Here is a 54,546-nt window from a genome sequence, read left to right on the forward strand (position 1 = left end):
GATGAAAAACGCTTCCGCTTCAGCACGCCACAATCCGGGCCCGACCTCTTCGTTCACTTCAAAGCTATCCAATCCGACGGCTTCAAAAGCCTGAAAGAAGGCCAACAGGTTTCTTTCATCGCTACCCGCGGTCAGAAAGGCATGCAAGCTGAAGAAGTTCAAGTTATCTAACTTGTACTTGCTTTAGTAAAAAGCCCCGCCCTTAAAAGCGGGGCTTTTTTGTGGGCGTCTGTTTTTGCCTTACGCCATCCTCTCGTCCTTCTATATGATTCGCCACCTGGAAAATCACATGGAAGCAGCAGGATGCCGTTCAATCAATGGAAAGCGCTAGGCGCAGCGCTGATCACACTCGCACTCCCCCTCTCGACGCACGCCGATACCCGCCCCGATCACCCGACCATCATCGTCGGCATGGATACTCGCGCTACTTACCTCGCCAAGGGCCCTGACGTCCAAGGCGCTGCGCAGCTCCAGTTAATGCCCGCCGTACGACTGAAACTCTCCAGCGCAAATACTTGCGGCAGCGATGAGGTTTACCTCACCCCGGAGTCGTCGGGCATCCCCGCAGAGTCTTTCAGTGGAGCCTTGGACGAAATCCAGGAACTGATCGACAACGAAACACCTGTCTTGATGACGCTTTCCGCCTGCGACGGCAAACGCGCGTTTTTCGAAAAAATCCGCGGATGCACACCCGAAGAGTGCGGCAAGCTCACCGCCTCTCTGGTAGACGGGAAGCTGTATCTGGACGAGGACTATGCGCCGACCAGCAAAGGCCAGGCGTCTTACTTCCTGAAAATGCCGATGCCCTATGACAGCAAGCGCAAGGCCTGGAAAGCAAAAGTCTACTATGCCGACTCCAAGACGCTGCGCCGCGACTACTTCGTCAACGCCAAGGACTTTGTCTCAGGCAGACCCGTCCTCGCCTCAAAAACCTACTACCCAAGCGGAAAACTCGGACAAAGCTATCAGAACGATGCCAATGGCCAACGCCAGGGCGAGGCGATAACGTATTCCGAAGACGGAATTGTCATCAAGCGCGCGAACTATTTGAACGATGAACTGGAAGGCTGGCAAACCACCTACCACGACAACGGCAAAGAAGCTGACGCCTACAAATGGCATCAAGGTAAACGTGTCGACGGTGAATACCTGGAGCATGACGAAAACGGTGCACTGGTTGGCCGCATCAGTTATCGCAATGACGAACCCGACGGCCCGGCCATGAGCTATTACCCAAGTGGCAAACTGAAGGACAGCAGCAGTTTCGTTGCGGGTAAGGCGCAAGGCCCAAGCACTTCATATTTCGAAAACGGCGCGGTACGCAGCACTCGCAACAACGTGGACAGCAGCCCGGACGGCTGGGTCATCAGCTATTACGCCGACGGCAAAGTGGAAGAAAAACAGTTTTTCGAGCAGCAGGTACAGCGCAGTTATGCCACCTGGAATGCCCAGGGCATCCAGACCGTGCAATGGCAATGGGATGAGCAGCATCGCGAACAGGGTGACTTCAAGAAGTGGTACGAAAACGGCCAGCTGCAGGATCACAGGATCTACAAGGACGGAAAACTGCAGGGGCCAGCCATCACCTGGTATGAAAACGGCCAGATGAATACGTCCGTCGATTATGTCGATGGCCGTGAGCAAGGCGTGATGCGTATGTGGAAACAGGACGGAAGCCCCAACGGCGAATGCCGATACGAGGCTGGCGAGCGTCAAGGTGAATGCACCTGACCCGCATTGTTGGTAAAAACAGCTAGTTGACCGCCACCAAAGAAAAAGCCCCGCAACCTTTCGGTTACGGGGCCTTTTTTTGCGATCCGATTGTTACCAAGCCACGCCAAACCCGGCGGTATATCGAGTCTTGCTCAAATCAGCATCATCGGTCCCGCTGATGACGTCCCGCTCGGCCTTGAGATTAAGCGAAGCCCAGTCGGTGACTTTGTAGCGCAAGCCCATTTCCGCATCGAGGGAGTAATCAGCCACGCCGGAAAGCGGCTTGCCCACTTCGCCGTTGGTGAAGAACTCCACCTTCTTGCCAATCAGGTAACGGTTGTAGTCCCACTTCATGGCGACGGAATAGAAGTTGTCCTTGCCGCCGTCCTTGTATTCAAAATCGGTACGGTTGAACAGCGAGCCCAGCGAGAACGCGCCGAGTTCGTTATCCCAGAACTGATAGCCCGGACCGGTACCGACCACGCGCTGACGGGACAAGTCTTCGACCTTGTCGCGCTTGTAGTTCACGCGACCATCCCAGTACCAGTGCTCGGTCAGGAATCGGTCGAGGGAGTATTCGGCGCGCCAGTTGTCGGTGGTGACCACGTCATCCTGGAATTCGCGGTTGTACTCACCTTCCGCCGTATGGCGCCAGCGACCATGACGGGCCGAGGTCTTGAAGCCGACATCGTAGTCGTCGGTGTCCTTCTCGGCGCGCTGGTAATCCAGCGCCATGTCGACATTACCTTTCCACACCAGGTCTTCGACGATCGGCTTGGGCTTGAGGATCTGCTGAATGCTCGCCAGCTCGACGGTTTTCGGCGCCTCGCCATTGGCCAGAGTGACCTTGCCGTCTTCGGCTGCCTTCAATGACTTGGCCTTCTCACCGTTGTAGGCATCCTGCTTGACCAGCAACTCCTGATCGCTTTCCAGGGTTTTGACCTGTTTCCAGTCGATCGGGATCGCACCGGCGTATTCGGTCTGGATCAACAGCTTGCCGCCATCGAACACGGTGATCTTGCCGCTCAATTTGTCACCGTTTTTCAACCACACGGTGTCGGCGAGCAAAGGCGTAGATGCACTGAAGACAGCGAGGCACAGCAAGGTTCTGGGCAACATAAGCAGATCGAAGGCTCTGGTTTGCGAAAAAAAGTCGGCATTATCCGCAGGAATAAGGCGCTAGCAAGGACTGACCCAACTATTTCTATTGAGTTCATTTCTCAATTGTCACTTCACGACTTAATCTACGGGCAGCAAAACCCATTTCTTCAGGAACTGCGGACGTGACAGACGCGACCACCGAAACCGAAAGCCCGGCGCAAATCCGACGCACGGCGCTCTACCTGACCCTGGCCCAAGTGCCGGAAGGTAAAGTCGTGAGTTACGGACAATTGGCCGAGTTGGCAGGCCTGGGCCGCGCTGCTCGCTGGGTCGGGCGCACGCTGAGTCAGTTGCCCGGCGACACCAAGCTGCCCTGGCACCGGGTCCTCGGCGCCGGCGGTCGGATCAGCCTGCCGGTTGGCAGTCCCTCGGGGGACGAACAACGCGCGCGTTTGCGCACCGAGGGCATCAGTATCCTGAACAATCGTGTTGATATTCAGCGTCATGGCTGGCGCCCGGTAGAGCACAGCGGTTAGAGTGCGCGCTTTGTTTCCGTAATCTTGAGGCAGACTTCAGCCCATGCCCCGTAAAACCTGGCGCGCCGCGCTCGCCGCCTATGCCAGCCCATCAACGCTCGTGCTGTTGCTGCTTGGTTTCGCCGCCGGCTTGCCGTACATGCTGGTGTTCTCGACGCTGTCGGTCTGGTTGCGTGAGGCCGGTGTGGCCCGTGAAACCATTGGCTATGCAAGCCTGATCGGTCTGGCCTACGCCTTTAAATGGGTGTGGTCACCGCTGCTCGACCAATGGCGCCTGCCATTTCTCGGCAAACTCGGCCGCCGCCGCTCCTGGCTGGTGCTGGCCCAATCGCTGGTGATCCTCGGTCTGATCGGCATGGGTTTCTGCGACCCGCAAAAGCATCTGTCCTGGCTGATCGCCATTGCCGTGATCGTCGCATTCGCTTCGGCGACCCAAGACATCGCCGTGGACGCCTATCGCCTGGAAATTGCTGACGACAGTCGCCAGGCCGCGCTGGCCGCCAGCTATATGTCCGGGTATCGAATCGCAGCCTTGCTGGCCACCGCCGGCGCACTGTTTTTCGCCGAAGGCTTCGGCTCTACCGGTTTCAATTACCAACATTCCGCCTGGACCGGCACCTACGTGCTGTTCGGCGCCTTGATGATCCCGGCACTGCTGACCACCCTGTTCATGCGCGAGCCGCCGGTGCCGTTGCGCACTCAGTTGCAGGCCGGGCGCTATAGCTTTGTGCATCAACTGGCATCGGTGTTTGTATTGATCGTACTGCTGGTGTCCGTGCCGGCCATGTTCACCCAGCTCTACAACACTGATTTCGCCAGCGTGCTGTTCGGCGGCGTCAGCCTGCTCGACCTGCTGCTGGAAGACCGCGCATTCCTGCGCGCAATCCTCTACATCACGCTGACCGCCCTGTGCCTGTCGTCCATGGGCCGCCGCGGCCTGGCGCCGGTGCTGACGCCGGTCAACGACTTCATCCTGCGTTACCGCTGGCAGGCGTTCCTGCTGTTGGGACTGATCGCCACTTACCGCATGTCCGATACCGTCATGGGCGTGATGGCCAACGTGTTCTATATCGACCAGGGCTTCACCAAGGACCAGATTGCCAGTGTCAGCAAGATCTTCGGCCTGATCATGACCCTGGTCGGCGCCGGCATGGGAGGCCTGCTGATCGTGCGTTTCGGCATTCTGCCGATCCTGCTGATTGGCGGCATCACGTCGGCTGCAACCAACCTGCTGTTCCTGATGCTCGCCGACATGGGCGCCAACCTGAACATGCTGATCCTGACCATTTCCCTGGACAACTTCAGCTCGGGCCTGGCGACCTCGGCGTTCGTCGCTTACTTGTCGAGCCTGACCAACCTCAAGTTCTCCGCCACCCAATACGCCCTGCTCAGCTCGATCATGCTGCTGTTGCCGCGCCTGATTGGCGGCTATTCAGGGGTCATGGTGGAAAAGTTCGGCTATCACAACTTCTTCCTGATCACCGCCCTGCTCGGCGTTCCGACGCTGCTGCTGATCGCCCTGCACTGGTTCCAGGAGAGCCGCCGGGCCGGCCCGACGCCGACACCTGAACCGGTGCAGACGCCGGCGGTGGAAGAGCTGTAGGAAACGTCCCGATTGGCGGGAGGTTTCCCGCCATCAAGCCTCACCGCCGGCCGCACTTCTGTACGTCAGCAGATCTCGCCCGTACAATGCTCCGTCATTTCTCGTCATCAGCAACCGACAACGGCCAACCATGCGCACCAGTCAATTTTTGCTCGCCACACAGAAAGAAACGCCTTCCGACGCGGTCGTGATCAGCCACCAGCTGATGCTGCGCGCCGGCATGATCCGCAAACTCGCCTCGGGCCTGTACACCTGGCTGCCGATGGGCTTGCGGGTAATGCGCAAGGTCGAAGCCGTCGTTCGTGAAGAAATGAACGCCGCCGGCTCGCTTGAAGTGTTGATGCCGAGCACTCAACCGGCTGAGCTGTGGCAGGAATCCGGTCGCTGGGAAGAATACGGCCCTGAATTGCTGCGCTTCAAGGATCGTCACGGTCGCGACTTCTGCGCCGGCCCGACCCATGAAGAAGTGATCACCGACCTGATGCGCAACGAGCTGAGCAGCTACAAACAGCTGCCAATCAACCTGTATCAGATCCAGACCAAATTCCGTGACGAAATCCGTCCACGCTTCGGTTTGATGCGCGGTCGTGAATTCATCATGAAGGACGCCTACTCCTTCCACGCGGACCAGCCTTCGCTGCAGATCACTTACGATCGCATGCACCAGGCCTACTGCAACGTGTTCACTCGCCTGGGCCTGAAGTTCCGCCCTGTTGAAGCCGACAACGGCTCCATCGGTGGTGCCGGCTCCCACGAGTTCCACGTACTGGCCGAATCCGGCGAAGACGATATCGTCTTCAGCAACGGTTCCGACTACGCCGCGAACATCGAGAAAGCCGAAGCTGTACCGCGCGAAACCTCCCGCGCCGCGCCGGCTGAAGAGCTGCGCCTGGTCGACACGCCGAACGCCAAGACCATTGCGCAACTGGTCGAAGGCTTCAATCTGCCGATCGAAAAAACCATCAAGACCCTCGTGGTTCACGCTGAAGAGAAGGGCAAACTGATTGCCCTGATCATCCGTGGCGACCACGAGCTGAACGAAATCAAGGCGTCCAACCAGCCAGGCGTTGCCAGCCCGCTGGTCATGGCCTCCGAAGCTGAACTGCGCGACGCCATTGGCGCCGGTGCCGGCTCGCTCGGTCCGTTGAACCTGCCGCTGCCGATCATCATCGACCGTTCGGTCGAGCTGATGAGCGACTTCGGGATTGGCGCCAACATCGACGACAAGCACTACTTCGGCGTGAACTGGGAACGCGATCTGCCGGTTCCAACCGTGGCCGACCTGCGTAACGTCGTGGCCGGCGACCCAAGCCCGGATGGCAAGGGCACCCTGGAAATCAAGCGCGGCATCGAAGTCGGGCATATCTTCCAGTTGGGCAACAAGTACAGCAAAGCGATGAAGTGCGAAGTGCTGGGCGAAAACGGCAAGCCAGTTACCCTGGAAATGGGTTGCTACGGCATTGGCGTTTCCCGCGTGGTGGCTGCGGCCATCGAGCAGAACAACGATGCCAACGGGATCATCTGGAGCGACACATTGGCGCCGTTCCAGGTTGCCCTGGTACCGCTGCGCTACGACAACGAGCAGGTTCGCGAAGCCACCGACAAGCTGTACGCAGAATTGACTGCGGCCGGTTTCGAAGTGCTGCTGGACGACCGCGACAAGAAAACCAGCCCGGGCATCAAGTTCGCGGACATGGAGCTGATCGGCATTCCTCACCGGATCGTGGTCAGTGACCGCGGCCTCGCCGATGGCAATCTGGAATACAAGAGCCGCACCGAGGCCGAGGCGCAAGCGCTGCCGGTCGCTGACGTGCTGTCCTTCCTCCAGGCCCGTATCCGCCGCTGACACCAGATAGAGAAGTCATGTTCAAGCGAAACACCTTAGGCCTCGGTGGTGCCGCCCTGTGCGGCACCCTGCTGGTCAGCGGCTGTGCCAATCACATGTCACAACGCAGCGAGCACGAGGAACGAGTCGAGCGCAAATTGCTCGATCACAGCCTGCAGATCGATGTCGGTGAGCCCAAGGTCCTTGAGCTGCCGCAACGGCGGGTGAAAATCCACGAGCAAAAGACCTTCGAAGTCACCGAATTCGAAGTCACGCGTCACTACGACCGCTACACGCCGTACCAACCCTGGCGGGAGGCCTACGAGATCCCGCTGGGCATGGTGGCTATCGTGGCCGGTGTCGGCGCGAACGTGGTCAACGTGTTCGCCCTCGGCAATCTGCCGGACAGCGTGACCAAGGATTGGCTGAGCTACGGTTTCGCCGGGATCAACCCGTTCATGAACGTGCAGTCCCACGGTCGCGCCCAGCAAAACCTGGCCGGTATCGACGAAGTCCAGCGTGACAAACGCACGGAATACTCGAGCCTGCCGTGGAGCGAGCGCCCGGTGCAGGTCAAGGCTGGCAAAGAAACGTTCGACCTGAACACCGACAAAAACGGCGTACTGCGCCTGAACCTGTTGGACAGCCCGTTCGCTGAACATGACATCAATCATCTGAGCCGACTGCTGATTACCGTCGAAGATGCCCAGGACGACGTGCACACCGACTCGTCCCTGGCGGTCAGCAGTGGCTTGCGCGGCAAGTTGCTCGAAGCCCACGGGTTGATTTATGACGACCTCGAAGACGACGAAGTGAGCCAGTGGGTACACCGGGTCAAACGTTTGTCGGAGCTGGGTCTGGAAGAAGAAGCCAGTGAGCTGGAGCAGAGCCTGATCGAATTGACGCGTAACGATCCTGAGCTGCAGACCGAATTCCTCAAGTCGTTGACCAAGGATGCCGGGCGATTGGTGGCGGATCCGAACCCGAATTAAAAGCAAAAGCTTCGCGGGCAAGCCTCGCTCCTACAGATAGCGTGAACCTGTAGGAGCGAGGCTTGCCCGCGAAGACGCCCGAACATTCAACGCCAAACTACCGCTCAAACAACTCCATCTGCTCAAACCCGCCGCGCAAATCTTCCAGCCTCACCCCGATCCCCAACAACCGCACCGGCTTGCCGCCGCGATTGAATGCCTGGGTCAACAACAGCTGATAACTCCCCAGATCCCGCCCTGCCCCGGCCTGTTCCAGTGTGGTCTGGGTAAAGTCATGGAATTTAACTTTGACGAACGGCTTGCCCGGCCGATAGCTGCTGTCGATGCGCGCCATGCGTCCGGCCAAGGTTTCCAGCAATTCGGGCAGTTTATCCAGGCAACTCACCAGATCCGGCAGATCCACGTCGTAGGTGTTTTCGACACTGATCGACTGTCGGCGGTTGTCGTTATGCACCAGCCGCTCATCGATCCCACGCGCCAGGCTCCAGAGTCGCTCACCGAAACTGCCGAATTCGCGCACCAGCGCCAACTTGTTCCACTCGCGTAGCTGCGCGCAATCATTGATGCCGAGCCTGGCGAGCTTGTCGGCAGTTACTTTTCCCACGCCGTGCAGCTTGTTCACCGGCAGACCACTGACAAAGTCTTCGACCTGATCCGGCGTAATCACGAACAAACCGTTGGGCTTCTTCCAGTCACTGGCGATCTTGGCCAGGAATTTGTTCGGCGCCACGCCCGCCGAGACGGTGATGTGCAACTGATTGGAGACCCGACGGCGGATGTCCTGGGCGATGCGCGTGGCGCTGCCGCCAAAATGCGCACTGTCCGACACGTCCAGGTAGGCCTCATCCAGGGAAAGCGGCTCGATCAGGTCGGTGTAATCGCTGAAGATCGTATGAATTTCCTTCGACGCTTCTCTATAGGCGTCCATGCGCGGCTTGACGATGGTCAGGTCCGGGCACAGCTTCAAGGCGTGCCCGGAGGACATCGCCGAGCGCACGCCATAGGCCCGCGCTTCGTAGTTACAGGTGGCGATCACCCCGCGCCGGTCCGCCGAGCCGCCCACCGCGAGAGGCTTGCCAGCCAGGCGCGGGTCATCACGCATCTCGATGGCGGCGTAGAAACAGTCACAGTCGACGTGGATGATTTTGCGTTGAGTCATATAAAAGCGGTGTTCATGGCAAGGAAATGACGTAATGACGAGCCGGATCGGCAGTATCTCACTGACACCTGTATATAGCACCAGTACTCTGAATCTTCTTCATTGCCTGTAGGAAAAGGCTGGATGAATTTATTTTCTCAATCGAATTCCCCCTGTCGATAGAGCTGAAAGCCTTGCCACACCTGCCTTCCAGCCCTGCAGTCGCGCCCTTTTTGTTGCTAAGCGATTGAACAGGAACAGGTTTTCTCTGAATTGAAGGTTGACACACCTGCGTTCCTCTGTAGAATGCCGACACACAGACGCGGGATGGAGCAGTCTGGTAGCTCGTCGGGCTCATAACCCGAAGGTCGTCGGTTCAAATCCGGCTCCCGCAACCAAACATCAAGAAAGGCTACTCGAAAGAGTGGCCTTTTTTGTGCGCGTCTGTTTTGTGCAAAACGTCGCTCAACGGCGAACCGGGTAGAAACGAGAAATCGTTCTGATTCCGAAACTTACCTCTCCCCCATCACCGGTCGACACTAATTCACGCTTATTTGACCTGATTCAGGATTAACCGTTGACACCTCGGCGTTCCGCTGTAGAATGCCGCCACACAGACGCGGGATGGAGCAGTCTGGTAGCTCGTCGGGCTCATAACCCGAAGGTCGTCGGTTCAAATCCGGCTCCCGCAACCAAACATCAAAAAAGGCTGCTCGAAAGAGTGGCCTTTTTTGTATCTGTTGAAAAAGTCCTTTCGCAACAATGATCTGTCACTGTGTAGTGAACCGTTCGGGATCACCAAGGCTCTGAGTTCAGACTATGCTCTGTGCCAGGCAGGCCCTCTACGACCGATGACGTGTCATCGCCGGAATCCGGTGATAGGCGTTAATATTTGTGATTATTTTTTTCTACAGGGATTGGTAACTTGGCTCGATACCTCCATCCTGTCGCGCACAATCCAAGAGGTGATTGATGCGCGCCAACTCGTCTGATCCACAAGACACCGTCACAGCGACACAACCTATCAAGGCCGAGCGTTTGCGCCTGCTTGATCTGGTCAGCAAATACCGTCAGCCCATAGGTCTTGCGGTCACGCTGTTGTTGTTCGCTATCGCGCTGATTGCCTGTCGCCATCTATTAAGCGAACTCGATCTGTATGCGCTTCACGACTCGATCCTGGAAGTCCCGAAACCGGCATTGATCGGTGCACTGGGCGCAACCATCGTCGGCTTCATCATTCTGCTGGGCTACGAATGGTCCGCCAGTCGCTATGCTGGCGTCACACTGGCGCCACGCACACTGGCCCTGGGTGGTTTCACCGCATTCGCGATCGGCAACGCCATCGGCTTGTCGATGCTGTCGGGCGGTTCGGTTCGCTACCGTTTATATGCACGTCATGGATTGGGGGCCTCCGATGTTGCCCACATGACGCTGTTTGCCAGTCTTTCCCTCGGCTGCGCCCTGCCCCCGCTGGCAGCACTGGCGACCTTGAGCAACCTGCCTGCCGCCTCCGCCGCTTTGGGCCTCTCCGAGACCTTGCTGGGCGTCATCGCCGCGGCAGTGCTGTTGCTCACGACGGTGCTGGCGATCGGCATCTACCGCCGTCGCCTGCCGGACCAGCCTTACCCGGATAACCTCTTGGTAAAGGCCGGACGTCGCACACTGCGCCTGCCTGGGCGTCGCCTGACGTTCCTGCAACTGGTGATCACCGCCCTCGACGTGGCCGCCGCCGCGACTGTGCTTTACCTGTTGCTGCCCGAAGCCCCACCCTTTGGCGCGTTCCTGCTGATCTATCTATTGGCGTTGGCCGCAGGTGTGCTCAGCCATGTGCCCGGCGGTGTCGGGGTGTTCGAAGCGATTCTGCTGGCTGCGTTCGCCGACACCCTCGGCGCCGCGCCACTGGCCGCTGCCCTGCTGCTGTATCGACTGATTTATGTGGTACTGCCATTGCTGGTGGCCTGCGTATTCCTGCTGATCAACGAAGGCCAACGCCTGTTCCAGTCCCGTCAGTCGCTGCGGGCGGCCTCGGGTCTGGCAGCGCCGATTCTGGCGTTGCTGGTGTTCATGTCCGGCGTGGTGCTGCTGTTCTCCGGTGCGACCCCGGAAATCGACACACGTCTGGAACACATCGGCTTTCTGATTCCGCACCGTCTGGTCGACGCCTCGCACTTCGGCGCCAGTCTAATCGGCGTGCTGTGCCTGTTGCTGGCCCAAGGTCTACGTCGTCGCCTCTCCGCCGCGTGGATGCTGACCACCATTCTGCTGCTGGTCGGCGCCCTGCTCTCGCTGCTCAAGGGTTTCGACTGGGAAGAAGCTTGCCTGATGACCCTGACGGCGAGCCTGCTCGGGGTGTTCCGGCGTTCGTTCTATCGCGCCAGTCGCCTGACCGAACTGCCGTTCTCGCCGCTGTATCTGGTCGCAAGCCTGTGTGTCCTCGGCGCTTCGATCTGGCTGCTGCTGTTTGCCTATCAAGACGTCCCGTACAGCCATCAACTCTGGTGGCAGTTCACTCTCGACGCAGATGCGCCTCGCGGCTTGCGTTCGCTGCTGGGTGCCGCCGTGTTGCTGGTGGTGGTGTCGCTGACCTGGTTGCTGCGCACTGCGCGCCCGATCATCCATCTGCCGACCCCGGACGAACTGGACCGTGCGGTAAAGATCCTGATGGCGTCGTCGCAACCCGACGGCGGCCTCGCGCTGACCGGTGACAAGGCGTTGCTGTTTCACCCCAACGACGAGGCGTTCCTGATGTACGCCCGCCGTGGCCGCAGTCTGGTGGCGTTGTACGACCCGATCGGCCCGACCCAGCAACGGGCGGAAATGATCTGGCAGTTCCGCGACCTTTGCGATATCCACCATGCCCGTCCGGTCTTCTATCAAGTGCGTGCCGAGAACCTGCCGTACTACATGGACATCGGCCTGACCGCGATCAAGCTTGGCGAAGAAGCCCGGGTCGATCTGCATCGCTTTGATCTCGAAGCCAAGGGCAAAGAGATGAAAGACCTGCGCTACACCTGGAATCGCGGCACCCGTGACGGTCTGTCGCTGGAGATCTTCGAGCCGGGGCAAGCGCCGATGGACGAGCTCAAGGTGATTTCCGATGCCTGGCTGACCGGCAAGAACGTGCGCGAGAAAGGCTTCTCCCTCGGCCGCTTCAGCGACGACTACCTCAAGCATTTCCGCGTCGCTGTGATTCGTTTCGAAGGGCGCCCGGTGGCGTTCGCCAACCTGCTCGAGACCTACGGCCATGACCTGGCCAGCCTCGACCTGATGCGCGCACACCCGGAAGCCCCCAAGCTGACCATGGAGTTCATGATGGTCGGCCTGATTCAACATTATAAAAATCATGGATACGCGCGTTTCAGCCTGGGCATGGTGCCGCTGTCGGGTCTTCAACCCCGTCGCGGTGCCCCACTGACCCAGCGCCTGGGCTCGATGGTTTTCCGCCGTGGTGAGCAGCTCTACAACTTCCAAGGCTTGCGCCGCTTCAAAGACAAATTCCAGCCTGACTGGGAACCCCGTTATATGGCCGTGCCCGCCGGACTCGATCCGCTGGTTGCCCTGGCCGATACTGCTGCCCTGATTGCGGGCGGCTTGACTGGATTGGTGAAACGCTGATGATTCAACGCTCCTTGCGGTACGTACTGGCCACACTGGTAGTGCTGGCCCTGATTGTCGGTGGCGGTTACTGGTACATGAAACGCCCGGCACCAGAACCGACCCTCGAACTGCTGACGCCCGCCGACGGCGCCGCCATGACCCGGGTGATTCCCGGCACCACGCCCAAAGCTCAGGTGCTGGTGGCGGTGACTGACGAACAGAAACTCAATGACCAGCAACTGAAGACCCTGAGCCGCAGCGGTTCGGCGCAGATCGTCCAGGTGATCCTGCCCAAAGACTGCTTGCTGCAAAGTCGGGCCCTGCAATCCGGCCTGCGTGAGCTGAATGGCCCGGCGACCCTAGTCAGCGGCATCGGCCCTGGCGCGGTGCTGGCCTGGCGCTGGTTGTCCGAGCAGAAGAACGACAAGGCCCAGGCCGTGTCGGTGGACCTGGCGCTGGAAAAAGGTGGCTGCACGCACCTGCTGCCGAAAAGCGCCGCCCACGGCCACTGGCTGGTGGCCTGGAACGACAACCCGGACGACGCCAGCGCAGGCTTCGTGCGTGACCAACCCAACGCCGAAACCAGCATCAGCGACTACGACATCAACCTGCCGCAAGTGCTGAACAACGAACTGCGCAAGATTCTGGTCGGTGGCGACAAAGCCGCTGGCGGCCTGCAGATCCCCGTGGTTGAAGTGCCCGCTGGCCAGGCCAAAGACACCGTCACCCTGTTCCTGTCCGGTGACGGCGGCTGGCGTGACCTCGACCGCGACGTCGCGGGCGAGATGGCGAAAATTGGCTACCCGGTGGTCGGCATCGACACCCTGCGCTACTACTGGCAGCACAAGAGCCCGGAGCAAAGCGCCCTGGACCTCGCCGAACTGATGCAGCACTACCGCCAGAAATGGGGCACCAAGCGCTTCATCCTGACCGGTTACTCGTTCGGCGCCGACGTACTGCCGGCGATCTACAACCGCCTGGCTGAATCTGAACAGCAGCGCGTCGACGCAATCATCCTGCTGGCCTTCGCCCGCACCGGCAGCTTCGAAATCGAAGTCGAAGGCTGGCTCGGCAACGCCGGCAAAGAAGCCGCCACCGGCCCGGAAATGGCCAAGCTGCCTGCCGATAAAGTGGTGTGCATCTACGGCGAAGAAGAAGTCGACGAAAGCGGTTGCACTGACAAGACCGCTGTAGGCGAAGCGATCAAACTGCCGGGTGGTCACCACTTCGACGAGAACTACCCTGCGCTGGCCCAGCGCTTGGTAGACATCATCGTCAAGCGCCAGGCCAAGGAAGAGGCAACGGCGCAGGAGTGATCTGAGCCCCCGCCGAACAAAAAGCCCCCGCAACCTGAAGGTTGCGGGGGCTTTTTCATTTCTGCCAGCACCACAAATCCCCTGTGGGAGCGGGCTTGCTCGCGAAAGCGGTGGGTCATTCAACATAGAGGTCGACTGACACGGCCTCTTCGCGAGCAAGCCCGCTCCCACATTGAATCTCATTGCCTGCAAGTTATGCGATCGGACAAAAAACCCTCGCTACCACAAGATCACGAGGACCCTTTATTTAGAGACGGCGCTCTGCAGCGTCGTATACCTCTTCGTCACGCCGGGCACCGACTGCGACGATTAACACCTGGATCGCCTTGCCATCGACCCGATAAACGATACGCGTGTCGCCTGTTCGAATCCTTCTACACCCTGCAAGGCTGGCTCTTAGAGGCTTGCCGCTCTTGTCCGGCTCGCCATTGATAATCCGCTCTTCGATGACATCAAGAATACGGTTTGCTGCTACGTTCCCCAGTAGGTCCAGGTCCTTCTGGACCTCTGGATGATAGATAACGCCCCAAACCATCCAAAGCTCCTTTAGTCTTTCTTCGCGTACCGAGCCCGCATATCGTCGTGACTGACTGCCTTCGACTGATCAAAACCGCTCAGTCGCTCTCGGGCCGCAGCTTCAATTCGCAAGTCATCAAGCTCGTCGAGCATTTCCTGGTACGCATCAACGTTGATAATGACTGCTGCCGGTTGATTGTCCTTGAAGATGACCAGCCTCTCGGTGGCCCGACTGGAGATTTCTTTGAGCCTTGCACTGAATCCCCTGACCATCGCAGTTACCGATATCGCTTGATCAGCACGATCTAGTAATGCCGTCATACTTACCTCTCTACACAATCATGCAAATTCGACACACCTTTATACGCAGAGTATTGCGTCGAATTCGACATACAGCAAGCTGCAAAAAATGCGAATTTATTGACCCACGTACTCATGCCAAAAAAATAGCCTCACATCCTTACGACTGAGCCAATTGACACGCACCATGCAAAATGCTGCAACTGTCCTCAGTCCCAGGACAAAGGACAGTTGTTAACCAAGGCCCAATTGAAGAATCAAGTGGTCCTTCTGCTGATCAAACTGATCCATTTGGAACAGGACAAGCTCGACTGCTTAAGAGCCCACCAGCCTATAAACCCTCTCGCCATTCAGTTTCATTCGCCGAACGGTCTCGCAATATCAGATGACGCCCTCGATGGCTGTAGGCAAACTCCGAGAATTGCGTAGTGCGAGCGTTTGGGCGCTCTGCCGCGTTGCTGGCTTCGATTTCGACGAAACATTCTCCGGACGACGCTACGCATGTATTTATCAGGCGTGTAATCCGGTGAAACCAGAGCAACAGCGCGCTCAATACGAATAGAGGCAGCTTTATGCTTGTCATCGATCTATGGCGGCTCCGCGTGGGATGTCGCTTGCGCCAGTGATACCCACAGTCACGCCTGGGCCCCGCATTACCCCTGAATGACATGGGCAAAACCGTGATTGATGATGTGTTTTAGGTGCCTATGTCGAATGACACACAGCCTTCGCGAGCAAGCCCGCTCCCACATGGGGATCTTCGTTGTAGTGGGGTGATGTGACCGGACACAAAAAAGCCCCCGCCACCTTCACGGCAACGGGGGCTTTTTGATGTGGATTACATCTCCACTTGCGTGCCCAACTCAATCACCCGGTTCAGCGGCAGATTGAAGAAGCGCAGGTTGCCGTTGGCGTTCTGCAACATGAAGGCGAACAGCGCCTCGCGCCAGCGGGCCATGCCTTCGAGTTTGGAGGCGATGACGGTTTCGCGGCTGAGGAAGTAAGTGGTGCGCATCGGGCTGAAGTCCAAGTCGTCGAGATGACACAGTTTCAGCGCTTGCGGCACGTCCGGTTCGTCGACGAAGCCGAAGTGCAGGATCACCCGGAAGAAGCCTTCACCGTAGGAATCCACCTCGAAACGCCGGGAGGCCGGGACCCGAGGGATGTCTTCGTAGACCACGGTCAGCAGCACCACTTGCTCATGCAGCACCTGGTTGTGCAGCAGGTTGTGCAACAGCGCGTGGGGCACGGCGTCCGGACGCGCAGTGAGGAACACGGCGGTGCCCTGCACTCGGTGCGGCGGTTGTACGCGGATACTGCTGATGAAGATCGGCAGCGGCAAGCCACCCTCGTCGAGACGGTCGACCAGCAACTGCTTGCCGCGTTTCCAGGTGGTCATCAGTACGAACAGCACGATACCGGCGATCACCGGGAATGCACCGCCCTGCACGATTTTCGGCACGTTGGCGGCGAAGTACAGACCGTCGACCAACAGGAAACCGATCGACAACGGCACCGCGAGGATCGGCGGCCATTTCCACAGCAGCAACATCACCGCCGATACGAGGATGGTGGTCATCAGCATGGTGCCGGTCACCGCCACGCCGTAGGCCGAGGCCAGGGCACCGGAGGATTCGAAGCCCAGCACCAGCAGGATCACGCCGACCATCAACGACCAGTTCACTGCGCCAATGTAGATCTGGCCCTGTTCAGCACTGGAGGTGTGACGGATGTGCATGCGCGGGATGTAGCCGAGCTGGATCGCCTGACGGGTCAGGGAGAACGCACCGGAAATCACCGCTTGGGACGCAATCACCGTGGCCATGGTCGATAGCCCGACCAGCGGAATCAACGCCCAGCTTGGCGCCAACAGGTAGAACGGGTTACGCGCGGCCTCCGGATCGCCAAGCAACAACGCGCCCTGGCCGAAGTAGTTGAGCACCAACGCCGGCAGCACGAGGATGAACCACGCACGGGCAATTGGCTTGCGGCCGAAGTGGCCCATGTCGGCGTACAGCGCTTCGGCGCCGGTCAATGCCAGCACCACCGCGCCGAGAATCGCCACGCCCATGCCCGGGTGCACGATGAAGAAGCGCACGCCCCACACCGGGTTCATCGCTTGCAACACTTCAGGATGCTGGAGGATGCCGTAGACGCCCAGGGCGCCGAGCACCACAAACCACGTCACCATGATCGGACCGAACAGAATGCCGATGCGCGCAGTGCCGTGGCTCTGGATCAGGAACAACGCCACCAGCACGACCAACGACAGCGGCACCACCCAATGGTCGATGCCATCGAATGCCAGCCCTAGGCCTTCAATCGCCGAAAGCACGGAAATCGCCGGGGTGATCATGCTGTCGCCGTAGAACAGCGCCGCACCGATCAGCCCGCAGACCACCAGAAAACCCCGCAACTTCGGATGCCCCGCTGCCGCTCGCCGCGCCAGTGCGGTCAAGGCCATGATCCCGCCTTCGCCCTGGTTGTCGGCGCGCAGCACGAACATCATGTATTTGAACGACACGACCCAGATCAGTGACCAGAAGATCAACGCCAGGATGCCCAACACGCCGTCATGGTTGACCGGTACGCCATAGCCACCGGAGAACACTTCTTTGAGGGTGTACAACGGGCTCGTGCCGATATCGCCGTAAACCACCCCGACCGCCGCAACCAGCATGCCGATCGGTTTTGCTGCCGAATGCTCGGCGCCCGCCGCCTGACTACTTGCCTGCCCCATCCAAAACTCCTACTACTCAGACCCGGACTTCTTATAAGAAGCACTATGCTTTGCCGTGCAGCATGCGCTGATTTACTTAAGGTTACAGACGATTTGTTGACTGTAAAAATTCGGTAAAGCGTAAAGGCGCGAAGCATAGCGCAGCACTCGTCGTATTTCCCTGCATAAAGCTGGTCAAGTGAGCGTCTCATCGCTAGAATTGCGCACTTTTTGACCAGAGGCGCAACATAGCGCCCGTCTGTCGCCTTGCCGTCTTCGGCTGGAGGCGCCACAAATACCGAGGTTAGACATGTCCACCACTCCTGCTACGGCCAATCCAAAGGTTGGCTTCGTATCCCTGGGTTGCCCCAAAGCACTGGTCGACTCCGAGCGCATCCTTACCCAGCTGCGCATGGAAGGCTATGACGTCGTGTCCACTTACGAGGACGCCGATGTCGTGGTGGTCAACACCTGCGGTTTCATCGACTCGGCCAAGGCTGAATCGCTGGAAGTGATCGGCGAAGCCATCAAGGAAAACGGCAAGGTCATCGTGACCGGCTGCATGGGCGTCGAAGAAGGTAACATTCGCAAGGTGCACCCGAGCGTGCTGGCCGTCACCGGTCCGCAGCAGTACGAGCAAGTGGTCAACGCCGTGCACGACGCCGTGCCGCCGCGCCAGGATCACAACCCGCTGATCGACCTGGTGCCGCCGCAAGGCATCAAGTTGACCCCGCGCCACTACGCGTACCTGAAGATTTCCGAAGGCTGCAACCACAGCTGCAGCTTCTGCATCATCCCGTCGATGCGCGGCAAACTGGTCAGCCGTCCGGTCGGTGACGTGCTCGACGAAGCCCAGCGCCTGGTCAAGGCCGGCGTCAAAGAGCTGTTGGTGATCTCGCAAGACACCAGCGCCTACGGTGTCGACGTGAAATACCGCACCGGTTTCTGGAACGGCGCGCCGGTGAAAACCCGCATGACCGAACTCTGCGAAGCCTTGAGCAGCCTCGGTGTCTGGGTACGCCTGCACTACGTTTACCCGTACCCGCACGTCGACGAGCTGATCCCGCTGATGGCCGCCGGCAAGATCCTGCCGTACCTGGACATCCCGTTCCAGCACGCCAGCCCGAAAGTCCTGAAAGCCATGAAACGCCCGGCCTTCGAAGACAAGACCCTGGCGCGGATCAAGAACTGGCGCGAGATCTGCCCGGACCTGATCATCCGTTCGACGTTCATCGTCGGCTTCCCCGGCGAAACCGAAGAAGACTTCCAGTACCTGCTGAACTGGCTGACCGAAGCGCAGCTCGATCGCGTCGGCTGCTTCCAGTACTCGCCGGTCGAAGGCGCCCCGGCCAACCTGCTGGACGCGGCCATCGTGCCGGACGACGTCAAGCAAGACCGTTGGGACCGCTTCATGGCCCACCAACAGGCCATCAGCTCGGCTCGCCTGCAAATGCGCGTCGGCCGTGAAATCGAAGTGCTGGTCGATGAAGTCGATGAGCAAGGCGCGGTCGGCCGCTGCTTCTTCGATGCCCCGGAAATCGACGGCAACGTATTTATCGACAACGGCAGCAATCTGAAGCCAGGCGACAAAGTCTGGTGCAAAGTGACCGACGCCGACGAATACGACCTGTGGGCTGAACAGATCTAAACGCAAAAAATACAAAAAGCCCCGCTCTCTTGACGAGATGCGGGGCTTTTTTACGTCTATCGTTTTGTGGAGAACGGATTCGCATCATTCATCCCATGAGAGGCAAGGCGGGCATGCGCCACCATTCGGTCATCCACACACCGAAACAAAGTGACTACAAAGAACTCACCCGGGTCTGGGAGGCCTCGGTGCGCGCCACCCATGACTTTCTGCCGGACAGCTACATCAACTTGCTGAAGAACCTGGTGCTGACCCGCTACCTCGACGCGGTGATGCTGATTTGCACCAAAGACTCGCGCCAGCGCATCACCGGGTTCGCCGGCGTCGCGGCGGGCAAGGTCGAAATGTTGTTTATCGACCCGGCCCATCGCGGCCAGGGCCTGGGCAAGCAATTGCTGCGTTATGCCCTGGAACACCTGAACGCCGATGAACTGGACGTCAACGAACAGAACCCGCAAGCGTTGGGGTTTTACTTCAAGCAGGGGTTCGAGGTGATTGGTCGCTCGGAAGTCGACGGCATGGGCCAGCCTTATCCGCTGTTGCACATGCGCTTGCGCCAGGCGCAACAATTGACGCGCAATGGCTGACACAACATAGAACCACTGTGGGAGCGGGCTTGCTCGCGAATGCGGTGTGTCATTCAAGAGATAAATTGACTGATCCACCGCATTCGCGAGCAAGCCCGCTCCCACATTAAAAGCATCTGCGGCAAATGGAGCCGGGATTAACCGGCGCCCAGCAGGTACAATGCCCACCCCTTTTTTGTTACGGCCCTGTCATGACTGACCCGATTCGTCTCTCCAAACGCCTCATCGAACTCGTCGGCTGTTCCCGTCGGGAGGCTGAGCTGTTCATCGAGGGCGGCTGGGTCACCGTGGACGGCGAAGTCATCGACGAGCCGCAGTTCAAGGTCGAGAACCAGAAAGTCGAGCTCGACCCGGAGGCCAAGGCCACTGCGCCGGAGCCGGTGACCATTCTGTTCAACGTCGCGGCAGGCATGGACGCGGAAACGGCCATGGCCAGCATCAGCGCCGAAACCCTGAGCGAAGAACACCGCTTCAGCAAACGTCCGCTCAAGGGCCACTTCCTGCGCCTGACCGCCAGCACCGACCTGCAGGCCAATGCCAGCGGTCTGCTGGTGTTCACCCAGGACTGGAAGATCTTGCGCAAGCTGACTGCCGACTCGGCGAAAATCGAACAAGAGTATGTAGTCGAGGTTGAAGGCGACATGGTGGCTCACGGCCTCAACCGCCTGAACCACGGCCTGACTTACAAGGGCAAGGAACTGCCGCCGGTCAAGGCCAGCTGGCAGAACGAAAACCGTCTGCGCTTTGCGATGAAGAACCCACAACCGGGCGTCATCGCCCTGTTTTGCCAGGCCGTGGGCCTGAAGGTCGTCGCTATCCGCCGCATTCGCATCGGCGGCGTGTCCATCGGCAAAGTGCCGTTGGGGCAATGGCGCTACCTGTCCGGCAAAGAGAAGTTCTAAGACTTTTCACGCCGCCTTACATTTCGGCGTCGCTGCTTATGCGGCGCCCACTGCCGATATCAGGATTGCACACCATGATTCATAACGACGTACTGCGCAGCGTGCGCTACATGCTCGACATCAGCGACAAGAAAGTCATCGAGATCATCAAGATCGGCGGCATGGACGTGTCCATGGAAGACCTGCTGACCTACCTCGACAAGAAAGAAGAAGACGAAGAAGGCTTCGTACGCTGCCCGGACGAAGTCATGGCGCACTTCCTCGATGGCCTGGTGATCTTCAAGCGTGGCAAGGACGAAAGCCGTCCGCCGCAGCCGATCGAAACGCCGGTGACCAACAACATCATCCTGAAGAAACTGCGCGTGGCCTTCGAACTGAAAGAAGACGACATGCACGCGATCCTCAAGGCCTCCGAGTTCCCGGTGTCCAAGCCTGAGCTGAGCGCGCTGTTCCGCAAGTTCGGCCACACCAACTACCGCACCTGTGGCGACCAGTTGCTGCGCAACTTCCTCAAAGGCCTGACCCTGCGCGTTCGTCCGCAGTAATCGGTGGCCCCCCTCTTGTAGGAGCGAGGCTTGCCCGCGAAGGCGATCTCAAAAACGCCATCGCGAGCAAGCTTTGCTCCTACAGGGTAGCGACATAGCCCTTCATTCCTCGCAAAAATAGTGGCTCCGCTTCTCGCGGCTGACGACTAGGGTGTATTGACCCTCAGCTCTCAGGATTCGCCATGCACCCGTACTTTTCCCTGCAAGGCCGCACCGCTCTGGTGACCGGCGGCACCCGTGGTATCGGCAAAATGATCGCCAAGGCTTATGTCGAGGCCGGCGCAACCGTGTACGTCTGCGCCCGGGATGCCGAGGCCTGCCTGCAAACCGCCGAGGAATTGAGTGCGTTCGGCCTCTGCCACGGTATCGCGGCGAATCTGGCCACCGAAGAAGGCGTGCTGCAACTGGCGACACGCTTGAGCGAGCAGGTCGATCAGCTGGACATTCTGGTCAACAACGCCGGCACCACCTGGGGCGCGCCGCTGGAAAGCTACCCTATCAAGGGTTGGGAAAAGGTCATGCAACTCAACGTGACCTCGGTGTTCAACTGCATCCAGCAGTTTTTGCCGCTGTTGCGCAAAGCAGGTTCTGAAGCCAATCCGGCGCGGATCATCAACATCGGCTCAGTGGCCGGGATTTCGTCTTTTGGTGAGCAGGCTTATGCCTACGGGCCGAGTAAAGCAGCCCTGCATCAACTGTCGCGGATTCTCGCGCGGGAACTGGTGAGCCAGCACATCAACGTCAACGTGATCGCCCCCGGACGCTTCCCGAGCAAGATGACCCAGCATATCGGCAATGATGAGCAGGCGCTGGCGGAGGATACGGCGCTGATTCCGATGAAGCGCTGGGGCCGGGAGGAAGAGATGGCGGCGCTGGCGATCAGTCTGGCGAGTACGGCGGGGGCGTATATGACCGGGAATATTATTCCGCTGGATGGTGGGTTTAGTCTCTGAGATTGGCGGTGCGGCCTTCGCGGGCAAGCCACGCTCCCACAGGTTTTAAGTCGAACACAAAAGTTGTGTTCGCTCGATAACCCTGTGGGAGCGGGCTTGCTCGCGAAGGGGCCCTACCTGTCACCGCCGATTCCAAGGTCGATCGGGTTATCATGCCTGCCTCTCCCCCGCCTCGACCCCAAACCATGACCTACAGCGTTTCCCCCATCGGCTTCGTGCGCTCCTGCTTCAAGGAGAAATTCGCCATCCCGCGCCAACCGCAATTGGCCCCGGCCGCTCGCGGTGTGCTGGAACTGGTGGCGCCGTTCGATCAGGGCGATGCGGTGCAAGGGCTGGAACAGGTCAGCCACGTCTGGTTGCTGTTCCTGTTTCATCAGGCCCTGGAAGAAAAACCACGCCTCAAAGTCCGCCCGCCTCGCCTGGGCGGCAACAAATCCATGGGCGTGTTCGCCACCCGCGCGACGCACCGGCCCAATGGCATCGGCCAATCCGTGGTGAAGCTGGACAAGGTCGAAGCCAATCGCCTGTTCATCTCTGGCCTCGACCTGCTGGATGGCACGCCGATTCTCGACATCAAACCTTACGTGCCTTACGCCGACATCATCGAGAGCGCCTCCAACAGCATCGCCAGCGCCGCGCCGCAGTTGATTCCCGTGCGGTGGGCGGAGGCAGCGCTGCAACAGGCTCACGAGCACGCTCAGCGCCTTGGCGAGCCTTTGGTGGCGCTGATCGATCAATGCCTGGCACAAGACCCACGCCCGGCGTACCAGGTTCCTACACCGGAGCGCGAATATGGCGCGCAGTTCTGGGATCTGGATGTGCGCTGGCATTACCCCGAGCCCGGGGTTATCCGCGTTCTCGAAGTCATCCCCGCAAAAACCTGAACACCAGAAACCACTGTGGGAGCGAGCTTGCTCGCGATGGCGGTGTGTCAGTCAACATCGATGTCGACTGACACTCCCCTATCGCGAGCAAGCTCGCTCCCACAGGTAGAACAGAGCGTTTGCTTACTTCTCGACGAATGCACGCTCGATCAGGTAGTCACCCGGCTCGCGCATCCGCGGCGAAACTTTCAGGCCGAAGCTGTTCAACACTTCGCTGGTTTCGTCGAGCATGCTCGGGCTGCCGCACAGCATGGCGCGGTCGTCCTGCGGGTTGATCGGTGGCAGGCCGATGTCGCTGAACAGCTTGCCGCTGCGCATCAGGTCGGTCAGGCGACCTTCGTTCTCGAACGGCTCGCGGGTCACGGTCGGGTAGTAGATCAACTTGTCACGCAGGGCCTCGCCGAAGAACTCGTTCTGCGGCAGGTGCTCGGTGATGAATTCGCGGTAAGCGACTTCGTTGACGTAGCGTACGCCGTGGCACAGGATCACTTTTTCGAAACGCTCGTAGGTTTCCGGGTCCTGGATGACGCTCATGAACGGCGCCAGACCGGTACCGGTGCTGAGCAGGTACAAATGTTTGCCAGGCTTCAAGTCATCCAGCACCAGGGTGCCGGTAGGCTTCTTGCTGATGATGATCTCGTCGCCTTCCTTCAGATGCTGCAACTGGGAAGTCAGCGGGCCATCAGGCACCTTGATGCTGAAGAACTCGAGATGCTCTTCCCAATTAGGGCTGGCAATCGAGTAAGCACGCATAAGCGGGCGGCCGTTGGGCTGTTGCAGGCCGATCATCACGAACTGACCGTTCTCGAAGCGCAGGCCCGGATCGCGGGTGCACTTGAAGCTGAACAGAGTGTCGTTCCAGTGATGAACACTGAGGACACGCTCGTGGTTCATGTTGCTCATGTACGTGGGACTCCTGGAGATTGGGTCTGCGCTGCTCTGCTAGAGAACCAGCCGTGCGCAATTGCATCGCATTCTAATGGCAGCCACAATATCTGTTAACTGGATTATTAAGATAAGGGTTATCGGTTATATAGATATGCGATTTACTCTACGTCAACTTCAAGTCTTCGTCGCCGTTGCTCAGCAGGAAAGCGTATCCCGTGCTGCGGGTCTGCTCAACCTCTCGCAATCGGCGGCCAGCACCTCGATCACCGAGCTAGAGCGTCAGTCCAGCTGCCAGCTGTTCGACCGCGCCGGCAAACGGCTGAGCCTCAACGCCCTCGGCAAACAGCTATTGCCCCAGGCGGTGGCGTTGCTCGACCAGTCCAAGGAAATCGAAGACCTGCTCAACGGCAAGTCCGGTTTCGGTTCGCTGGCGGTCGGGGCGACCCTGACCATCGGTAATTACCTCGCGACGCTGCTGATCGGCAGCTTCATGCAGCGTCACCCGGAAAGCCAGGTCAAGCTGCATGTGCAGAACACGGCCAACATCGTGCAACAAGTCGCCCACTATGAAATTGATCTGGGTCTAATCGAAGGCGACTGCAGCCACCCGGACATCGAAGTGCAGAGCTGGGTAGAGGATGAACTGGTGGTGTTCTGCGCGCCCCAGCATCCGCTGGCCAAACGCGGCATCGCGAGCATGGAAGAGCTGAGCCATGAGGCGTGGATCCTGCGTGAACAAGGCTCTGGCACACGGCTGACCTTTGACCAGGCCATGCGTCACCATCGCAGCGCGCTGAACATTCGCCTGGAGCTTGAACACACTGAAGCGATCAAACGCGCAGTGGAATCAGGCTTGGGGATTGGCTGCATTTCGCGGCTGGCGCTACGCGATGCGTTCCGGCGCGGCAGTCTGGTGGCGGTGGAGACGCCGGATCTGGACCTGGCGCGGCAGTTCTATTTCATCTGGCACAAACAGAAATTTCAGACGCCAGCGATGCGCGAATTCCTCGATCTGTGCCGCGCCTTCACCGCTGGGGTTCAGCGCAGCGACGAGATCGTGCTGCCGACTATCGCTTAAAGCAGGATCACCGCCCACACCAGCGCAATCATGGTCAACGCCACGAATTGCGCAGCGCTACCCATGTCCTTGGCATTCTTGGACAGCGGATGCAACTCAAGGGAAATGCGGTCGATGGCCGCTTCTACCGCCGAATTGAGCAATTCGACGATCAACGCCAACAGGCAGACTGCGATCAGCAGCGCTTGCTCGACACGGCTGACGCTCAGGAAGAACGAAATCGGAATCAAGATAACGTTGAGCAACACCAGTTGCCGAAAAGCCGCCTCACCGGTGAAGGCTGCGCGCAGGCCATCCAGCGAGTAGCCGGAGGCGTTGAGGATGCGTTTTAGGCCGGTCTGGCCTTTAAAAGGTGACATAGAGTAGGCAACTGAACCAAAAAGGAGTGGGAAAGCTAGAGTAAAGAAAGTCAAAAAAGCGTGAATCTGCCGCGCTTTAGTGGCTCGAAATTGACTCAAGTTGTTGCAAGAGCAACGCGGCCTGGGTTCGGGTCCGCACATTCAGCTTGCGGAAAATCGCCGTCACATGGGCCTTGATCGTCGCTTCGGACACGCTCAGCTCATAGGCAATCTGCTTGTTCAGCAACCCCTCGCACACCATAGTCAGCACCCGGAACTGCTGGGGCGTCAAGCTCGCAAGCCCCTCACTGGCAGCCTTGGCTTCGGCGGAAACACTGACTGCTTCAAACGCCTGGGGTGGCCAGAACACATCGCCATCGAGCACCGCACGTACGGCTTTCTGAATGACGCTCAAGTCGCTCGACTTGGGAATGAAACCGCTGGCGCCGAATTCCCGGGACTTGACCATGATCGAAGCCTCTTCCTGGGCCGAGATCATGACCACCGGAATCTGCGGGTACTGACCACGCAACAGCACCAGCCCGGAAAAACCGTAGGCCCCCGGCATGTTCAGGTCCAGCAGCACCAGGTCCCAGTCGGACTTCTCGTCGAGGCGGGTTTCCAGTTCGGCAATACTCGCCACTTCCACCAGACGCACATCCGGGCCCAGGCCCAGGGTCAACGCTTGGTGCAGCGCACTACGAAAAAGAGGGTGGTCATCGGCAATCAGGATTTCGTATGTGGCCATTTTTCAAATGATCCTGTTTTTCAAACAACTCAAGGTGCAGCCACGGAGCTGCACCAACAGGGCGCGTTCAACGCCAATTACGTGGCAATCACGTAAAGAAGTCGGCGTATCAAACTTTGGCCGCGCCCTAATCGGCGCCAAGCATGCCCAGCGAAGTCGGGGTGGTCAAGGTGCGTGGCCGCTACAGTTCTTTGCAGTATGGGCGACAATCAGCCGATAGCCGGCGCCGTGTTCTGCACAAAAGGCATCAGCTCGGCGTGGGCCGGCGTTTCGACATTCATATCCAACTGGTGCTTGGCGTCCAGGTAATGCTGGCTGAACACATCGAAGTAGGCGTCAAGTGCCGATGCCGCGTCGGTATCGCCCGCCAGATCCAGGCACAAAGCGGCCACTTCGGCGGTGCACAAGTGCTCGCTGCGGGTCGAACGACGCAAGCGATAACGCGAGAGTTTCTCCGGGAGCAGGCTGAGGATTGGCAACCGGTCAAAATAAGGGCTTTTGCGGAAAATCTTCCGGGCTTCGGTCCAGGTGGCGTCCAGCAGAATGAACAGTGGGCGCTTGGCGCTATCGGCGGCGACGCTGTTGGTCACCCGTTCGGGCTCGACGTACTCGCCCGGAAACACCAGATACGGTTGCCATTGCGGGTCGGCCAACAGATCCAGCAGTTGCTGATCAACTTCAGTACGCGACCAAATGAACGCATGGTTATCGCGGACCACATCGGCGATCAGCCAGCCGGTGTTACTGGGCTTGAACACTTCCTTGTTGGTCATGATCAGGCACACGCCGGAGCGCGTCTCGACCTGCGGGCGCCAGGCGCACAGGCAATGGCTCTCGATCACCCGGCAGGCACGGCAACGCGGCGCCCGCCAGCCACGAGCCTGAATCGGCTTGATGCCTTCCTCTTCGCGCTGATCGCGCAAGCGGGCCACGGCGTTTATCGCAAAGTGAGCAGGCAGGGTGTTCATCGCAGGCAACGCCGACAGGCAAGGAAAATCGACACAAAAAACACTCGAAAGGGCAGAAAGTGCCGGCAGTTTATCAGAGCGGCCGGCGCAAGCCTGTACCGTCCGGGCCCGCTCCCCTATAATTCGCCGCCACTGAACGCACAGTCATGTGACGGGTCGAAATCACCAGTCACTGAACCAGGAGAGTTTCATGCTGCGCCTTATCGTTCCCACCGCTGCCATTTTGCTGGCGTCGTCCTTCAGCGCTCAGGCTGCTTCCTTGAGTGAGCAGAACCTCAACAGAGAGCTGCGAAACGTCGCCGTACAAAGCAGCGTCGGCACGCCTCGGGCGATCAACGAGGACATTCTCGATCAGGGCTACACCGTTGAAGGCAATACGCTGATCAACCACCTGAGCGTACAAAGCAGCCACGCCGACAAGATGCGCGCCGATCCGAAAGCCGTGTATTTCCAGTTGGGTGCCTCGGTCTGCAACAACCCATCGTTCCGCAAACTGATGGCCAAGGGCGCCGTCATGCGTTACGACTTCACTGAAGTGAAGACCAACCGCTCCGTCGGCTCCGCCAGCTATCAGGAATCGGATTGCCCGAAAGCCACCCCGGCCAAGAAGAAGTAATCATCGGGAATTGGCGCGCCGCTGTTCATCCTCGGCGCGCAATTCTGCCAGCAAGGCCTGCAAATAACGCGAACGGCGCTCGCCACCGCCCAGACGCCGGCAGCACTCCTCTTCAAGACTCAAATGATTGGTCTCTGCTGACGACTTCAATAATCGATACAGTTGCGCATCGATCTCCAGAATCAATCTGGCCATGATTTCCCGCCTCCCTGCACACCCTAATCCCTGAATAGCTTGAACGTTGCGTACTGCCTTTGACGCAAAGTTGTCGTGTCACGCCTGTAACTTAGTAAATCAGAGCCACGGCCACCGGGCTTGCGTTCTGACGAGCGGTGAAACCACCTTGCAAATCGTCAATAAGCGGTTGCCAGGAAAGACTTTGCGGCGCAATGATCAAGTCAGCGCAAATCACCGTGAAGGTCTAGATTCAGAGTAGTCATGTTCACTTTTCAGGGTGGGAAAGGGGCCGCCCGTTACGCGTCCTGTTGTGCGAATGTTTCTTTCATCCAAGGGAAAAACAGAGCCTGTATGGATGACCCGATCGCAACTCGGGTCAGGTGGATCGCCCAGGCAAGGGCTTGGGCAGACAGCGACACAAGGGGTGTCGCGGCACTGACGACTGTTTTGTCGGGGCCAAGGGTTCTGTGCATAAGGAGAAGTTGAATGCCTTACCAACCGAATGACCTCCTCAGCCGTCATTTCGAAGAAAGCGGCCACGACCTCACCAGCAAGGTCGAAGAGCAACTCAACCTGGTTTCACCCAACAGCCCTAACATTCCGATTTACCGCGACATGATCCTGACCGTGCTGCGCATGGCCCAGGAAGATCACAACCGCTGGAATGCCAAGATTACCCTGCAAGCCTTGCGCGAACTGGAGCATGCGTTTCGTGTGCTGGAGCAGTTCAAGGGCCGACGCAAAGTCACGGTTTTCGGCTCGGCTCGCACGCCGATCGAACATCCGCTGTATGGCATGGCCCGGGAACTCGGTGCCGCGTTGGCGCGTTCGGACCTGATGGTCATCACCGGTGCCGGTGGCGGCATCATGGCGGCCGCCCACGAAGGCGCCGGCCTGGAACACAGCCTAGGGTTCAATATCACCCTGCCCTTTGAGCAGCATGCCAACCCTACTGTCCAGGGCACCACCAACCTGCTGTCCTTCCACTTCTTCTTTACCCGCAAGCTGTTCTTCGTCAAGGAAGCCGATGCGCTGGTCTTGTGCCCGGGCGGTTTCGGTACGCTGGACGAAGCGCTGGAAGTGCTGACCCTGATCCAGACCGGCAAAAGCCCACTGGTGCCGGTGGTGTTGCTGGATACGCCGGGGGGTACGTTCTGGCAAGGCGCGCTGGACTTCATCCACCATCAATTGGAGGAAAACCGCTACATCCTGCCCACTGACATGAAGCTGGTAAGCCTGGTCTACAGCGCCGAAGAGGCCGTGGCGCAGATCAACCAGTTCTACAACAACTTCCATTCCAGCCGCTGGCTCAAGCATCAGTTCGTGATTCGCATGAATCACCCACTCAGCGACGGAGCGCTCGAACACATGCAAACGGCTTTCGCCGATCTGTGCCTGAGCGACCACTTCCATCAGCATGTGTATAACGGCGAGGAGCACGATGAGCCGCAGTTCAGCCATCTGGCGCGACTCGCCTTCACCTTCAATGCCCGTGATCACGGGCGCCTGCGAGAGTTGGTGGACTACATCAATCTGCCGGAAAACTGGGCGCAGCCCAAACCCCAGGCGCAGCAGCGCACACGGGAACCGTCCAAGGTGACGTAAATAACAGGCAAAAAAAAACGGCCCGCTATCGAAATAGCGGGCCGTTTTTATTTAATCGTCCATCCCTCGACCGCTGAACAAGCGGTTGATCATCTCCATGGAAAACCCCCGGTAAGCCAAGAAACGCCCTTGTTTGGCACGTTCGCGCATGTCTATCGGTAAATGCCCGGCAAACTTGCGTCGCCAGGTGTCTTCCAGTTGTTCGTGCCAGTTGATACCGCTCTCGCGCAAGGCGAGCTCGATATCGTTACGTTGCAGGCCGCGCTGACTCAGTTCTTCGCGAATACGCAAAGGCCCGTAGCCGGAGCGGGCACGGTAGGAAACGAAGCTTTCGAGGTAACGGGATTCGGACAGCAGGCCCTCTTCCGTCAACCGGTCGAGTGCTGTGTCGATCATTTCAGGGAGGGCGCCGCGCTGACGCAGTTTACGCGTCAGCTCGACTCGACCGTGCTCGCGTCGTGCGAGCAGGTCCATTGCGGTTCGCCGCACCGCGACGAGTGTATCGAGTACGGCGGTCATCGAATCAATCAGATATCAGCGTCAGCCAGGTCATCAGCAGTCTCTTTGACTGGCGATGCTTTGACGTCCGGCGCTGGGGTCAGCAGCTTGTCGCGCAGCTGCTTCTCAAGCTTCGCGGCGATTTCCGGATTGTCCGCCAGGAACTTGGCCGAGTTGGCCTTGCCCTGACCGATCTTGGTGCCTTCATAGGCATACCAGGCACCGGACTTCTCGACGAAACCGTGCAGCACACCCAGGTCGATCATCTCGCCGTTGAGGTAGATGCCTTTGCCGTAAAGAATCTGGAACTCGGCCTGACGGAACGGCGAAGCCACCTTGTTCTTCACAACCTTGACGCGGGTTTCGCTACCGACAACCTCGTCACCTTCTTTCACCGCGCCAGTACGGCGGATATCCAGACGAACCGACGCGTAGAACTTCAGCGCGTTACCACCGGTGGTGGTTTCCGGGCTGCCGAACATCACGCCGATTTTCATACGGATCTGGTTGATGAAGATAACCAGGCAGTTGGCGTTCTTGATGTTACCGGTGATTTTACGCAGCGCCTGGGACATCAGACGGGCTTGCAGGCCCACGTGCATGTCACCCATTTCGCCTTCGATCTCGGCCTTTGGAACCAGGGCAGCTACGGAGTCGACGATGATCACGTCAACCGCGTTGGAACGCACCAGCATGTCGGTGATTTCCAGGGCCTGCTCGCCAGTGTCCGGTTGGGAAACCAGCAGATCGTCGACGTTGACGCCGAGTTTGCCGGCGTACTCAGGGTCGAGGGCGTGTTCGGCGTCGACGAATGCGCAGGTCGCGCCGGCTTTTTGGGCCTGGGCGATCACGGACAGTGTCAGCGTGGTTTTACCGGAGGATTCAGGACCGTAGATTTCAACGATACGACCTTTTGGCAGACCGCCAATGCCGAGCGCGATGTCCAGACCCAGAGAGCCAGTGGAGATAGCCGGGATCGCCTGACGGTCCTGATCGCCCATACGCATTACGGCACCCTTGCCGAATTGACGTTCGATCTGACCCAGGGCCGCAGCCAAGGCTTTCTTCTTGTTGTCGTCCATTAAAGTCCTCACGTAATCAATAAGGCCTGACGGCCAACACCTGTATAAGTAGCCAGTATTATTCCACAGCGATTCAGGATCGCCTACCCCTGATTTGAGATTTCTCCAGCGGCATGGCGCAGCAGCCCCTCTAGCGCGGCCTTCACCGTTTGTCGGCGGACCTCATCGCGGTTGCCGGGGAAGTGCTGGACCTCGCTGAACAGCTGCTCGCCGACGCCCCAGGCCAGCCAGACCGTGCCTACCGGCTTGCTCGGGGAACCGCCATCCGGCCCCGCGACGCCGCTGACCGCCACGGCAAACCGCGCATGACTTTTGTCCTGCGCGCCACGCACCATGGCTTCGACCACCTCGCGACTGACCGCCCCCACCGACTCGAACAAGCCCTCGGGCACATTCAGTTGCAGGGTTTTCTGGCGGTTGGAGTACGTCACATAGCCGGCCTCGAACCATGCCGAACTCCCGGGAATACGGGTGATCGCCTCGGCAATCCCGCCGCCGGTGCAAGACTCGGCGGTGGTGACATGGGCATTGAGAACCTGCAGGCGTCTGCCAAGTTCAGCGGCCAGCTGGGTGATTTCTTTCACGGGCGCTCTCCTGATCGTGCGGAATGGAACCACCGTACACGAGCCAATCGCGCTGGCAAGACACAGGTTCGATCAAAATGTTAGCGGGCCAAAGCGCGGATATAAGCCTGACAGGCCTGCAAGGCAATCAATCCGCTGTCGCCGGCGTCGGTGATGGCGATAATTCGTTGAGCATGCGCCGGGTCAAGTCGGGCTCGCGAGGCGCCATGATCCACGCCGCCGGTGCCGGAGGCGGCTGGCATTGCACAGGTGGCGGCAACGTCATTGGCATCGAGGAGGACTGACAGGCGCACATCAGCAGTGGCAAGACGATCGCGCAGGCGACCTTGATCACGTTGGGCATCGCTTAGCGCTCGATAATGGGATTGTTCACTGGCTGATAGCCGTTGTTCCAGGGCTTGGCGCTTGTCCTGCTCGGCCTGCTGTTGCGTTGCGGCAGCCTGGGTCAGCTGATTCAGCGTCTCAGCCTGCAACTTGGCCTGTTCCGCGAATTGCCGACCGTAACGCCAGTCCTGAATCTGCCAGGCCAGCACCGCTGACAAACCCGCTAACACAACAATGCCAATCAGCCGCCACGACATTAAACCGAAGGCTGGCATAACACCGCCCTCGCCCGCGCCCAGAGTTGCAGGCGATCCTCGAGTCCGTTCAGGCCACCGTTGATCCGCCGGGTGATGCTGTTGAACTGGTCGCGATCAGCTAGCTCATTCAGGCCGTTCTGCTCCCAGAACCACGCGGCGGACTCGGCGGCCCATTGCGGTTGTTCCAGCAGTTCAGGCAGCGACAGCAAACGTTCATCGCCAAACAGGCCGAGGCTGCACTGGCGGTAGTTGTTGTGCCCGGTGATCTGGATCAGGCCCCGGCCACGGTACTTCTGGCCGTCGCCATCGGCTTCTGGCGTGTTGCCCAAACGCAACGCCAGGGTGCCAGTGTCGTATTTGCTCAGGTATTGGTTGTTGCCCAGTTCACGCACGTACTGCAACTGCCCCGATTCATGGCCGACTTGCGCGAGGAACGCGGCGATGCGTTTCGGTGTGTTGATGTTGCGGTGGGTCATGGCGGTGTTGAGGGCGGAAATGAAAACGCCCGCTTGGGAGCGGGCGTTGGGCAATATTTGTTGTAGCTGCGCTGAAGTGAGAGGCATGGGTCATGTTCCATTGGCCGATGTTTTTAACCAGACCGGCGCCAGAGGTTTGCTGAAGTCGTTTGGAAAGTTGGCCATCGAGGGCCAGTCGCGCAGATCCTGCCGGTAATCCAGCAGCTCATGATATTCATCGCTGCTCAAGGTCATCGGCGTTCCGGCTGCTTGCTCATCGCGATCACGGTCGACCAGCCATTGGCTGGCGGCCAACTCTTGATCCCGCCAATTTCGAGCAACTTTCGCAGCCTGCGGTGCGCCCTCCTGCATGGCAGGTAGCGGCACGCCACCGTTCGCCAGCCATTGCTGGTATTCATCCCAGAAACGGTGATGAAGAGGAACGGTCGCGCCATCAGGCAGACGGATGACCGTGTCCGGGTCTTTAGTCAGTTGATAGCTCATAAGAAAAACCTCCTTAAAGTTCGGCGTCGGCGGTGGCGTGGATGTAGTAAGTCTGAGTAATCAGACCGGTATCGGAGTTATCCACCCAGACGCCGCGAGTCGAAGCACCGAGTGTTCGAGCATTCCCCGACGACACTTCATCACTTCCCGAACGCCATTGCCCTGCGCTTCCTTTCGGCGTGGTGGCGTACAAACTGAAACTTGGAATAGCTCTCTTCTCGACCTTGAAAGTCCACTGAGCCAAGGGCTGCGAGGCGAACCCCGTTTGCCCCTGTTTCACTGTGGATAACAGTGCACCGTAAGGACCTGCCATGTTTCCCGGAGGCAGATCCTGACTGTAGGTTTTTTCAAAGTAACGCTGGCACATCATCAACTCGTCGCCAGGACTACGCAGTTCGAACGGCGTTGACACTCGCCCCTCTTCCAACTGGATCTGCGCCAGGTCGATGACTTGCAAAACACTCAACTGCAGGTCAAAGGACAACCGCAGAAAGTCATTGCCACTACTTCCCAGAGTCTTACCCGCCAAGGACGGTATTTGAATCGTGGCACTGTATCGGGACCACGTCGTCTTGAGCTGGAAGCTGCCCACCGTCGTCACCGTATCTGCACTACCGCCCACGCCGAAATACTGTGCGATCGTCACATTGAGCTGACGCGCCGTGTCGGCCTTTGCCCAGAACGTCAACGTCGCGGTCTTTCCCGCCAGAGTCCTGACCGACTCAATGGCCTGGGAAATTTTATGCACGCTGGCGCCAACCCCCGCGGTGATTTGCTGCCAACGCATGAAGTAACGGGGTTCATTGGGGACATCGGTCTGACCCAATGCAAAGTTCTGCCGGGAAATATTCACCCCGGCATTCCCGTTCCAGTCACAACGAAAACGATCAGCAATATAGGCCCCGCTGTAAGGCCCCAGGTTGGCTGTCCCGCGCTGCCAGATATCGAAGTTGCCGTTAATCACCAAGTTCTTGCGATACACCTGCACGGGGAAATTCTGTTGCGGATCGAGTTTCGCCAACTCTTTGATAGCCAGGCTCAACTGATCATTTTGATTTTCGGAAGGCGTAAGACCGGCAGCAGCGATGGCATTGACGATTTCCTTGGTGACGGCGTTACCCCACGAGGCAGGAATCAGAGAACCGGGGGTTCCGGCGACCGGGTTTTCATCGACAAATTGGCCGTTGACCAGCCCCGCGCTGGTGACACTTCTTGGGTAGTCCATTTTAGCTTCTCTGTTTATTGGGCTTCATGCCGTCACTGGGTCGAACCTGGAACTTGCGGCCAGTCGATCGCTGTCGGGAAGTTGCTTTGCTGTTCAAGACGATTCAACTCAACGCTGTAGAGCTTCCACTCCATCAGAGCCAACTGCTCGATATGGGTCGTGTCGCCGATATCTTCGGCGTATTGAAGCGGGGCGATGCGCAGGACCGCCTCACGCAATAGCGCATCGCGTTTGGTCAGTACCTGACTCCTGAGATCCGCCAACCGAGCCTGGTCATCCAGTTCCCAGGTGTTATTGCGCCAGACATAAAACGCTCCCGGCCATGGGACAGAGGTCAAGGCGTCCGGCAGTTCTCCCAGTTCACTCCAGATTTGCTGCGCCCCACCCTCTTTGCGATACACCACGCCGCGCCGGTCAATCACTTCGCGCGGAACGTTATTGATCAGCGCCCAGGTACGGCCCTGTTCCAGTGGAGGTAATTCAAATGAAAGTTCCACCGCATTACTGGGCAGTTGAATACCGATGCCCGGCGTCACGAAAAACTCCACGGGCCCGGACAAGGCACCCGCGTTATCAATCAGATAATTAAACATGGACACCTCAGATAAGTTTGATGCGGCCGGGATAGGCGATGTTGCGTGGGCGGGATTTGTAGACGTAGAGCAAGGTGCTGGCAGGATCCATTTGATAGTTGGTTCCCGCCGGGTAGATGGGGCCGCCATTGGTGAGCGAGCTGACATATTGGGATTCCTCACCGTTGGCGGCACCGATGGTCGTCAGGCTGTCAGTCCATCGCGACCCCACCGCGCCACCGCCATTCGCCCCCATGGCGTAGGCATGTGAAGTGCCTGGCTGGAAGGCCCCCATTACACGTCCCGCATCCACGCCACGCCCTTCGTCCAAAACCCGCAGAAACTCCCCGCGATTTTCAGGCCCACGAAACGTCAACGCCCCGTCGCCGCTGGTCCATTTGCCTTCGTTGCCCACCCGTGCGGCCTCGGTGCCAAGCATTCCCGACTGCTGCGCGTGATCCCACAACCATGGCCATTGCGCACGATTCATCACCGTGCCATTGAGCGCGCCATAGCCACCCGGGCTCAGCAGCGTGGTCGTCTCGAAAAACGGTCGCCCCAACGGCGTGTTGTCAAACCGCCCCACCGGCCACCAACTGCCGGCGCCATCGCTGCGCAGCTGCCACCAGTCGCCGCCGCCCATCAGCACCAGGAATGTGTAACCGGTCGCCGACAGATGAGTGTGAAACCGGATTCGATCAGTGCCAGCAGCCTGAATAACCAGGCGGTTGCCGCTGTTGTCCACGCGTCGAACAATCACGTCGCGAACGCCCATGGCAACGTTGGCCGGCGGCAGCGTGATAGTGGCCGCGCCGGGGCTGGCGTCAATCAACACCAGACCGAGTTCTTCTGGCGCGAGCAACTTCGATGCAGCCAGCCGAGTGACCACCGAACGCATCGGGCTGGTCACGCCGATGATCGCCTGGATGGCCTTGAGCAACTGACCGTTGTCCGCTTCCGATGGCGCGATTCCTGCGCCAGCAACCACACTCAAAATCTCTTGCGTAACCGAGTTACCCCAGACCGCCGGAATCAACGATCCCGGCGTACCAGCCACCGGGTTTTCATCAACAAACCGGCCGTTCACCAGTCCGACACTGGGGATGCTTTTTGGATAATCCATCGTTTTATTCCCTTTAAAAAAAAGTCCTGCATGGCCACTGGCGCCAGGGCACTGCAGGTCATGTTTGAATAAAAACAAAAACGCCCACGGGTAAGTGGGCGTCTGATAGCGCGGGGGGTTTGGCTAGGTTTTTTTCCTGGTCCGAGTCTTTTTCACCTCGACACTGCCAGCGTCCGACAAGGTGGGCCGATCAGTGGCGTTGGGGAATTTTTTGCAATCGGGCCAGCCACGCAAATTGCAGCGGTACGCTTGCAACTGTGCGTATTGCTCGGCGCTGAGCGTCGTCTTTCCCAGTATTTCCAGTTCGTCACGATGCCGAGCGACCGCCGCATCGGTTGCAGCCAGTTGCCCGTCACGCCATTGACGTTCGGCATCTGCGCTGACTTCAAGCGTCGGGGGGTTTGCCTCTTTCAGGATAGGAAAACCATTGGAGCGGCAAACAATGATTTGATTACGCCGACAACCTTCAATCAACTCATCGCGATAGGACGGCGAGACTTCAACGGCGTCCTTGGGCATCACCGAATTGATACGCGAATCGAAAAAACCTTCCGTCGAAGGACTCCAGTAAATTTTCATAGGAGGACCTATTTACCTATTGCAATAAATTGAGCACCCAGAGAAGGGCTGGAACCCCGGGAGGCGATGGATGACATGCTCCGCGGAGAGGCCGCCAGATAACCGATAGAACCGGAATTTGCGGTGTATCCGTTACAGACGATCACGCAGGAAAAGTTTGAATTGAAGCTGACCGGCAATGTGGTAATCACATCGGTCGTCGCACTATTGATCCAGCCCCATTGAATGATGAAACTGCCCAACCAGGACGGAAATGCGATATAGCCGACCCCGGTGCCAAAAGAAGAACTGAAACCCAGCTTCAACTTTTTCGACGTCACAGCGGCGGTGTCGTCAACGCTGTTGATCACCTGATCCTGACTCGCCACTTTCATCACGCCGGCAGTGGCTTCCGTTCCCTGCCCCGGCAACTTGTCCGTGATGTTTTTGGCAATCGCCTGTTGAAGCTGATTATGCGTGTCCTGATCGGGTACTAGCGCGGCCGACTTGATCACATTGACGATCTCGTCGGTCACCCCATTGCCCCACGCCGCCGGAATCAACGAACCTGGTGTGCCGGTTAATGCGTTTTCATCGACAAACTTGCCGTTGACCAATCCGGCGCTGGGCACTTTCGTTGGAAAATCCATCGCTCTACTCCCTAGTCATAATTGATGTGCACCTTGGTATGCGCCGGGGCGCTGCGGTGGATCAGGCATTCCAGGGCCGAGCCTGGATTGACGCCGAAGCGCTCGCCCCAATAGCTCGCGCCGAAACGCCGGCCCAGCAGCAATCGTCCGCCGGTGTTAAGGGTCCACATGAATTGCGCCTCCCAGGTGCCCCAGTGCGCCGCACCAAAACGCGAGCGGCCCATGCGCGGGGCTTCGAGTTCGGTGATGGTGGCGTTCGGGTAGCCCTGGCTTTTGGCGATCTCAAGGTAGTAACCGACCGCCTGGCTGCCGACCGCAAGCAAGCGCCGGCGCACCGCGAGACGACGGTCATCGAACAACGGCGTGGCGCCCAGGCACGGGTCGGGCAGGTTCATCACCCGCTCCCAATCGGGTACCAGTTCGCTGACGCCGGCCGGGTCCATTTCGTTGAGCAGGTCAGCGGCGCGGGCGTCGAGTCGAGCCAGTTCCTGGGCGATGCCGTCGAGCACCTCTTCCAGTTCCGGAACCCGCTCGGGATCCCACGCCGGGCCGCTGGGCAGCAGGCTGCGCAGTTGCGCGTGGTATTGCGCGGCGGTTCTTAGCCCCCCCATATGCAACCTCCGAAGATCAGCAATTGATTGAAGTCAGCATCGACATTGGCGATGGGCGCGGTCAGTGTGTGGTCGCTTTCGCCTGTAGCGCTGCTGATCGCTTCGCGGATATGACTGATCAATAAGGTGTCGCCCAGGCCGGCCTCGCGGTTATGTAAGTCACGCAGTTGCGCTTCGACAGCGGCTCGCACGGCGGTTGTGTCAGGGGTCAGGGTCAGTCTGTAGGTGACCGGCACCTGCACCGGCGGCAACACATGCAACTCGGCGGTGACCGGGCGCAACGGTTCGATATAGGCCTGGACTTCAGCCAGTTGCGCGGCATTCGGCACGGGTTGCGGATCGTCGTCGCGCATGATGTACAGGTTGACGATGCCGAGTTTCGCGAGGGTGCTGCGACACCACGCCCGGGTCACGCCGGGGCATTCCAGCGCCCAGGTTTCGTAGTCTTGCGCCGAGCCGCCATGCGGAATGATCCGATAGGAACTGATCACCCGCGAGCGCAGGGATTCCAGGCTTTCCCGGGCCACTCCGCCGATCAGGCCCGGCGCCAACACCGTGAAGCTGTTACCGACAATCCCGAGGATCGGCTGCACCGGAATCAGCGTCATGCCGGCGTCGGCATTGCCCAGGCTGCCGGCGTCGAGCGCGGCGATGCTGGTGGTGTTGAGACGGTTGCTGGTGGTGCGCGACGCGGTCACTTTGTAGGTGCGGCCGTCGCTCGATTGCAGCAAGGTGTCGGCATCCAGCACGGCACCGGCGCTGGCGGTAAAACTGACGCTGCCGCTGGCGGCTTGCGCGGCTTTGCGTGGCTGGTTCAGGCGCAGAGCGGCAATCCGTTCCAGGGTCGATTCGCCGGCCTTGTCCGGGAGGATCTGCTCGGCGATCCAGTCGAGGTAGCCATACAAACCATAAGCGGCGCCACCGAGGGTACGCGCCAACACTTGCGCATCGGACTGGCGCAGCGAATCGCTGGCCAGGTCGCTTTGGGTGCGCTTGATCAGCACCGGCAGCGAAGGGGTTTCAAACGGCATAGATCACCTGCCAACTGTTATCAGGGTTGATGTCCAGGCGCTCGCCATCGGCCAGGGTCAGGACCGTGCGCAGGTTCAGGCGCTGGGCGTCGAGGCGTTCGCTGATGATGTCGATGGCGCTGCAGTGGCCGTCGTCGATCAGCCATTGGAGGGCTTCGCGGGCATAGAACTCGGCGTCCATCTGTGTTTGCCGGGTCAGCTTGACCCGGCGCAGCAGCCACAGCCGCGAACCGATGCGGTCGTCGGCGACAGTGGGAAACGTGTCGCCCCACCAGCCGAAACGTTCCTCGTCATCGAGGGCATCGTCATCGGCCGCGCGGCGCCAGGTGAACAGGCTGATCAGCACCGCGCGGGTGAGTGCGGCGTGGAGGTTCTGGCTGATGAACATTACTGACCTCCCGCCGGAACGCCGGTCTGGCCGTTGCCCGCCTGAACGCCGACGTGCACGTGTTTGATCTGGCTGATGCCGCCGGCGATTTGATCGCCCGTGGAGACTATTTTTCCGGTCTGGTTAATGACGGGCGTATCGATGTTCACGGCGGTGCTGGCGCGGATGTTCAGGGTCGCGGTCTGGATGTCGATAATCCGCCCGCGCTTGAAGTGGATCTTGTCGCCTTCGTCGGTGTAGATCGCCACTTCGCCGGCGGCCAGGGACTGGAGGCGATAGCGGCGGTCGGCGACCACCAGGACGATGGCGTGGGAACGGTCACCGCCCAGAAACGTGGCAATGCCCTCGGCGCCGGCCAGCGGATTACTGGTGAAACCGTAGGGCTCGAAGTGTTCCATGTCGTCATTCACTTCGCCGGCGGTAAGGCGCATTTGCAGCGATTGCAGCTTGGATGCCGAGTTGGCGAGCACGACAGTGCCGCGCGCCAGGAGGCGGGTCAGTAGGCTCATTGGGTTTCCTTTAAATCACGAGCGACGCAGGCCCCTGTGGGAGCGAGCCTGCTCGCGAATGCGGTGGGTCAGACGACATCGTTGGTGAATGTCAGTCCGCATTCGCGAGCAGGCTCGCTCCCACATTTGGACGGCGTTGTTCACGGCATTGGTGTGCACAGGAAATTCCCTGTGGGAGCGGGCTTGCTCGCGAAGGCGGTGGGTCAGGTGACATCGTTGGTGAATGTGAAGCCGTCTTCGCGAGCAAGCCCGCTCCCACAGATTTCGGTGTCGGGCTCAGGTTTTCTTGGGCGGTGCCGGGTTGGCGTCGAAGGTGTATGGCGGGGCTACTTGCAGGGTGGTGGTCGAGCCTTGTGCCGACAGCGAGTACGTCACTTTGGATATCAGCATGTCGCCATCCACTTCCAGCACCGGATCCTTGACCCTGACCAGTGTGTTGTGGCGCCACAAATCGCCGTTGGCCTGGCGCCAGCCTTGCACTTGGTAAGTGGTGGCCGAGGCCTTGCCAACGCGGGTGGTGGCTTCCCAGTTGGCGCGTTGCAGCGCCAGTTCCGGGGTGATCTGCATGCCTTCGTTGATCACCGTGACCCGTTTGCGCTTGAAGCCCAGGTCGGTGGATACCGCCTCGACCTCGCTGGCCGCCGCCCCGCTCTTCTGATCATTGCCCTTCTGCTGGCCGATCACTCGATACTCAGAAAACACCTGGCTGAAATCCATCGGCGCACTGGCCGACAGAATATTCTTGCCCAGTTCCAGCACATCGCTCGCACGTCCGCCGCTGCCCGGGCGGGCCAGGATTACCCGGCCCTGGGCATCATCGGTCGAAAACACCCGGAACAGCGTCAGCAACCGGTCGATGGACTGGAATACCGTTTCCCCCGGCACGATGGTGTGACTGCCGAGCCGGGCGGTTTCCGGAATTTCACTGATCACAGAAACGCCATAGGACGACGCCAGCGCCTCGACGATGCTCAACAACGATTGCTGATGCCATTGGTTGGGACGGTTGGTCGCCGCGCAGTCCACCAGGTCCTGGGTTTTTGAACTGCCTTCGATACTCAGCCCGATTTGCCGCCCGTCATAACTGATCGGCGCCTTGAACACGTACCCGGTGAGTACCAGATCGGTGCCGATGCGCACCTCGCACGGCGCCCCCGGCTGAATCCGTCGCACCGTGGTCTGCCCCGGCCATTGCCAGGTGACGTCGAGCTTGAAGGTGCGGAATTGACGCTCCAGGTCCGCAGTGATTTGCACGCTTTTCCAGCCGCCATACTCCAGGCCGTCAACGGTCAGGGTGACTTTGTTATCCAGTTCGCTCATGGCTTACTCCCCGGAGAGTTTCAGGTCATTCGGCGGAGAGAAAACGGGATGAACAATGCCGTTACGCTGGATCACTTCCTCCACCCGAGTGGCATCCCCCAATTGCTTATAGGCGATGACGAGGGCCGGAAAACTCTCCTGGAACGACTTGCTGACCAGCCTGACACCCGACGACGCAACGGCCGTCAGGTGCGCATTGAGCTTATGCCGCAGGTCCGTCATTGCCTGATAGTGAGCCGGATCAGCCTTGTTCGACGCTTGCTGGATCGCCTCATCCAGCGCCGCGCGCAACGCCAGCACATCATCGGCCACCGGCACAGCCTGGCGCTGGACCGGTTGCTCGGCCTGTTGTTCGAGGGAGGGCGTGGAACCCAACTTGACCACTTTCGACGCCACCGGCATCGAGGCAACCCATTGGGCCGCCTGCACCAGCAACGTGTCCTGCACCAGATTGGCCAGGGCCTGGGCCGCAGCGGTGGTGTCCTTACCGGTAGTGATCTTCGGTGCGTCAGCCTTGCGGATGGCTTCGACCTGTTGGGAGACGTTGGCAATCACGCCACGGTAACCGTCACGGGCGAAGTCCTTGAGTTCCTTGATGTCGCCGACCAAGCCCTTGAATTCGGCTACCACCTCCTTAGGCAATTCCTTGACCGCTTTGACCAACTCGCTGATCTGCTTGTATTGATCGATCAGCGGTTGCAGCTGAGTCTGAATCACCCCGTAGATGTCCTTGATGCTGTTGCGCAGGTCGGCGATGCCGATTCGCGCAGCCTTGATCAAGGTCATCGCGTCTTCGAAACGCGCCACCGCCGAACCTAAAAAACTGTCCGCCGATACCAGCAACACTTTCTGTGTACTGACCGTCGCCGTCGGAAACGGCAGTGGTTCATCGGGATAAAACTTCAGCGTAAACGTCACCAACCCGCCGTCCTGGCGGGTGTGGGTCATGTCGCATTCGCCGACCTTGACCTGCAGGCGTCCCAGCCACGGATGCACCAGCTCACCACTGCCCTGCTCCAGCGCCTTGAGCAGTTTGTCGCGCTGCTCCATGCAATCGGGGCCAACGATGAATGCCGTCAGATCGTGGATCTTCGCCTGCTGGCCAAGGTTCTCGAAAAACGGCAGATCCCGTTGCGGGTACTCATGCAACTGACCCTTTTTGCCGACCGGGGTTTTCGCCTGATCGACCCAGAAACCGACACCGCGAAAGGACGCCGGCAATAAACGATCACGCCAGCTCATTGGAACCTCCAAGCGAAAGTGAGCGGTAGCCAATACGCGAATTGAGCGCCAGCCCCGGTTGATTGGTTTGCGGTTGATCGGTACGCAGACCGGCCGGCGCGTTGTCGAAGCGCACGGTCAGGCCACCTTCGAGTTGCGTGCGGTTGTTGGCGGCGGTTTGCTGGATCAGGGCACTGGAGTTTTGCGTCAGGGACCCCGCCGGCATCGACGGTTTTTGCGGCAGGCCGCCGGGCGTCAATTCTGTCGTAGACGACGGTTCGGTACTGGCGCCAAAGAACGCTGGCGCCAGCTCACCTTTGCCTTCGGCATTGGTTTTCTTCTGCGCCTCGGCCAAGCCTTCGACCTTGCCGGTGACGCTGGCAATCACCCCCGCGAAGCCACCTTCGAACAATTCCTTGATCGGCGCGATGACGTCCTGGAGCTTTTTCCACAAACCGCTGAACCACTCGGTGATCGGCTCCCAGTTTTTGATGATTTGCCCCAGCGGCGACCATTCGAACATCCCGTGCAGGAACTCCAGCGCCGGCGCGGCCAATGCTTGCACCACGCCCCACAGCGCCGAAAACACTTCGCCGATCGGTTGCCAATTGGCCGCAATCTGCGCCATCGGCGACCACTCGAACACGCTGCTGAAGAAATCCTTGACCACTTGCGCCGCGCTTTGCAAAGCGGCCCACAGCGGATCGAAGAACGCGCTGATGGCTCCCCAGTTGTTGATGATCATTCCCAGCGGCGAGTAATCGAACAACGTGCCGAAGAAATCCTTGATGGCCTGGGCCGCCGGTTGCAGCGCGGCCCAGATCGAACCGAAGAAACCGCTGATGGCCCCCCAGTTGTTGATGATCATGCCCAGCGGCGTCCAGTCGAACACACCTTTGAGGAAGTCGATCACCGGCACCGTCAGGGCCTTGAGCAATTCCCAGATCGCCGAAAACAGACCGGTCAACCCGGCCCAGTTGTCGATGATCATCCCGTAAGGCGTCCACGAAAAAGCTGCCTTCAGGAAACCCGTCACCGTGGCGGTCACCGCTTTGATGCCATCCCAGAGACCGGAGAAGAACCCGGTAATCGGCCCCCAATTGGCAATCAGCATGCCGAGCGGTGTCCAGTTGAAGACAGTACTCAACACCGCCATGGCCTTCGCGGCGACATTCTTGATGCCGTCCCAGAGGTTGACGAAGAACGCGGAAATCGGCGTCCAGTTGGCAATGATCAAACCGGCGGCCAGCGCTACGCCCATGGCAATCAGCATGATCGGATTGACCTTTAGCACCGAGCCCATCAGGTCAAACACCTGGGTCGCTCCGGTGACTGCGGTTTGCATCGCCGAGAACGCAATGGCGGCCGTCGCCAGCGTCTCGACCAGTTTCGGGTTGTCGGCGACGAAGCGCCCGACTCCCGTCAACAACGGCTCCAGACTCACCACCAGGGTGGCGACCGCCGGAGCCAACGCGGCGTCGATGGAGGTCGATACCTTGGCCATCGACTGGCTGAAAATATTCATGCTTTGCGCGGCACTTTCGGGCGCGTTCGGCAGATCGATAGCCTTGGCCGACTCACTGACCTCGGCCAATTTGCCCTTGAACGCGTCGGACGCCTTGATCCCGTCCACGAATGGCGTGATCACGCTACCGCCCTTGAACAGACCACTGATGTCCAGCTTGCCGAGGCCGGCCTGTTCGAGGTTTTTCTTGAAGCTGTCGACCTTCGAAACAAGGGCCGCCAGCTTGGGTGACAGTTCATCGATGCCGGTCAACAGCACCGATTTCTTTAGCGTTTCTGTGTCTGCCATCACTGCACCTGCTGCATCGCGTTGATCCGTTGCGCGTGCTCCAGGGATTCCCGGAGCACATCCAGTGGCCTGGCCATCATCTGTTCGGGGTCAACCTTCCAGAACCAGGCCAGGTCATAGGCGACTGCGATCAGGTCGGTGATGGCTCCGACGCCGCACTCATGAAAAAACTCGCGACGGCCCAGCTCAGCGCATTGAGGTCAGCCAGGTCCAACTGGTTGACCGACGACGGTGGAATGCCGGCGCAGACCGCGATGTATTTGGCCGCGACGTCCATGTCCAGGCTGACTTCTTCGCTCTTATCGATCTTGTACGGCAGCGCCTTGATCGCCCGCACTTCCTGCACCGTCGGACGGCGCAGGTTGAGTTCGGTCAAAGGCTCGCCGTGGGCTTCGATCGCAACCTGAAGCTTCACGGCGCCGCTCATTGCCAGGTCCCCTTGACGCCGTTGAACACCAGCGAGATCGAGGCGTCATCGCCCTTGGACGCTGGTTCATCGACCAGGTAGGCACCGGCCAGCACGTAGACTTTGCCGTTGCTGAATTCGCAGGTGACGGTCATGTCGACGCCGGCCACCAGTTGCTTGAGCGGGAAGTCCGGAGTGTGCAGCGCCGTCACTTTGAACGACGGCGCAATGTCGGTTTCCTTGTAGAAACCCGGAACGACGGTTTCGCGTTTGGTGGACATCAGTGGCGCTTCGCAGCCGCCATTGATGGTCAGTTGAGCGCCGTCCACTTTGACGTAGCAGGTGCCCGCAATCAGTTGACCCATGGTGTTTCTCCCTTCAAATAAAAAGCCCACGCGAGGTGGGCTGAAATCGCACGTTCAACCGCGGTTTTTAAGCGGCGTCGTCGTACTGCAAGCGGAACTGGTTGAGCAGTGCAAACACGCGCAGACCGTTGATGTAATCCGGCGGGAACAGCACGTTCACGCGGCTCGGGTCCTGCACGTCGCGCTCGACAATCAGGTGCTCGGCGAACAGCTCGGCGTTTTCCACGTGGCCTTCCAGTTCAAGCTTGGCGTACTGGGCAATCAGCTCACCGCGAATAGTGCTCGGGGTGATGATCGGCTGGCCGGCGCCGAAACGGGTGCCATCGGAGGCCAGTTTGTGGCGCCCGTATTTGCTGGTGATCACGCTTTGCAGACGACGCACGATGAACGCCGACTGGTGCATGGTTTCGCTGTCCAGGTAGGAGTTATCGGCCTGGCCGTAAGCGTTTTTCTGGTAGGTGGTGATCGAGCGCTGGATGCGCACGTAACCGCCTTCGTAGTACGCGGTGGCGATGCCGTAGTTGAGCAACGACTGACGCTCGGTCAGGGTGAATCGCTCGCTGGCCGGCGCCGGATCGAGACCTGGCAGGCTGCCGCTTTGGGTCGGACGGCTGGCGTCGGCAGAGATGAACACCGAGGTGCGTGCAGCCAGTGCAGCAGCCTGGACCCAGAACGGTTGCGGTACACCCGGTTCCAGCGCCTGGATAGTCATGTGCTGATCGTTGCGCGCCTGACCTGCGGCGACCAAGGTGCCGATGGTGCCGCGCTTGGCGCTGTAGACGTGACCGAACAATTGCTTGGCCCAGGACCAACGACCGGTGCTGTCATCCATGACGGCTTGCCAGGTGTTGAGGGTGCTCAGGTCCGAGAACGGCATGCAGATGAACTCGAACGGCTCATCGCCGAGTGCCGCTACGGCAGCCACTTGATCCGGTACACCGGCACCGCCGGTCATGGCGGTGGCGACCGAAGTCAGGCCCGCCGGGGTTTCTTCGCCGTTGCTCTTGCCCAGGCGATTGAATTGCAGGCTGATGTCGTTACCGCTGTCGCCCGTCCATTTGGCGCTCAGGGTCACGATGCCTTCGGCCGCAGCAGCGCTGACCGGCAGATCCGCAGCGGCATTGATTTTCAGTGCCAACGCGGTGGCGGCTTGAGCGGCGGTAGCGCCGTTGACGATGGCCGCTTGAACTCGAACGCCGCCGACGTACAGGTTGAGCACGCCGCTCTGGGTCGCTGCGCCGGTCAGGGTCAGCACGCCTTTGGCGATGCTGCCTTCGGTGTTGTGCAGCGGCAGGCACCAGATCTCGCCGATCGGGTCAGTCTTGCGCCAGGTTTCGTACATCGAGGCGAGCATCGAACCTTGGCCGCCAATGCTTTTAGCCAGTGCGACGCTGGACACCAGCACCAGTTTGCCGGCGTCGGCCGGGGCGATGTTGTCGTTGACCTGGGCGACGATCAAACGGCGCATGGCCGACGACGCGCTATTGGCCGCCGAATTGTCCATCTCGGCATAGAACAGCGGAACACGAATGTCCGCGGGGATGTTGCTGAATCCGATCGCCATTATTTGGCTCCCTGTGGTTTGGCCGCTTTCACGGCTTTGGTAGTGATATCGCCATCGGCCAGACGCCGACGCCACCAGGCGTTGTCTGGCACTTCACGGCCCTCGAGGGGCAACAGATCGCCCGCTTCCGGGTCCGGCACGACACGGCCTGGGGCCGGCAGCACGGTGATGCGTTTGCTCATGGGGTTACATCTCCAGAGAAAGTCATTTCCAGGCGCCCGTCGGGGCCTGGGCGTTGCAGATTGGGGTCCGCCGGATCGATGGCATCGACCCGCACGGTGACCCCGGTAAAGGACGACAAACCGTCCAGTTCACGCTCGTGCCAGCTCTCCGCCGGTTGGTTGGGCAGATTGCGGCCGAGCTGGAATTCGGCGTAAAAGCGCAGGCGATACAACGCGCGGCTGGCGTTGATGGAAAGCAACTCACCGCCGTCGTATTCGATGGCGTCGTAGTCAGTGCCAGGCTTGAAACCCACCAACGCACGCCACAGTTCGGCGCGCAGGTCGTGCAACAGATCCAGCGCTTTTGTCGCGTCGGTGGTGTCGAGCACCAGCGTCACTTCGAAGGTGTCGCGGATCGGTTGCAACGCGAGGTTTTGCGCGAGGCTTTTGCTCGCCACATCGGCGAGGGGAACGACGTAGGCGCAGGGGGTGGTGAGTGGGGTGTTAGCTTGCAAGGTGGTGAGGTCGATGCCCGCCGCGATGCGATTGGCCAGGGTCGGGCATTGCTCACGCAACTGCGTGAGGATCGGAGTGATCTTCATCAGGGCGCTCCATCTGTATGAAAGGTACGGTCGAAACCTGTGGGAGCGGGCTTGCTCGCGAAGGCGGTGGGTCAGGCGACATTGATGGTGAATGGGTTGGCGTCTTCGCGAGCAGGCTCGCTCCCACAGGGGGTTGTGTGCTGGTTATAGGGTTTGATCAGACGATGGCTTCAGCGCCAGGGTCGATGCAGGTCGCGTCGATCATGCAGCGATAGCTGGCGGCGCGGTCGCCGCTGGCGGTGACTTTGTCGATCGACCAGCGCCCGCGCATAAAGTCCGGCCAGGTGTCGTCCAGCACGACCAGCCCTTCCGCCGAGAAGTCAGGATTGCCCGGGCAGCTGATTTTCACCTTGAGCTTTTCACGGCCCATCTTGCGCACTTCACCTTCGCCGACCGCCTGAGCTTCTTCTGCGTTCTGGCAGCTCAGGCGCAGGGTCTTGAACGGCGCGAACCCGGCTTCGACCAACTGCAGCAAACCGGTGGCAGCGTCACACCAACTGATCTTGCAGCCCTGGGTCTTGGCCTTGGCGGAATCGTCCAGGGTCGCGGTGATGAACCCATGGTCGCCGGGCCGATTGTTGTGGGTAACCGAGAGTCTTACGTCTGCCAATACCTTGCCCGACAACGATTTGAGCTGACCCGGCCGCGCCAGCACATACAGCTCATTAAAGGGTTTGGCGATGCCGCCGTAGCGGGTTGCCACGCGTGTGATGAAGCCCATGTCGGTTTCATTCGACTGGTCGATATGCGCAATCCTTATCAACGACAATGACGGATCCACCCTCGGCGAAAAACCGTATTTGGCCGTCAGTTCGCGAAACAACGCCCCCAGGGTCGTCGGACCATGACTGACCGAGCGGCGCTGCTGGAATCCGCTCTCGTCCGCCGCACTGAACGGCGCGGCTGTCGCCACCAGCGATACACGAAACGGAAACAGCGTCGGCGTCCGCCGCGCCACCACAAACTGGCCCTTATCCACCAGCCCGGTTTCCCGATACCCCACGAGCAAGCCGATTTTCCCACCCAGGCTCGGCAGCCCTTCAAGACCTTCCAGATCGAGCACCAACGTCAGTTGATCCGACTCGATACCGGCGGTATCGATGTGCTCCCAACTGATCAGGCGCTGATTGATCAGGGTCGCGTTGGCCCCATAGATTTTTATCGCCGGTGTGAATCCGATTGCCATGTCGCCTCCTTAATCCCAAGTCGTTGCCGGCGTTTTCGCTGCGGGCCTGGATTCAAGTTCCGGCAGCACCACCCAGACGCCTGCCGGCAGTACCGGGCCTTGCTCGGCCAGCGTCGGGTTAAGGCGCCACAGCGCTTCTTCGGCTGCGTCGTCACAACGCTCGGTTTCGCGGTAGAGCAACAGATTCACCGAGTCACCGGCAATCGTTCGGACCTTACGCATTGACGTACTCTCCCAAGATAATCGACCAAGTGATCAACATCGCCGTGCCGTCATCAATCACGCAGCTTTGGGTTTCCGTCACATCGTCGATCCGCCACAGACCCCAGTTGCGACCAATGCCATCAACCAGCGGCAGCGGGATTCGCAGTGCTTGCAAGGCGCGCAACTCATCGAGTCGGTCCATGGCCACCGCGTACATCGCCTTGCCGTTGATCGTCAGGGTTTGCAGGCCTTGGCCGGTCTGGCTGGACTTGGGCTTGCTGGTCAGGATATCGATCTTCACCCAGCCACCGTCCGACTTGCGCACCAGGCCGTCATAGGCGAAGTTGCTCGACAAGCCAAAAATGAACGTGCCGAGTGCCATTTGCTGCCTCATCAAGCCACCCCATCGGTCAGGGCCGTGTCACGTCGCACGGCGAGTTGATTGGTCGTTGTCATCATTCCGAACTGGCTGGAAATGTGTTGCACGACCAGGTTGGCCAGTTGCGTGGCGCTGGTTTGATCCTGACCGTTGATGTAGATGTTGGCGGTCAGTGCGTTTTGCTGGCTGGTTGTCTGGGTGTTGGTCAGGTCTTTGCTGACCTGCTCCGGTGACAAGAGTCGATCAGCCCCGGTGTAAACAGACTCTCCCAGCGCTTCACCGCCCTTGCTGCCGAAGTAGGAACCGACGAGGCCACCCACCAAAGCCCCCACCGCAGTGCCCAGGACTGGCACGGGAATGAAGCTGCCAATCAAGGCGCCAGTTGCAGCGCCGGCATAACCTGCGGCGACTCCGCCAACACCCGAACCCACAGCGCCGGCAGCGGCTTTGTAATCGCCGGCCATCAGAGCTTTAACCCCGTCATAACCTGCATTGGCCAGCACCAGAGGCGCGCCTAACCGGCCGGTGAAGGTCTTGGCCCTGGCCATGGTCGTGGCCAGTCGATTACGTATCGTAGGACTCGGAGGTGGCGGACCAGAAGCCCCTGGCGGCAGAAAGCCGGCGTCCGGTTTGAACAGTTCTGTGGCGGTGGAAGAGACCACCGATGTCAGTTTGTTCAGAATGGGCCCGCGCAACGGCGTTGCAACCGCAACACCCAGCAAGGTCAACGCGGCCGTGACTTTCGGAAAGGTTTCCACCACGGAACTCACGCCGCTGACCACCATGTCGGCGCTGAGCATCGCGAGCTCGGTAAACGGTGCCACTGCGTTTCCGACCGCCGTATCAAGTCGGGTCAAACTCGCGTCCAGCGCATTCGAGCGCCCTTGCGAGGTGTTCCCTCGGGCCTCGGCGGTCTGCGCCATCGAGCCCTTGTCACCGTCGCCCTTGTCGGATGCCACCGACAACGCAGTCTTCAGATCCTGAGGCGACTTCAGTAACTTGCCGATGCCCTCGTCACCCTCAAACAGCGTCTTGATCAACGAAGTCTGTTGCTCGGCCGGCTTGCTCTTTAAAACCGCCAGCACATCGCTGATCGCCCCCGGTGCATCCTTGCGCATTCTGCTGGCGAGAGCACCGGGTTCGATATCAAGTTGCACCCAGGCGGCACGCTGCTCTGGCGTGGCGTTGTCACCTTTGCCGAACGCGGTGCCAAGGGTTTTCAACGAGGCGCCGGCTTCTTCCTTGCCCACGGAAGCACTCAGCAGGGCCGCTGCGATGGCCGCCGCTTGCTCGGGCGCCATGCCGGCGGCCAAACCTGGTTCGCCGCCGCTCAATACGACCGAACCAATATCTGCCGCTGACGCTTTCAAATCGAGACTGGCGCCGAGACGGTTTGCCGCATCGCCCAAGTCGAGACTTTTCACTCGATCAAGGTGTAACGATGTGCGCCAGCCAGTCATGAGCGCGCCGGCGTCCTTGACGTCCATCTTGTACGCCGAGGCCATGATGGCGCTGTCGCGTGTGAGATCCGTCAGCGTCTGTTTCCGGTCCTGCGGTTGTACGTCCTTGAGGACACGGGCATCAACCGCCGCCTGCTGCACCTGCACCAGCTGCACACCTGTTGCGCCGCTGGGGGCGGTGCGCTTTTCACCCGCTATCTTCTGGGTCTCATTGCCCAGTTCCTGAAGCTGATCCGGGGGCAACTGCAATTTTTGATTCAGGTCGACGAGGGCCGACTGCGCCGCCATTGCGGGTCTCAACTCCTCTGGCGGCGCACGCTGGTCAACCTCAGCCTTGAGCTTTGATTTGGCCTCACTGGCTGGCGCTGGTGCAGGCGCCGATGCATTCGCCTTGAGCGACGCCTGCTGCGACGTCAGTGCGCCGTTCAGCGTCGCCAGGGTTTCACGGAGCTTTTCCTGCTCCACCACCAACAAACGGATATCGAGGCTGGCCGTGGTCAGTGCCTGGTTCAGCCCCGACAACGGGTCTTCGAAACCGACAAGTCCCGGCGTTTCAGATGCGCTGCCGAGTTGCGGCAGCTCGATGCGGTTGATGTCCGCACCGTGCAGCGAATAGTCACTCTCTGCCATCCCGCTCTACTCCTTTTTCACGCCAAGGCGAGTGATCGCGATGTCGTAGCGGCGCAATGCCTTGCCGGCGTCCCATTCCAGAATTTCCGCTTCACTTACCGGGTAAATGAGCGGCACAACATCGAGAATTACTTCGATGTCGCGCTCCGAAAGAAGTCCGCCGGTTTGTTTAAAAAATCGTCGATGCGTACCTGAAGCTGTGTCCAGTCGGGCACGGTCAGCAGGTCCAGATCGGGAATCATCAGCCCGGTGCAATGGGCAGTGATGAACTCGGCGCGTTCCTTGGCGGTTTTCAGTTTTTTCATCGCCTTGGTGGCGCGCAGGACCGGCATTTCCAGGGTCAGCGCGGTCATGCTGCGGCCACCCGCGCTGAGCGGTTGCAGCAGCTGCACTTGATCGGGGTCTGCCGATGGTTCGCCGTGCCCTTCCTGTTCCAGGAAGTAAGCAGCGGGACGGGTCGACATTTCGTGTACGTACTGGGCGATGCTCACGTAGTCCGGGCGTTTGAGCTGATCCAGTTCCTTGACCGACAGGCCAGTGGCCAATTTCGCCAGTTCGAAAAACTGATCGTCCTCATCATCGCCGGCGCGGGCCAGGGCCTCTTTTTGCGCGGCGTAAAACAATGGCTTGAGCTGAATCTGCTCGATCTGCGCCTGATTGTCGGCGGTGATCGGCGACAGCAAGACGTGAACAGGGGGCGTCCAGGACATGAATGAATTCCTTGGTGGATCATGGGGAGGTGGTGCGTGATGCGAGCCAGTTGAGGTGTGCAACCTGTGGGAGCGAGCTTGCTCGCGGATGCGGCGGTACATTCAGCATCAATGTGTCTGACACAGCGCTTTCGCGAGCAGGCTCGCTCCCACAGGGTTTGCGTTTAACTGGGGTTTACGGCAACAGCACCGCGCGGCGCGCATCGCCGAGGATGTCGACGCCGTTGAGCATGAACTTCTGAGTGCGCACGTCGATGTCGATTACCGGGATGCCGTTTTCGAGGCGGTTGTAGGTACGGCAGGACAGCACGAGCGTGGTGGTGGGCTTGTCACCCATCTTCAACTTGGTCTCTTCGAGGGATTTCAATTTGCCGCCAACGGTGTGGTAGGTGAACCAGGTGTTGCCATCCTGATCCTGGCCGGCTTCACGGACGTTCAGCAGAATGTCGTCGCCCAAGGTCACACCGAGGGCCAGCATGATTTCCGGGCCAGCGCCTTGCAGGGTCAACGTGGCATTGAGCACTTTGCCGCTCTTGGCCATCTCCTCGCCGATAAAGCGCCCGCCGCGCATCTCTTCCATGTCGAATTCAATCTTCGGCGGGGTGAAATCTTCCACAGTCGCCGACAACGGCAGGCCTTGCAGGGTGGCCGCGATGGCCTGTCTTACGCGGTTAGTAAACATTAGAGAACATCCTCCAGGAACTGCTCGATGATTTCATCGCGGGCGTTGAGTTGGTAAACCATGTGTTCGTTCGGCGCGTAGCGGCCGTAGTCGATGACGATGAACCAGGTGCCGTTCTTGTACTTCTCGACGCTGTTCAATTCCGGGTGCAGATACACGCTGCCGCCAGGGATGGTTTCGTCGGCGACCAGGGTTTGCAGCCAGTCGTTGATGCGTTTGACTTCCTGATCCATGAACGACTTGGTCAGGTTCTTGGCCATGGCTTTCTGGCCGGCTTTCACCAGCTTGCGGCTGATGGCGTCTTCCAGGCCCACGTAGCTGATGAACTTGCCGGTGATCGAGCGGTTACCCAGCAGCGAGAAGCCGCCGAGGACGGTGCGGGCGTAGTAGCTGATGCCGTAGCGGTTGAGCAGATCGCCTTCGGTGGAGGTGTCGAGGATGTTGTATTCCACGACCCGCGACACGTCTTCGGCGTAGGTCACCTGGTTGCCCGGGCTTTCCCATTGCTTGACCTTGGCCAGTGCGGCAATCGCCAGGCTGGAAGGCGAGAGGAACACGTTTTTCTTCGCCGCTTTGGAGTAAACCGCCGGCATGTTGTGCACCACCAGGCAGCGGTCGAAACCGAGGTCGGCGCCGCCCAATTCCTGGCTGTAAGTCACTTGATCAGCGACCGCGGCATCCTTGCCGTCGAGCACTACGCGGGCCTTGATGCGTTTGCCGAACGAGGCAAACTCGCTGGCCACAGCCTTGGTGCCGGTGAAGCCTGGCGCGCCGATGATGGTCAGGTCTTCCGGAACGCCGCTCAATGCAGCCAGGCCAAGTTTGCGACCGGTCACTGGCTCGATGCCGCCGATCACGTTGTTGATGGTATCGGCCGGGGCGGTGCCCTCTTCGACGATGACCACGTAGACCGGCACCTTCACCACTTTGAGGATCTGGAACACCGCTTGAAACAGCGTGCCCGACTCGGTGCCGGTCGGATCGAGCAGCGCCTGAGTGGTGAAGCTGTTGATGCGGAACGGGGAGTTACGCGGAATCAGCGGATCGGCTTTCGGCGCAGTGCCGACCAGGCCAATGACGTTGTCACCCAGGCCACCCATGGCCTCGGGGGATTCAGTGGCATTGACGGTAATGCCGTTATGCTCGAAGTTCAAAACCTCAGCCATGGTTATTCAGCCTTCTTGGCAGCGGCCTGTTGGCCTTGGGTGGATGTTTTCAGTTCCAGGCGACCGGCGCTGAGCAGGGCGTTGGCTTCAACGTCGAGCAGGTCGAGTTCCTGGCCAGCGGTGGACCAGTGACCACGCCCGACAGGGAACGGGACGAGCACGGTGTAGGTTTGGCGTTCTGCCATTTGGGTTTCTCCAGAGACGAAAAAGCCCCTTGGTTTTAGGAAGGGGCTGTTGGGGTGTTGATTAGCGGATAAGAAAACGCCCCGGCGGTGCGGGGCGTTATTGAGATTGTTTCGAGACCCTGACAGAAAGAGTCGGGCGGCTATCAGCCGAGGGAAACTCAGGAGATTGCGGCCAGTCGCGCAAGTTTCGAATATAGGACAGAAGCTCGCTAAACTGCTCGGGAGTCAGTGTCGGCTCTTGGCCAATATCCAGTTGATCCCGATGGCGCTCCCGAAGCCATTTGACGCGTTCGATCTCTTCGTCGCGCCACACACGCTCCAACTCTGAACGTTCGGCTAACGTCAGCGCGGGAGGGTCAATCAAAATCGGTAAGCCATCCTCATCCAGGCTCCTGACTTTTCCAGGTTTGGGGTTCGCAATAACTTCCAGATATCGCGCCTCAGTTAGCGGCACAACATCATTCGGCATTGTGCTGTGTACGCCATCCAGGTAAACGCTGTCTTTTGATTTGCTGTAGTAACGCATCTTATGAACCTATGGCCAGATATCGAACATTTGTTGTAGCCACGTTGCCGTAAGCAGTGAAACTTGTCAGCGACAACGGACTTACTCCAAGCGAATGAGCTCCGCTGCCGGCATCAGTCGCAAGTATCTGGTAAACGGCCGTTTTGAACGCAATTGGGTAGTTGAAAGTGCCTGTTGTACCAGGCATGACTGCGAGGCCCCACTGAAGCGTCAAACCGCCTAACCAAGAAGGGAAAACAATGTAGCCATTCGTAGCCAGGCTGACTGTTAGCCCGAGGCACAGTTTTTTAGGCGTTACGATA

59 protein-coding genes, 2 tRNA genes and 1 pseudogene (1 of these 62 running past the window's edge) are annotated in these 54,546 nt (G+C 59.4%); 19 read left to right on the top strand and 43 right to left on the bottom strand.

Annotated elements, in window-relative coordinates; translation table 11 throughout:
- Together ACIOYV_RS09945 and ACIOYV_RS09950 are read left to right on the top strand one after the other, a co-directional pair.
- On the top strand, positions 1 to 171 hold a 171-nt coding region (locus tag ACIOYV_RS09945; RefSeq protein WP_401323450.1), incomplete at its 5' end, for a cold shock domain-containing protein.
- Between the two features lie 132 nt (positions 172 to 303).
- Positions 304 to 1,731: a toxin-antitoxin system YwqK family antitoxin gene (locus tag ACIOYV_RS09950; protein WP_401323332.1), complete on the top strand. Its 1,428-nt coding sequence runs from the start codon at positions 304 to 306 to the stop codon at positions 1,729 to 1,731.
- 93 nt (positions 1,732 to 1,824) lie between these two features.
- Here ACIOYV_RS09950 and ACIOYV_RS09955 read toward each other — a convergent pair whose 3' ends face one another.
- Positions 1,825 to 2,832, bottom strand: a complete 1,008-nt coding sequence (locus ACIOYV_RS09955; protein WP_401323335.1) for a DUF481 domain-containing protein — start codon at positions 2,830 to 2,832, stop codon at positions 1,825 to 1,827.
- A gap of 164 nt (positions 2,833 to 2,996) precedes the next feature.
- Between ACIOYV_RS09955 and ACIOYV_RS09960 the strand changes: the two genes are divergently transcribed.
- From ACIOYV_RS09960 to ACIOYV_RS09975, 4 genes are all read left to right on the top strand, one after another.
- A complete protein-coding gene (locus ACIOYV_RS09960; RefSeq protein ID WP_054047016.1) occupies positions 2,997 to 3,350 on the top strand; it encodes an MGMT family protein in 354 nt (117 codons plus the stop codon).
- A 43-nt stretch (positions 3,351 to 3,393) separates the two neighbouring features.
- Complete coding sequence (locus ACIOYV_RS09965; RefSeq protein ID WP_054047019.1) at positions 3,394 to 4,953, top strand: AmpG family muropeptide MFS transporter; 1,560 nt, start codon at positions 3,394 to 3,396, stop codon at positions 4,951 to 4,953.
- 130 nt (positions 4,954 to 5,083) lie between these two features.
- A complete protein-coding gene (locus ACIOYV_RS09970) occupies positions 5,084 to 6,799 on the top strand; it encodes a proline--tRNA ligase (RefSeq protein WP_054047021.1) in 1,716 nt (571 codons plus the stop codon).
- Between the two features lie 17 nt (positions 6,800 to 6,816).
- Entirely contained in the window at positions 6,817 to 7,770 is a 954-nt protein-coding gene (locus ACIOYV_RS09975) for a hypothetical protein (protein WP_054047023.1), read from the top strand.
- Between the two features lie 97 nt (positions 7,771 to 7,867).
- Here the strand turns inward: ACIOYV_RS09975 and dinB are convergent, their stop codons facing one another.
- The gene (gene dinB / locus ACIOYV_RS09980) at positions 7,868 to 8,929 is read right to left on the bottom strand and encodes a DNA polymerase IV (RefSeq protein ID WP_054615961.1); all 1,062 of its coding nucleotides are present in this window, start codon (positions 8,927 to 8,929) and stop codon (positions 7,868 to 7,870) included.
- A 300-nt stretch (positions 8,930 to 9,229) separates the two neighbouring features.
- On the opposite strand from dinB, the gene ACIOYV_RS09985 reads away from it, so the two are divergent.
- The 4 genes from ACIOYV_RS09985 (at position 9,230) to ACIOYV_RS10000 (ending at position 13,821) form a co-directional block, all read left to right on the top strand.
- A tRNA-Met gene (locus ACIOYV_RS09985) sits at positions 9,230 to 9,306 on the top strand.
- Between the two features lie 220 nt (positions 9,307 to 9,526).
- Positions 9,527 to 9,603: transfer RNA gene (locus ACIOYV_RS09990), tRNA-Met, on the top strand.
- Positions 9,604 to 9,880: 277 nt separating this feature from the next.
- Positions 9,881 to 12,523, top strand: coding sequence for a bifunctional lysylphosphatidylglycerol flippase/synthetase MprF (gene mprF, locus ACIOYV_RS09995; protein WP_054047026.1), 2,643 nt, complete (start codon positions 9,881 to 9,883; stop codon positions 12,521 to 12,523).
- The gene (locus ACIOYV_RS10000) at positions 12,523 to 13,821 is read left to right on the top strand and encodes a virulence factor family protein (protein WP_290027450.1); all 1,299 of its coding nucleotides are present in this window, start codon (positions 12,523 to 12,525) and stop codon (positions 13,819 to 13,821) included. Before mprF ends, ACIOYV_RS10000 begins: the two co-directional genes overlap by 1 nt.
- A gap of 247 nt (positions 13,822 to 14,068) precedes the next feature.
- On the opposite strand, the gene ACIOYV_RS10005 is transcribed toward ACIOYV_RS10000, so the two are convergent.
- From ACIOYV_RS10005 to ACIOYV_RS10015, 3 genes are all read right to left on the bottom strand, one after another.
- Positions 14,069 to 14,356 (bottom strand): type II toxin-antitoxin system RelE/ParE family toxin, encoded by a 288-nt coding sequence (locus tag ACIOYV_RS10005; protein WP_054615962.1) that lies wholly within the window; start codon positions 14,354 to 14,356, stop codon positions 14,069 to 14,071.
- A gap of 11 nt (positions 14,357 to 14,367) precedes the next feature.
- Positions 14,368 to 14,658: a Phd-YefM gene (locus ACIOYV_RS10010; RefSeq protein WP_054615963.1), complete on the bottom strand. Its 291-nt coding sequence runs from the start codon at positions 14,656 to 14,658 to the stop codon at positions 14,368 to 14,370.
- 817 nt (positions 14,659 to 15,475) lie between these two features.
- Positions 15,476 to 17,377, bottom strand: a complete 1,902-nt coding sequence (locus ACIOYV_RS10015) for a potassium transporter Kup (protein ID WP_265043693.1) — start codon at positions 17,375 to 17,377, stop codon at positions 15,476 to 15,478.
- A 289-nt stretch (positions 17,378 to 17,666) separates the two neighbouring features.
- On the opposite strand from ACIOYV_RS10015, the gene rimO reads away from it, so the two are divergent.
- The 6 genes from rimO to tsaA all read left to right on the top strand — a co-directional run bounded on the left by rimO (position 17,667) and on the right by tsaA (position 22,875).
- Complete coding sequence (gene rimO, locus ACIOYV_RS10020; protein ID WP_054047032.1) at positions 17,667 to 19,004, top strand: 30S ribosomal protein S12 methylthiotransferase RimO; 1,338 nt, start codon at positions 17,667 to 17,669, stop codon at positions 19,002 to 19,004.
- A 113-nt stretch (positions 19,005 to 19,117) separates the two neighbouring features.
- Positions 19,118 to 19,591, top strand: coding sequence for a GNAT family N-acetyltransferase (locus tag ACIOYV_RS10025; protein WP_401323344.1), 474 nt, complete (start codon positions 19,118 to 19,120; stop codon positions 19,589 to 19,591).
- A gap of 191 nt (positions 19,592 to 19,782) precedes the next feature.
- Entirely contained in the window at positions 19,783 to 20,493 is a 711-nt protein-coding gene (locus tag ACIOYV_RS10030) for an rRNA pseudouridine synthase (RefSeq protein ID WP_163908777.1), read from the top strand.
- Positions 20,494 to 20,567: 74 nt separating this feature from the next.
- Entirely contained in the window at positions 20,568 to 21,038 is a 471-nt protein-coding gene (locus ACIOYV_RS10035) for a DUF1456 family protein (protein WP_054047039.1), read from the top strand.
- 182 nt (positions 21,039 to 21,220) lie between these two features.
- Positions 21,221 to 21,991: an SDR family oxidoreductase gene (locus ACIOYV_RS10040; RefSeq protein WP_401323348.1), complete on the top strand. Its 771-nt coding sequence runs from the start codon at positions 21,221 to 21,223 to the stop codon at positions 21,989 to 21,991.
- Between the two features lie 185 nt (positions 21,992 to 22,176).
- The gene (tsaA, locus tag ACIOYV_RS10045; RefSeq protein ID WP_401323351.1) at positions 22,177 to 22,875 is read left to right on the top strand and encodes a tRNA (N6-threonylcarbamoyladenosine(37)-N6)-methyltransferase TrmO; all 699 of its coding nucleotides are present in this window, start codon (positions 22,177 to 22,179) and stop codon (positions 22,873 to 22,875) included.
- Positions 22,876 to 22,998: 123 nt separating this feature from the next.
- Here the strand turns inward: tsaA and fpr are convergent, their stop codons facing one another.
- Positions 22,999 to 23,778 carry a ferredoxin-NADP reductase gene (gene fpr, locus ACIOYV_RS10050; RefSeq protein ID WP_003443014.1) on the bottom strand — a complete coding sequence of 260 codons (780 nt, stop codon included), beginning with the start codon at positions 23,776 to 23,778 and terminating at the stop codon, positions 22,999 to 23,001.
- A 136-nt stretch (positions 23,779 to 23,914) separates the two neighbouring features.
- On the opposite strand from fpr, the gene ACIOYV_RS10055 reads away from it, so the two are divergent.
- The gene (locus ACIOYV_RS10055) at positions 23,915 to 24,841 is read left to right on the top strand and encodes a LysR family transcriptional regulator (protein ID WP_163908774.1); all 927 of its coding nucleotides are present in this window, start codon (positions 23,915 to 23,917) and stop codon (positions 24,839 to 24,841) included.
- Here the strand turns inward: ACIOYV_RS10055 and ACIOYV_RS10060 are convergent.
- From ACIOYV_RS10060 to ACIOYV_RS10070, 3 genes are all read right to left on the bottom strand, one after another.
- Positions 24,838 to 25,200 (bottom strand): diacylglycerol kinase, encoded by a 363-nt coding sequence (locus ACIOYV_RS10060; RefSeq protein ID WP_401323354.1) that lies wholly within the window; start codon positions 25,198 to 25,200, stop codon positions 24,838 to 24,840. The genes ACIOYV_RS10055 and ACIOYV_RS10060 overlap by 4 nt on opposite strands.
- A gap of 76 nt (positions 25,201 to 25,276) precedes the next feature.
- Positions 25,277 to 25,927, bottom strand: coding sequence for a response regulator transcription factor ErdR (erdR, locus tag ACIOYV_RS10065; protein WP_054047047.1), 651 nt, complete (start codon positions 25,925 to 25,927; stop codon positions 25,277 to 25,279).
- Between the two features lie 209 nt (positions 25,928 to 26,136).
- Positions 26,137 to 26,895: a tRNA-uridine aminocarboxypropyltransferase gene (locus ACIOYV_RS10070; RefSeq protein ID WP_163908773.1), complete on the bottom strand. Its 759-nt coding sequence runs from the start codon at positions 26,893 to 26,895 to the stop codon at positions 26,137 to 26,139.
- A gap of 190 nt (positions 26,896 to 27,085) precedes the next feature.
- Between ACIOYV_RS10070 and ACIOYV_RS10075 the strand changes: the two genes are divergently transcribed.
- Positions 27,086 to 27,511, top strand: coding sequence for a PA3611 family quorum-sensing-regulated virulence factor (locus ACIOYV_RS10075; protein WP_054047051.1), 426 nt, complete (start codon positions 27,086 to 27,088; stop codon positions 27,509 to 27,511).
- On the opposite strand, the gene ACIOYV_RS10080 is transcribed toward ACIOYV_RS10075, so the two are convergent.
- Positions 27,512 to 27,706, bottom strand: coding sequence for a hypothetical protein (locus ACIOYV_RS10080; protein WP_054047053.1), 195 nt, complete (start codon positions 27,704 to 27,706; stop codon positions 27,512 to 27,514).
- Positions 27,707 to 28,174: 468 nt separating this feature from the next.
- Here ACIOYV_RS10080 and ACIOYV_RS10085 point away from each other — a divergent pair, with 468 nt between their 5' ends.
- A complete protein-coding gene (locus ACIOYV_RS10085; RefSeq protein ID WP_054047055.1) occupies positions 28,175 to 29,293 on the top strand; it encodes a TIGR00730 family Rossman fold protein in 1,119 nt (372 codons plus the stop codon).
- 51 nt (positions 29,294 to 29,344) lie between these two features.
- Here the strand turns inward: ACIOYV_RS10085 and recX are convergent, their stop codons facing one another.
- The 33 genes and pseudogenes from recX to ACIOYV_RS10250 all read right to left on the bottom strand — a co-directional run.
- Positions 29,345 to 29,812, bottom strand: a complete 468-nt coding sequence (gene recX / locus ACIOYV_RS10090) for a recombination regulator RecX (RefSeq protein WP_054047057.1) — start codon at positions 29,810 to 29,812, stop codon at positions 29,345 to 29,347.
- 8 nt (positions 29,813 to 29,820) lie between these two features.
- Positions 29,821 to 30,873 (bottom strand): recombinase RecA, encoded by a 1,053-nt coding sequence (gene recA / locus ACIOYV_RS10095; RefSeq protein WP_007907270.1) that lies wholly within the window; start codon positions 30,871 to 30,873, stop codon positions 29,821 to 29,823.
- Positions 30,874 to 30,956: 83 nt separating this feature from the next.
- Positions 30,957 to 31,457 (bottom strand): CinA family protein, encoded by a 501-nt coding sequence (locus tag ACIOYV_RS10100; RefSeq protein WP_054047059.1) that lies wholly within the window; start codon positions 31,455 to 31,457, stop codon positions 30,957 to 30,959.
- 80 nt (positions 31,458 to 31,537) lie between these two features.
- A complete protein-coding gene (locus ACIOYV_RS10105) occupies positions 31,538 to 32,056 on the bottom strand; it encodes a lysis system i-spanin subunit Rz (protein ID WP_401323360.1) in 519 nt (172 codons plus the stop codon).
- Entirely contained in the window at positions 32,038 to 32,601 is a 564-nt protein-coding gene (locus tag ACIOYV_RS10110) for a glycoside hydrolase family 19 protein (protein ID WP_401323363.1), read from the bottom strand. Before ACIOYV_RS10110 ends, ACIOYV_RS10105 begins: the two co-directional genes overlap by 19 nt.
- Positions 32,602 to 32,604: 3 nt before the next feature.
- Positions 32,605 to 32,997 (bottom strand): phage tail assembly chaperone, encoded by a 393-nt coding sequence (locus tag ACIOYV_RS10115; RefSeq protein ID WP_401323366.1) that lies wholly within the window; start codon positions 32,995 to 32,997, stop codon positions 32,605 to 32,607.
- Between the two features lie 13 nt (positions 32,998 to 33,010).
- Positions 33,011 to 34,222 carry a carbohydrate-binding protein CenC gene (locus ACIOYV_RS10120; RefSeq protein WP_401323369.1) on the bottom strand — a complete coding sequence of 404 codons (1,212 nt, stop codon included), beginning with the start codon at positions 34,220 to 34,222 and terminating at the stop codon, positions 33,011 to 33,013.
- A 32-nt stretch (positions 34,223 to 34,254) separates the two neighbouring features.
- Positions 34,255 to 34,815 (bottom strand): tail fiber assembly protein, encoded by a 561-nt coding sequence (locus tag ACIOYV_RS10125; RefSeq protein ID WP_401323372.1) that lies wholly within the window; start codon positions 34,813 to 34,815, stop codon positions 34,255 to 34,257.
- Between the two features lie 7 nt (positions 34,816 to 34,822).
- Positions 34,823 to 35,917, bottom strand: a complete 1,095-nt coding sequence (locus ACIOYV_RS10130; RefSeq protein ID WP_401323374.1) for a phage tail protein — start codon at positions 35,915 to 35,917, stop codon at positions 34,823 to 34,825.
- Positions 35,918 to 36,040: 123 nt separating this feature from the next.
- On the bottom strand, positions 36,041 to 36,496 hold the full coding sequence (locus ACIOYV_RS10135) for a phage tail assembly chaperone (protein WP_401323376.1): 456 nt from the start codon (positions 36,494 to 36,496) through the stop codon (positions 36,041 to 36,043).
- Between the two features lie 410 nt (positions 36,497 to 36,906).
- Positions 36,907 to 37,125, bottom strand: a pseudogene (locus ACIOYV_RS10140) (phage tail protein); the annotation flags it as partial.
- A gap of 11 nt (positions 37,126 to 37,136) precedes the next feature.
- The gene (locus ACIOYV_RS10145; protein ID WP_163908764.1) at positions 37,137 to 37,736 is read right to left on the bottom strand and encodes a YmfQ family protein; all 600 of its coding nucleotides are present in this window, start codon (positions 37,734 to 37,736) and stop codon (positions 37,137 to 37,139) included.
- Complete coding sequence (locus tag ACIOYV_RS10150; protein ID WP_401323379.1) at positions 37,724 to 38,767, bottom strand: baseplate J/gp47 family protein; 1,044 nt, start codon at positions 38,765 to 38,767, stop codon at positions 37,724 to 37,726. The genes ACIOYV_RS10145 and ACIOYV_RS10150 overlap by 13 nt, the downstream gene beginning before the upstream one ends.
- Entirely contained in the window at positions 38,757 to 39,155 is a 399-nt protein-coding gene (locus ACIOYV_RS10155; RefSeq protein ID WP_102355692.1) for a phage GP46 family protein, read from the bottom strand. Before ACIOYV_RS10155 ends, ACIOYV_RS10150 begins: the two co-directional genes overlap by 11 nt.
- Positions 39,155 to 39,664, bottom strand: coding sequence for a phage baseplate assembly protein V (locus tag ACIOYV_RS10160; RefSeq protein WP_163908762.1), 510 nt, complete (start codon positions 39,662 to 39,664; stop codon positions 39,155 to 39,157). Before ACIOYV_RS10160 ends, ACIOYV_RS10155 begins: the two co-directional genes overlap by 1 nt.
- Before the next feature lie 276 nt (positions 39,665 to 39,940).
- Complete coding sequence (locus tag ACIOYV_RS10165; protein ID WP_401323383.1) at positions 39,941 to 40,984, bottom strand: phage baseplate assembly protein; 1,044 nt, start codon at positions 40,982 to 40,984, stop codon at positions 39,941 to 39,943.
- 3 nt (positions 40,985 to 40,987) lie between these two features.
- A complete protein-coding gene (locus ACIOYV_RS10170) occupies positions 40,988 to 42,226 on the bottom strand; it encodes a DNA circularization protein (protein ID WP_401323386.1) in 1,239 nt (412 codons plus the stop codon).
- Complete coding sequence (locus tag ACIOYV_RS10175) at positions 42,213 to 44,018, bottom strand: phage tail protein (protein ID WP_401323388.1); 1,806 nt, start codon at positions 44,016 to 44,018, stop codon at positions 42,213 to 42,215. The genes ACIOYV_RS10170 and ACIOYV_RS10175 overlap by 14 nt, the downstream gene beginning before the upstream one ends.
- 130 nt (positions 44,019 to 44,148) lie before the next feature.
- Entirely contained in the window at positions 44,149 to 44,445 is a 297-nt protein-coding gene (locus ACIOYV_RS10180; RefSeq protein ID WP_054047093.1) for a phage tail assembly protein, read from the bottom strand.
- Complete coding sequence (locus ACIOYV_RS10185) at positions 44,442 to 44,789, bottom strand: phage tail tube protein (RefSeq protein ID WP_123511965.1); 348 nt, start codon at positions 44,787 to 44,789, stop codon at positions 44,442 to 44,444. Before ACIOYV_RS10185 ends, ACIOYV_RS10180 begins: the two co-directional genes overlap by 4 nt.
- Before the next feature lie 67 nt (positions 44,790 to 44,856).
- Positions 44,857 to 46,353 carry a phage tail sheath subtilisin-like domain-containing protein gene (locus ACIOYV_RS10190; protein ID WP_054047097.1) on the bottom strand — a complete coding sequence of 499 codons (1,497 nt, stop codon included), beginning with the start codon at positions 46,351 to 46,353 and terminating at the stop codon, positions 44,857 to 44,859.
- A complete protein-coding gene (locus ACIOYV_RS10195; RefSeq protein WP_007907211.1) occupies positions 46,353 to 46,535 on the bottom strand; it encodes a DUF2635 domain-containing protein in 183 nt (60 codons plus the stop codon). The genes ACIOYV_RS10190 and ACIOYV_RS10195 overlap by 1 nt, the downstream gene beginning before the upstream one ends.
- Positions 46,532 to 47,116: a hypothetical protein gene (locus ACIOYV_RS10200; RefSeq protein ID WP_401323393.1), complete on the bottom strand. Its 585-nt coding sequence runs from the start codon at positions 47,114 to 47,116 to the stop codon at positions 46,532 to 46,534. The genes ACIOYV_RS10195 and ACIOYV_RS10200 overlap by 4 nt, the downstream gene beginning before the upstream one ends.
- A 157-nt stretch (positions 47,117 to 47,273) precedes the next feature.
- Positions 47,274 to 48,302: a phage late control D family protein gene (locus ACIOYV_RS10205; protein WP_401323396.1), complete on the bottom strand. Its 1,029-nt coding sequence runs from the start codon at positions 48,300 to 48,302 to the stop codon at positions 47,274 to 47,276.
- 9 nt (positions 48,303 to 48,311) lie between these two features.
- A complete protein-coding gene (locus ACIOYV_RS10210; protein WP_401323399.1) occupies positions 48,312 to 48,524 on the bottom strand; it encodes a tail protein X in 213 nt (70 codons plus the stop codon).
- The gene (locus ACIOYV_RS10215) at positions 48,517 to 48,900 is read right to left on the bottom strand and encodes a phage tail protein (RefSeq protein WP_401323402.1); all 384 of its coding nucleotides are present in this window, start codon (positions 48,898 to 48,900) and stop codon (positions 48,517 to 48,519) included. The genes ACIOYV_RS10210 and ACIOYV_RS10215 overlap by 8 nt, the downstream gene beginning before the upstream one ends.
- Positions 48,900 to 50,975: a phage tail tape measure protein gene (locus ACIOYV_RS10220; RefSeq protein ID WP_401323405.1), complete on the bottom strand. Its 2,076-nt coding sequence runs from the start codon at positions 50,973 to 50,975 to the stop codon at positions 48,900 to 48,902. The genes ACIOYV_RS10215 and ACIOYV_RS10220 overlap by 1 nt, the downstream gene beginning before the upstream one ends.
- Positions 50,976 to 51,103: 128 nt before the next feature.
- Entirely contained in the window at positions 51,104 to 51,685 is a 582-nt protein-coding gene (locus tag ACIOYV_RS10225; RefSeq protein ID WP_401323408.1) for a phage tail assembly protein, read from the bottom strand.
- A gap of 175 nt (positions 51,686 to 51,860) precedes the next feature.
- On the bottom strand, positions 51,861 to 52,367 hold the full coding sequence (locus ACIOYV_RS10230) for a phage major tail tube protein (RefSeq protein ID WP_401323411.1): 507 nt from the start codon (positions 52,365 to 52,367) through the stop codon (positions 51,861 to 51,863).
- Positions 52,367 to 53,533, bottom strand: coding sequence for a phage tail protein (locus tag ACIOYV_RS10235; protein ID WP_054047113.1), 1,167 nt, complete (start codon positions 53,531 to 53,533; stop codon positions 52,367 to 52,369). The genes ACIOYV_RS10230 and ACIOYV_RS10235 overlap by 1 nt, the downstream gene beginning before the upstream one ends.
- A gap of 2 nt (positions 53,534 to 53,535) precedes the next feature.
- Positions 53,536 to 53,718, bottom strand: coding sequence for a hypothetical protein (locus ACIOYV_RS10240; RefSeq protein ID WP_054047115.1), 183 nt, complete (start codon positions 53,716 to 53,718; stop codon positions 53,536 to 53,538).
- A 97-nt stretch (positions 53,719 to 53,815) separates the two neighbouring features.
- Positions 53,816 to 54,244, bottom strand: coding sequence for a phage tail protein (locus tag ACIOYV_RS10245; protein ID WP_401323414.1), 429 nt, complete (start codon positions 54,242 to 54,244; stop codon positions 53,816 to 53,818).
- 1 nt (position 54,245) lies between these two features.
- Positions 54,246 to 54,546, bottom strand: partial view of a phage tail protein gene (locus ACIOYV_RS10250; protein WP_401323417.1) — the end only. It continues 1,589 nt past the right edge of the window; the window shows 301 of its 1,890 coding nt (coding positions 1,590-1,890); its start codon lies off the right edge, out of view; the stop codon is at positions 54,246 to 54,248.

Origin of the sequence: Pseudomonas sp. NPDC087342 (assembly GCF_044744265.1) — a bacterium.
Taxonomy (GTDB): Bacteria; Pseudomonadota; Gammaproteobacteria; order Pseudomonadales; family Pseudomonadaceae; genus Aquipseudomonas; species Aquipseudomonas nunensis.

What these genes read in the sequence shown, in the direction of transcription:
- ACIOYV_RS09950 (WP_401323332.1), top strand. Translation starts at nt 304, where the DNA reads ATGCCGTTCAATCAATGGAAAGCGCTAGGCGCAGCGCTGATCACACTC.
- ACIOYV_RS09955 (WP_401323335.1), bottom strand. Translation starts at nt 2,832, where the DNA reads ATGTTGCCCAGAACCTTGCTGTGCCTCGCTGTCTTCAGTGCATCTACG.
- ACIOYV_RS09965 (WP_054047019.1), top strand. Translation starts at nt 3,394, where the DNA reads ATGCCCCGTAAAACCTGGCGCGCCGCGCTCGCCGCCTATGCCAGCCCA.
- ACIOYV_RS09970 (WP_054047021.1), top strand. Translation starts at nt 5,084, where the DNA reads ATGCGCACCAGTCAATTTTTGCTCGCCACACAGAAAGAAACGCCTTCC.
- ACIOYV_RS09975 (WP_054047023.1), top strand. Translation starts at nt 6,817, where the DNA reads ATGTTCAAGCGAAACACCTTAGGCCTCGGTGGTGCCGCCCTGTGCGGC.
- dinB (WP_054615961.1), bottom strand. Translation starts at nt 8,929, where the DNA reads ATGACTCAACGCAAAATCATCCACGTCGACTGTGACTGTTTCTACGCC.
- mprF (WP_054047026.1), top strand. Translation starts at nt 9,881, where the DNA reads ATGCGCGCCAACTCGTCTGATCCACAAGACACCGTCACAGCGACACAA.
- ACIOYV_RS10000 (WP_290027450.1), top strand. Translation starts at nt 12,523, where the DNA reads ATGATTCAACGCTCCTTGCGGTACGTACTGGCCACACTGGTAGTGCTG.
- ACIOYV_RS10005 (WP_054615962.1), bottom strand. Translation starts at nt 14,356, where the DNA reads ATGGTTTGGGGCGTTATCTATCATCCAGAGGTCCAGAAGGACCTGGAC.
- ACIOYV_RS10010 (WP_054615963.1), bottom strand. Translation starts at nt 14,658, where the DNA reads ATGACGGCATTACTAGATCGTGCTGATCAAGCGATATCGGTAACTGCG.
- ACIOYV_RS10015 (WP_265043693.1), bottom strand. Translation starts at nt 17,377, where the DNA reads ATGGGGCAGGCAAGTAGTCAGGCGGCGGGCGCCGAGCATTCGGCAGCA.
- rimO (WP_054047032.1), top strand. Translation starts at nt 17,667, where the DNA reads ATGTCCACCACTCCTGCTACGGCCAATCCAAAGGTTGGCTTCGTATCC.
- ACIOYV_RS10025 (WP_401323344.1), top strand. Translation starts at nt 19,118, where the DNA reads ATGCGCCACCATTCGGTCATCCACACACCGAAACAAAGTGACTACAAA.
- ACIOYV_RS10030 (WP_163908777.1), top strand. Translation starts at nt 19,783, where the DNA reads ATGACTGACCCGATTCGTCTCTCCAAACGCCTCATCGAACTCGTCGGC.
- ACIOYV_RS10035 (WP_054047039.1), top strand. Translation starts at nt 20,568, where the DNA reads ATGATTCATAACGACGTACTGCGCAGCGTGCGCTACATGCTCGACATC.
- ACIOYV_RS10040 (WP_401323348.1), top strand. Translation starts at nt 21,221, where the DNA reads ATGCACCCGTACTTTTCCCTGCAAGGCCGCACCGCTCTGGTGACCGGC.
- tsaA (WP_401323351.1), top strand. Translation starts at nt 22,177, where the DNA reads ATGACCTACAGCGTTTCCCCCATCGGCTTCGTGCGCTCCTGCTTCAAG.
- fpr (WP_003443014.1), bottom strand. Translation starts at nt 23,778, where the DNA reads ATGAGCAACATGAACCACGAGCGTGTCCTCAGTGTTCATCACTGGAAC.
- ACIOYV_RS10055 (WP_163908774.1), top strand. Translation starts at nt 23,915, where the DNA reads ATGCGATTTACTCTACGTCAACTTCAAGTCTTCGTCGCCGTTGCTCAG.
- ACIOYV_RS10060 (WP_401323354.1), bottom strand. Translation starts at nt 25,200, where the DNA reads ATGTCACCTTTTAAAGGCCAGACCGGCCTAAAACGCATCCTCAACGCC.
- erdR (WP_054047047.1), bottom strand. Translation starts at nt 25,927, where the DNA reads ATGGCCACATACGAAATCCTGATTGCCGATGACCACCCTCTTTTTCGT.
- ACIOYV_RS10070 (WP_163908773.1), bottom strand. Translation starts at nt 26,895, where the DNA reads ATGAACACCCTGCCTGCTCACTTTGCGATAAACGCCGTGGCCCGCTTG.
- ACIOYV_RS10075 (WP_054047051.1), top strand. Translation starts at nt 27,086, where the DNA reads ATGCTGCGCCTTATCGTTCCCACCGCTGCCATTTTGCTGGCGTCGTCC.
- ACIOYV_RS10080 (WP_054047053.1), bottom strand. Translation starts at nt 27,706, where the DNA reads ATGGCCAGATTGATTCTGGAGATCGATGCGCAACTGTATCGATTATTG.
- ACIOYV_RS10085 (WP_054047055.1), top strand. Translation starts at nt 28,175, where the DNA reads ATGCCTTACCAACCGAATGACCTCCTCAGCCGTCATTTCGAAGAAAGC.
- recX (WP_054047057.1), bottom strand. Translation starts at nt 29,812, where the DNA reads ATGACCGCCGTACTCGATACACTCGTCGCGGTGCGGCGAACCGCAATG.
- recA (WP_007907270.1), bottom strand. Translation starts at nt 30,873, where the DNA reads ATGGACGACAACAAGAAGAAAGCCTTGGCTGCGGCCCTGGGTCAGATC.
- ACIOYV_RS10105 (WP_401323360.1), bottom strand. Translation starts at nt 32,056, where the DNA reads ATGCCAGCCTTCGGTTTAATGTCGTGGCGGCTGATTGGCATTGTTGTG.
- ACIOYV_RS10110 (WP_401323363.1), bottom strand. Translation starts at nt 32,601, where the DNA reads ATGCCTCTCACTTCAGCGCAGCTACAACAAATATTGCCCAACGCCCGC.
- ACIOYV_RS10115 (WP_401323366.1), bottom strand. Translation starts at nt 32,997, where the DNA reads ATGAGCTATCAACTGACTAAAGACCCGGACACGGTCATCCGTCTGCCT.
- ACIOYV_RS10120 (WP_401323369.1), bottom strand. Translation starts at nt 34,222, where the DNA reads ATGGACTACCCAAGAAGTGTCACCAGCGCGGGGCTGGTCAACGGCCAA.
- ACIOYV_RS10125 (WP_401323372.1), bottom strand. Translation starts at nt 34,815, where the DNA reads ATGTTTAATTATCTGATTGATAACGCGGGTGCCTTGTCCGGGCCCGTG.
- ACIOYV_RS10130 (WP_401323374.1), bottom strand. Translation starts at nt 35,917, where the DNA reads ATGGATTATCCAAAAAGCATCCCCAGTGTCGGACTGGTGAACGGCCGG.
- ACIOYV_RS10135 (WP_401323376.1), bottom strand. Translation starts at nt 36,496, where the DNA reads ATGAAAATTTACTGGAGTCCTTCGACGGAAGGTTTTTTCGATTCGCGT.
- ACIOYV_RS10145 (WP_163908764.1), bottom strand. Translation starts at nt 37,736, where the DNA reads ATGGGGGGGCTAAGAACCGCCGCGCAATACCACGCGCAACTGCGCAGC.
- ACIOYV_RS10150 (WP_401323379.1), bottom strand. Translation starts at nt 38,767, where the DNA reads ATGCCGTTTGAAACCCCTTCGCTGCCGGTGCTGATCAAGCGCACCCAA.
- ACIOYV_RS10155 (WP_102355692.1), bottom strand. Translation starts at nt 39,155, where the DNA reads ATGTTCATCAGCCAGAACCTCCACGCCGCACTCACCCGCGCGGTGCTG.
- ACIOYV_RS10160 (WP_163908762.1), bottom strand. Translation starts at nt 39,664, where the DNA reads ATGAGCCTACTGACCCGCCTCCTGGCGCGCGGCACTGTCGTGCTCGCC.
- ACIOYV_RS10165 (WP_401323383.1), bottom strand. Translation starts at nt 40,984, where the DNA reads ATGAGCGAACTGGATAACAAAGTCACCCTGACCGTTGACGGCCTGGAG.
- ACIOYV_RS10170 (WP_401323386.1), bottom strand. Translation starts at nt 42,226, where the DNA reads ATGAGCTGGCGTGATCGTTTATTGCCGGCGTCCTTTCGCGGTGTCGGT.
- ACIOYV_RS10175 (WP_401323388.1), bottom strand. Translation starts at nt 44,018, where the DNA reads ATGGCAGACACAGAAACGCTAAAGAAATCGGTGCTGTTGACCGGCATC.
- ACIOYV_RS10180 (WP_054047093.1), bottom strand. Translation starts at nt 44,445, where the DNA reads ATGAGCGGCGCCGTGAAGCTTCAGGTTGCGATCGAAGCCCACGGCGAG.
- ACIOYV_RS10185 (WP_123511965.1), bottom strand. Translation starts at nt 44,789, where the DNA reads ATGGGTCAACTGATTGCGGGCACCTGCTACGTCAAAGTGGACGGCGCT.
- ACIOYV_RS10190 (WP_054047097.1), bottom strand. Translation starts at nt 46,353, where the DNA reads ATGGCGATCGGATTCAGCAACATCCCCGCGGACATTCGTGTTCCGCTG.
- ACIOYV_RS10195 (WP_007907211.1), bottom strand. Translation starts at nt 46,535, where the DNA reads ATGAGCAAACGCATCACCGTGCTGCCGGCCCCAGGCCGTGTCGTGCCG.
- ACIOYV_RS10200 (WP_401323393.1), bottom strand. Translation starts at nt 47,116, where the DNA reads ATGAAGATCACTCCGATCCTCACGCAGTTGCGTGAGCAATGCCCGACC.
- ACIOYV_RS10205 (WP_401323396.1), bottom strand. Translation starts at nt 48,302, where the DNA reads ATGGCAATCGGATTCACACCGGCGATAAAAATCTATGGGGCCAACGCG.
- ACIOYV_RS10210 (WP_401323399.1), bottom strand. Translation starts at nt 48,524, where the DNA reads ATGCGTAAGGTCCGAACGATTGCCGGTGACTCGGTGAATCTGTTGCTC.
- ACIOYV_RS10215 (WP_401323402.1), bottom strand. Translation starts at nt 48,900, where the DNA reads ATGAGGCAGCAAATGGCACTCGGCACGTTCATTTTTGGCTTGTCGAGC.
- ACIOYV_RS10220 (WP_401323405.1), bottom strand. Translation starts at nt 50,975, where the DNA reads ATGGCAGAGAGTGACTATTCGCTGCACGGTGCGGACATCAACCGCATC.
- ACIOYV_RS10225 (WP_401323408.1), bottom strand. Translation starts at nt 51,685, where the DNA reads ATGTCCTGGACGCCCCCTGTTCACGTCTTGCTGTCGCCGATCACCGCC.
- ACIOYV_RS10230 (WP_401323411.1), bottom strand. Translation starts at nt 52,367, where the DNA reads ATGTTTACTAACCGCGTAAGACAGGCCATCGCGGCCACCCTGCAAGGC.
- ACIOYV_RS10235 (WP_054047113.1), bottom strand. Translation starts at nt 53,533, where the DNA reads ATGGCTGAGGTTTTGAACTTCGAGCATAACGGCATTACCGTCAATGCC.
- ACIOYV_RS10240 (WP_054047115.1), bottom strand. Translation starts at nt 53,718, where the DNA reads ATGGCAGAACGCCAAACCTACACCGTGCTCGTCCCGTTCCCTGTCGGG.
- ACIOYV_RS10245 (WP_401323414.1), bottom strand. Translation starts at nt 54,244, where the DNA reads ATGCGTTACTACAGCAAATCAAAAGACAGCGTTTACCTGGATGGCGTA.